This is a genomic window from Streptomyces sp. NPDC005281, assembly GCF_040607495.1.
Lineage (GTDB): Bacteria > Actinomycetota > Actinomycetes > Streptomycetales > Streptomycetaceae > Streptomyces.
In genome coordinates, this window is sequence record NZ_JBEXGX010000029.1 from 1 (window position 1) to 57,473 (window position 57,473).

A 57,473-nucleotide genomic window follows, 5' to 3' on the forward strand; every position below is an offset into this window, starting at 1 on the left:
TCGTCCACAACCTTCACGTCCACTTGGTGTTTGTCACGAAGTACCGGCGCGGAGCCATGACCGACCCGATCCTGACACGCTGCGAAGAGATCATGCGAGAGGTCTGCGCGGACTTCGAAGCCGAGCTGAAGCAGTTCAACGGCGAGGCCGATCACGTCCATCTGCTCGTGCACTACCCGCCGAAGGTCCAGCTTTCCAAACTGGTCAACTCCCTCAAGGGCGTCTCGGCCCGGCTGCTGCGCAAGGAGTACGACAGCCACATCCGCCGGTACCTGTGGGGCGGACACTTCTGGTCCGGCTCGTACTTCGCCGGAAGTTGCGGCGGGGCGCCCCTGACCGTCGTGAAGCAGTACATCGAGAACCAGAACCGCCCCACGTGACGGGCCGAGGTGAACACTGCGGACCCGTGCTCACCTGCGGGGCAGAGCAATTCTGAGATGACCTTCACCCCCGACGTAAACGCCGGAGCACTGGCCAAGATCAAAGGTAGACAGCCGTGACGACGAACCAAGAGGGACCCATCTCTCCCGGACCCGCCTCGCCGTGGCACGCGACCACCGCACCCGTTGTTGCACTGCGATGTGGCACTCGCGCCGGGCCGTTGACGTCTACGGCTGGCGCGGTGTGGTGACCCGGACCTCCGCCAGGACGACGCCGGTTACCAGGTCGCGGCGCACGGGGACATACAGGCCCCAGTCGGCGTCACCGGCCGTGAGCCAGCCTCCGGCCCACGGGGTGTCGGTGGTCTCCAGAACAAGCAGCTCCCCCACCGTGAACGCCTCCTCTTCCAGACCCGCCCACGTGGCGACGCCGTAACCCGCCACGTTCCCGGCCGCCGCTTCCCCCTCCAGGACGACGAACGCGTCCCGCATCGCGCGGTGCAGGGCGGCGCGGTCGCCGGGGTGGGCGCGCTCCGGGTTGTGAAGCAGGACCAGGTCGAGCCGGTCGCGACCGAGCTGGTCGCGGTTGCGGCTTGTCTGCCAGCGCACATAGTCCGCGGCGAGGCTGTGCCCGGCGGCGGCCTGGTCCTCGGGGAGGACACCGGCGTGCACGGCGGCGGCACCGGTGGCCGCGGTGAAGTAGCCGGCCTTCGTCGCGATCCGCAAGGACGGAGGAGGCATTTGGTGGTCTTGCGAACCAGAACTGGCCGGGGTCGAAGAAGGCCCGCTGGTGGGTTCCAGCGGGCCTCCCCCCGCGATTGCGGAGGCGGCCCCGGGAGATGGGGGACGTACGCATAGTCTCCCGCCCCAGCACACGGTGGCCCTCCCGCAGCCGTTCTTGCCTCGCAGACCACAACAGCCCCGGTGGACGGGTGGGCAGGCCCATCGCGAGAGAGCCGCCTCATATGGCCCTGTGGGTGCGCCGGACGTCGGCGCTGGTCTCAGTCGAGCGTGATGTCCCCTGCGCGAGTCGGGATGGCGTCGAGCCTGGAGATGGTCGCTGCGTCGAGGGTGATCGCTCCTGTGTCCACGTTTGCCTGCAGGTGGTCAGGATCGGCTGTGCCGGGAATCAGCAGCAGGTTCGGGGCGTGGTGCAGCAGCCAGGCCAGACCGACCTGGGCGGGAGTGACGGACAGCTCGCGGGCGACGGCGATCACATCGGGTTCGTCGGAGACCTTCGCCAGGCCGGCGAAGGCGCTGCCGAGCGGGAAGTACGGCACCCAGGCGATGTCCCGGGCGAGGCACAGTTCAAGCAGGTCCTCGTCGTCGCGGGCCAGCAGGCTGTAGTTGTTCTGCACACAGGCGATGCCGGCGGGCAGAGCCCGGATCAGCCCGTCGAGGGTGACGCTGCTGAGGCCGATCGCGCCGATCTTGCCCTCGTCGCGCAGAGACGTCATCACAGCGAGCTGGTCATCGAGATCGACGACTTGGTCGCCCTCGGCGCGCAGGCCGGGGCCCGTGTCCAGGCGGCGCAGATTGACGAGGGGAATCTGTTCGAGTCCAAGGCTCGTCAGGTTGTCTTCGACGCTGGCACGCAGTTGCTCGGGGCGCTGCGCGGGGCGCAGCGGAATGGGGCCGTCGAGGTCGGGATCGGCGCCGACCTTGCTGACGACCATGACGTCGTCCTCGGGGCGGATGGCTTCGTTGATCACTTCGTTGACAAAGCCGTGGCCGTAGAACTGGGCGGTGTCGATGTGGTCGATCCCGAGTTCGACGGTGCGGCGCAGGATGGCGACGGCGGTCTTCCGATCGCCCCGGAGGCGTTCGAGCTGCATCGCGCCGAAGCCGATGCGGGAGACCGTGCGGCCCGCGAGCCGTCCGGGCCCTCCGGCGTACTGCGTACCGAAGGCGGTGAACTCGAGGGGGCGGATGTCAGAGCTCATGGCTGTCCCGTTCGCGTGAGACGATGCGGTAAGCGGAGTCACTCCGCTTAACTCGACCGTAGCAGTAACCGGAGGTCCTCCGCTTTGTCTGTGCCCGAACGCCCGGTCACCGGCCGCAGCGCAGCAGCATCGGATCGGCCGGTACGTGCTGACGCGCGGCGAAACCGCGACAGACTTCTCGACGTGGCACGCGCCGCGTTCGCCGCGACCAGCGAGGCCGTCCCCCTGGACGCGATTGCCCGTGAGGCCGGTGTCGGGATCGGGACGCTCTACCGGCATTTCCCCACCCGTGAGGCGCTGGTGGAGGCCGTCTACGCCGCCGAACTGGACGAGGTTGTCTCCAGCGCCCCTGCCTTCCTCGCCGACCTCGCCCCGGAAGCCGCCCTGCGCGCATGGATGGACCGATACGCCGCGTTCTTCCAGATCAAGCGCGGCATGTCGGACACTCTGCGGGCGGGCTGGGCCTCGGGCAGCATCGCCACACCGGCAACGCGCGAACGCATCACAGCCGCCATCGCGTTGATGCTGAGCAGCGGCGCGCAGGCCGGTTCGCTGCGCTCGGATGTCGCCTCGGAGGACGTCACGATGATGCTTCTCGGAGTGTTCCTCTCCACCACGGCCAGCGACTCACCCGAGCGGGTCGGTCAACTCCTCGACCTTGTGGTCGACGCGCTCCGGCCTCAGGCGGCCCGCAACACCTAGAGGCCACGGTCCGCCGGACGCCAGGTTCTCTCAGCCGATCGAGCCGAGATCGCCGCCGCTCCAGCGTTCCGGGCGCATGCGGACCACGACATGGTCGGCGAGTTCGGCCTCGGACCATGCCGCGTACCGGTCGAGGGGCTCACCAAGAGAGACTGCGGGCGGCAATGTCCCTGTAGAGGCCAGGGGCAGGTTCAGCGATGCCGGCGACTGGTCCCTCGACGGCTACGTAGCGGGGTGGGCTCCGCGCGCTGGACGAGATGGCTGAAGAGCTGGGCTGCTTTGACCGGCCTCATTTTGCGAGAGTCCGCGCCGGTGAGGATCCAGGGCATTCCGGCCGGCTCGTAGGCGTACCAGATCGGCAGCGGAAGCGGTCCGCGGGCGCCGCCGATGGTGACGCCCACCATCGCGACGTACCGCGGGGGCCGGTCCCGCATCCTGGGGCAACAACGATCGGCACAGCCGCACCGCACGCTCACGCAGTTCCAGCGCGTACTTTCTCGGTGCAGCCATGGTCGATGTTCCTCTCAAGAGAACCACCTGACCCCCTGCCAACACCCTCCGCAGTGCGGAGGGAACCTCACTCTCACGAGACCCATCTGACCTACTGTCACCTCTCCCTGCGTCTCGGGGAACCTCAGTCCTGCTCTTCACAAGTAGAGAACTCACCACATGATCCATGAGAACGCGTACACGTCGGTCGAGGTGCGACGGAAGGCAGCGAATCACCTGCCGATCTCCTGGGAGCAGCGCCTGCTCCACTTCGGCCACCTGGAGCGCCCGCGTACGTCGGTGCGCGACCGCCTGGTCGTACCGTTGCCCGAACCCGGAACGCGGGTGTGGCGCATGCTCGGGCTCTCCCTGGTCGCGTCAGGCCGGCTGGCGCGCTGGTCGGGATGGGGCGGGCCCTTACTGGTGGCGCTGCTTGCCGGGCTGCCGCGCTTTTGGCGTCTGGGCAGCCCGCGGGCCGTCGTATTCGACGAGACGTACTACGCGAAGGACTCCTGGTCTCTGCTGCGGCTCGGCTACGAGGGCACCTGGCCGGACCGCAAGATCTCCGACCCGCAGATCCTGGCCCATCCCCAGGTGATCCCCCTCTCCGACGCCGGGGCCTTCGTCGCGCACCCGCCGACAGGCAAGTGGGTGATCGCCCTCGGTGAGTGGACGTTCGGCCTCAACCCGTTCGGCTGGCGCTTCATGACGGCAGTCCTTGGCACGCTGTCGATACTGATGCTGTGCCGAATAGGACGCCGCCTGTTCCGTTCGACGCCGCTGGGCTGTCTGGCCGGGGCACTGATGGCGATGGACGGACTCCACTATGTGATGAGCCGCACCGCTCTACTCGACCTCGTCGTCATGTTCTTCGTACTGGCGGCGTTCGGATGCCTGCTCATTGACCGGGACAGTGCGCGGGCCCGGCTCGCGGCAGCCCTACCGGCCGACGCGGACGACCGGGTCCGCCCGGACGGACACACCGGTGACCGTGCCGGGATGGGAGTGCGTCCCTGGCGGCTCGCTGTCGGCCTCTTCCTGGGTCTGGCCGCCTCGACCAAATGGAACGGCCTGTACTTCCTCGCCTTCTTCGTGATCCTTACCCTGCTGTGGGACGTCGGCTCTCGCCGCGTGGCGGGGGCGTACCGCCCCTACCGCGCGGTGCTGCGCAAGGATCTCGGCTGGTCGGTGCTGTCCCTCGTACCGGTCGCCGCTGTGACGTATCTGGCGACATGGACCGGCTGGTTCCTGTCCGATAACGGCTACGGACGCCACTGGGCGGACAGCCGCGGCGGCACCTGGTCGTGGATTCCGGCCCCACTCCGCAGCCTGTGGCACTACGAGTACGGCGTGTACCAGTTCAATGTGGGGCTGCACACTCCCCACAGGTACCAGTCGAATCCCTGGAGTTGGCTCGTCCTCGGTCGCCCCACGCTGTTCCACTACGAGTCACCGGAACCCGGGACGGACGGCTGCCGCGCGACGGCCGACTGCGCACAGGCGATCCTCGCCCTGGGAACACCACTCCTGTGGTGGTCGGCATGCTGCGCACTCGTGTACCTGCTCTACCGGTGGGCGCTGCGCCGCGACTGGCGCGCCGGCGCCATCCTGTGCGCGGTGGGCGCCGGTTATCTGCCCTGGTTCCTGTACCAGGACCGCACGATCTTCTCCTTCTACGCGGTCGTCTTCGTGCCGTACCTGAGCCTGGCCGTGACGATGATGCTGGGAGGCATGCTGGGTCCGCCGGGAGCGGCTGGCAAGCGCCGGATACGAGGTGCGGTGGCCGCAGGCGCGCTAGTCCTGCTCATCGCCTGGAACTTCATCTACTTCTGGCCCCTGTACACGGGCACCGCCATCCCGATCGACCAGTGGCGGTCACGGATGTGGCTGGATACCTGGGTCTAGGTGGGCAGGCTGGCCAAGAAGGCGCGACCGACGGTCGCGCGCTCTTGGCGGTTGTTGGTGGTTTGAGCTTGTTCCGCTTTGACGGACATCATCGGTGTGGTGGTCAGACTGCGAGTGCGGTCTCGTATTCGGCGGGGCTGCTGTGCAGACGGTGCAAGTTGTACCAGCCCTCGGTGAAATCGAAGATCGCGGTGCGTGCGGTGGCCCGGCTGGGCCAGGCGGTGGTGTCGAGCAACTCCCGTTTGATGGTGGCGAAGAACGACTCGGCGAGTGCGTTGTCCCAGCACTGCCCGGTGCGGCCGACCGACAGACGTACCCCCAACTGGCCTGCCAGCAAGGCGAGTTGCTGGCTGGTGTATTGACGGCCGCGGTCCGAGTGTCGGTGACGTTGAGGCGCGCCGAGAGCGGGGCGACTTCGATCACTTCAAGGTGCCAGCCGCTTTCGGTGAGCCCAACGGTGAGAGTGCGGACGATCTCGTCCATCGGTGCGGGGCTTTCGGTGGCGACATCGAGGTCCTGGCTTGGACGTGTAATGAGTTCGTGGGCCTGGACGGCGTAGCCGCCGGTAATCACTAGAGGGTACGGAGAGCCGATGGCCAAGACGTCCGCCAGAAGGCGAGCGTGCAGGTCGGGAAGTCTCACGCGGCCGCCGGCCCCTGGCTGGTACGCCGTCGCCGGGCCGGGGGTTGGGCGGGAGGTACGTCGGCCAGGGCCCGAAGTTCCGAAAACCGTTCCTCCCACACGCCGCGAACCGTAGTCGAGACCAGGGTCCGCAACGTGGGCCACGACCGCACGAGAATGTCGCGGTTCAGAAGAGCGGACAGGTCCTTGCGCATGCCCTCGGCCAGGACGGTGCGGTACAGGCTCATCCGCTGACGTTCGTTGGCGAGGTCGAAGGCACGCAGCCCGGACCAGACCACGGTCAAGGGAGGTTCCACGACCCCCTCTGCCAGCCCGCGCAGCTCATCAAGCGAATCCGGCAGCCGTCGCCGGAACTTCTCGCGATACAGCTCCAGATTCGTGCCGCCAGAGCCCGAGTCCTCAGCGGCACCGACAGGAGACGGTTCGGGAACCGGGGACTGTGGTGTGGCGGGCATGCCATCAATTATGGGGGTTGCCGCCCACCGCCGGGCGGCAACAGCATGTTCCAACCCGTGACGCCCTGCGCTTCGGAGCGTTTTGTTCAGAAAGCGGGCTTCGCGTATTCGGTTGAGACTGACCTGTTCGCCAACCTGACCGGTAGCGACGAGACCTTCTTCGGACCTGCAGGACGGCCAGGTGCTGGATACATGTGCAGGACGACGACAGTCAGCCTGACCTTCAGCCTCCACCTCGATGAGCAACCTTCGGTTGCGTAAGGCGCCGGAGTCGCCTATCGTGATGCGCAACCAAAGGTTGCGAAAGGTGGCTGCGGACATGGAGCACGGGAGCATCGAGCGCGAGCTGTACGTCGACGCCCCGCCCCAGGTGGTGTTCGACGTGCTCACCGACCCCGATCACATCCGGGACTGGTGGAGCGCGGAGACCGACTTCGAGGCGGCCCCCGGCAGGCGGGGCACCCTCACCTGGACGGACGAGGGCAGCGGCACCCGAGAGTCCGTGCCGTTCACGGTCGTCGAGTCCGATCCGCCGCGCACCCTGTCGTTCCGGTGGACCTACGAGGACGGGCAGACCGCGGCCCTGGGCAACTCGCTGCTGGTGACCTTCGAACTCACACCGGCGGGCGAGGGGACCACGCTCCGCTTCCGCGAGAGCGGGTACCGCGAACGCGGCTGGGAGGCCGCCGTGCTCGAGGCGCACTACAACGACCACCGGCAGGGCTGGGACTTCTATCTGCCCCGCCTGGCGGCGACCGCCAAGCAGGCGGCGGGCGCGCGATGAACACCGGCGTCGATGACGGTCTGTGGTCGGCGATCGGCGATCCGACCCGGCGCCGCATGATCGACCTGCTGCTGGCCGAGGGGCAGGGCACCGCGACGACCCTCAGCGCCCGACTGCCCGTCACCCGGCAGGCCGTGACCAAGCATCTGACCGTGCTCGACCGGGCCGGACTCGTCCGGTCCACGGCGGCCGGCCGGGAGCGGCGCTACCACGTCGACGAGGCACAACTGGCGCGCGCCGTAGCCCAGTTGCAGTCGGTGGGCGCGCTGTGGGACGCCCGGCTGCAGCGCGTCAAGAACATCGCCGAGGAGATCCAACGAGCCAAGAACGAGAAGAAGTAGAGCCGGAACGAAAAGAAGCGAGGAGATCGAGATGGCGGACATCCTGCACCGGGTCGGCACCACCGCGGCCCGGGAGACGGTTTATCAGGCGCTCACCACGGTCGACGGTCTGGCCGCATGGTGGACGACCGACACCGAGGGCACCGGCGACGACGTGCTGCAGTTCCGCTTCGGCGACGTCGGCGGCTTCGACATGAAGGTCCTCGAACTGCGGCCGGACATGCGGGTGCGGTGGGAGGTCGTCGACGGCCCCGAGGAATGGATCGGCACCACGGTGACCTTCGACCTCAAGCAGGAAGGCGAGTGGACGATCATCCTGTTCGCGCACGAAGGATGGCGCGAGCAGGTGGAGTTCATGAACCACTGCACCACCAAGTGGGCACTGTTCCTGATGAGCCTGAAATCCCTGGTGGAGACGGGCACCGGCGCACCGCACCCGCACGACGTGCGGATCAGCAACTGGCATTGACCCCGCCCGCGAGTGTGGAGCCCCGGCGCGGGCCGGGGCTACGCGCCGACAACCGGATCGGCTGTTCGGTCCCGGCCCGACTGAGGTCAAGGATGAGGGCACCTACTGCAGCAGTTGCAAGGCCGGCAAGCCCGCAGACGACGTCGGTTCGAGATCGGTGACGATGCTCTGGACGGTGCGCTCAGTGGTCGGCAGGCCTCGGCGATGTCACGCAGCCGGGCAGCGGTCGCGGGCGATCGCGAACAGCACGCGGGCGTGGCTGGTCAGGAAGCTCCAACTCGCACCCTGCACCTGCACGACCTGCCCCCTTCCGCTAACGCCGCGCGGCCATGCCCAGGTCACTGAGCTGAGCATTGTTGCACTCAGTAGACGGCCAGAGAGATAGCGATGTAGTGCGCCGCGAAGGCGGCGATCGTCAGGGCGTGGAACACCTCGTGGAAGCCGAACCAGCGCGGGGAGGGGTCGGGCCGCTTGAGGGCGTAGACGACCGCGCCGGCACTGTAAAGAAGACCGCCCGCCACGACCAGGACGAGTACGGCCACTCCCCCGGTATGTAGGAAATCGGGCAGATACCGCACCGGCGCCCAGCCCAGGGCCAGGTAGCACGGCGTATACAGCCAACGCGGAGCTGCGACCCACAACACCCGGAACGCAATGCCCACCAGTGCGCCCGACCACACGACCCACAGCAGTACGGACCGCTGCTCCGGCCGGAGGAGAAGCACGGCCAGCGGGGTGCAGGTGCCGGCGATGATCAGGAAGATGTTGGCGTGGTCGAGGCGTCGCAGGAGTGCCTCCCCCAGTGATCCCCAGGTGCCGCGGTGGTAGACGGCGCTCGTTGCGAACAGCAACCAGGCGGTGATCGAGTACACGGCGCAGGCCAGAGTCGCCTGAGGGGTCCGGGCCAGGCAGATGAGTACAACGCTGGCGATCAGCGAGAGGGGAACCATGCCCGCATGCAGCCAGCCACGCAGCCTCGGCTTGACCGGCTCGACCAGTTCGGCCGCCCGATCCACCAGAGCGGCGACTGGGTGAGCGTGCCCCCCTGCTGCTTCGTCGGCCTGCGACTCGACGGGCGGGGGCGGGTCGTCCTCGCGACTCTCTCCACTCCGCGTGGCATCGTGAATACATTCGGCTTCAGCAGCGTCGCGGGACACGGCTTCTCGTCCTCCCTCGGATTCCTGGGCGTCACCGGTGATCATGGGGGCATGTTAGAAGACGACACCGGAGAGCGTTCTGAGAGGTCGCTCGCTACCGCCGTGCGCACCGCCCCCCGCCTGGTACTCGGCAACTGGTGGTGCTGCAAGCCCGTTACCCCTGGGGTCAATTGGGCTCCCGCACCTGAGTAGACCGGCTCTCGATGGGAACAATGAGAACTTCCGACCGGTATTTCACCCGCCTACGCGCAAGGATCGTCGATGCTTCCTGAGGTCCGTCCCCACGTATCCGCCCCGCTCACGAACCAGGTGGAACACCAGTTGGGTCTGGCTGCGCATGTCGAGGCAGGCCGTCTCAATGTGGAGCGCGTCGCCGGCATCGCGGTCGTCGCAGCTGCCCACTCCGACGGCTATGCGGCCACCGGTCACCTCCTCGGGCTGCTGGCCGCCCTGCCGGCCCCCACCAAGGCGGGAGAGCGTTTCTGGTCGGAGCTGTGGAGGACGTCAGGCACCGCGTACCTGCTTCCCGCCAACATCAAGGCTCTGGTGCTGCGTTCACTCACCGGCGAGGGTACTGCCCTCGCCCGCCAGATCCTCTCGGCTGTCGATCAGATGACACCGCCCCAGCGCGTCGCAGCGGGCGAGGTGATCGGCCAGGCCCTCGTCGAATCCGACGACTTTCCCGACCTCAAGACGCAGGTCATCGGCGAACTGTGGCTCCGAGATCTCGAGCTCACCGCCTGGCGCGTCCTGCACGCAGACCGCAGGTCCGACGATCCCGCTGGGCGCAAAGCCTTTCTCGACGCCTGGACCAGTGTTTGAGGGCCGCTTGCGATCCCGTTCACCACAGGCGCAGACGCTCCGTAGCCGTACGTGGTGCTGACCAGCTCCGTGGATGCAAGGTTCGCCGGTGTGAGGGGTGAAGGGTTCCAGCAGTCCCCGGGCGGGCACGTGTACGTCCGCTCGCTGGCGGGCGCCGGCCTCGGCTGCTCCTGCAAATCACCCCACACGCGGCAGCCAGCCGCGCCCTCTTGCCTTCCCCGACAGACCGGGGACACCCTTCGCCTGCTGTCGCCACCGGTCAGGGGCCGGCTGGGCAGTAAATATAATCTTCGCCATGACCAAGCCTGACGAGCTGCTCGTTGACGTCGCCACCCTGGTGGAGTCCGGGCAAAGCAACCAGATGTCCCTGACCGTGGTCACCGGTGGCGCTGTCATCACCGGCCGGCTGGCACCCGAAAAGGTGTGGCGGCAACGAGTGTCGGACGTGCTGAACGATTCCGCCCGCCTGGCAGAGTTCTCCGCCGTCTTCGACACCCCCCCGAAGAACGACGAGCCCCCCACGCATCTGCACTTCCACGTCGCCCGCATCCTGCAGGGCACCGTCGGAATCCCCGAGACAGGCGGGATGTACCGCGTGGCGATCGCCGACGTCAACGCCTGGACCATGGGCGACTTCAGCTACTCCGAGCACTGAGCGACCACCGCGCAGGAGTGGGGGCTTGGCGGGCGCGCGCCGGCCAAGCCCCCACTCCTGCGCGTGCCGGCTCGCGACCGGCTCCCCAGGGTCAGACCGTGGCGGGAGTACCGAGCATCGCGGAAGCGTGCTGGAGCGAGCTGAGGATGCGCGTGGGTTCAAGCTGTGGCAGGGGCCGGCAGGTGAAGCCCAGCTGCGTCATGGCCCGCAGGACTTCTCCGGCGCTGAAGTCACGGCGGTCCTGGCGGGTGAGGACCTGGCCGACTTGCTTGGGGGGATAGTGGCGTCGGCCGATGATCACCGATTCGCCGGCGCTCGGCTCGGGCTTGATGCCCTTCATCGACTCCAGCACGCTGACCTTGGTGAGCTCGAAAGGGAAGCGGGCGATGACACAGCGCATGTGACCTCACAGAAAGAACGGGAGAACGGTCCGGCCGGGATGAGGCGGCTCAGTGGGAGCGGGCGAAGGCGCCCAGAGCACAGCCTTGCCCATCGACCACCGGCAGGGCACCGAGCTGCCGGATACGCATCGCGTCCTCGGCTTCGGCCAGCGTGGTCACAGGCGAGGTGAACAGCCTGTGGTCGCCAAGGAGGTCGCGCAGCCGGACACGGTCCGTGTAGGCGGAGCCGTCGCGGACAGCGGCGAGCTCAGCCCGCGTGACCAGTCCGGTGCACTGGCCGTCCTGGTCGCAGACGACCAGCCGATGCGTGCGGGCGGCGGCCATGACGGACAGCGCGACCTCGACGCTCATGTCGTCACAGACCTGCGGTCCGGCCGCGTCCATGACCTCGGCCACCGTCGCCTGCGCGGCGCTCTTCGGGCGGGGCCGCATCTGAACCAGCGTCAAAAGGTGCCTCCTGCAGAGATGGGTCAGCTTCCTGATCACGAAGGTTCTAGGCCGCCGCATCCAAGGCGCTCTGGCGTACGGGCGCGCGGCGGGTTGTCGACGAGGGGCGACGCCGGCCCCGGGACGTAGAGCGAGCGCGCTTGGGCCGTTCGGTCACCGGTGCGGTGATGACGACGGGGATGCCGGACGGGGACTGGGCGCCGGTGATCCGGTGCAGGGCCTCGTCGCCCGAGCGGATCTGGGTCGTCTGCGGGCGGATCCCGGCGTCCGCCATGAGGCGGACCATGCCGCGGCGCTGGCTCGGTGTGACCAGAGTGACGACGCTGCCGGACTCGCCCGCCCGAGCGGTACGGCCGCCGCGGTGAAGGTAGTCCTTGTGGTCGGTCGGCGGGTCGACGTTCACGACCAGGTCAAGGTTGTCGACGTGGATCCCGCGCGCCGCGACGTTGGTTGCCACCAGCACGCTGACATGGCCCGTCTTGAACTGCGCCAGCGTGCGGGTGCGCTGCGGCTGTGACTTGCCGCCGTGCAGTGCGGCGGCCCGTACCCCACTGTTGAGGAGGTCCTGGGTCAGCCGGTCGACAGCGTGCTTGGTGTCCAGGAACATGATCACGCGGCCGTCGCGGGCGGCGATCTCAGTCGTGGCCGCGTGCTTGTCGGCGCCGTGGACGTGCAGGACGTGGTGCTCCATCGTCGTGACCGCACCGGCAGAGGGGTCGACCGAATGCACGACAGGATCGGTCAGATAGCGGCGCACCAGCAGGTCGACGTTACGGTCCAAGGTGGCGGAGAACAGCATCCGCTGCCCCTCTGAACGCACCTGATCCAACAGCTCGGTGACCTGCGGCATGAACCCCATGTCGGCCATCTGGTCGGCCTCGTCCAGCACCGTGATGCCCACATGGTTCAGCCTGCAGTCACCACGGTCGATGAGATCCTTCAGTCGGCCCGGAGTCGCGACGACCACCTCGGCCCCGCCGCGCAGCGCGCCGGCCTGCCTTCCGATCGGCATCCCGCCCACCACCGTGGCCAGCCGCAGCCTGACGGACCGGGCATACGGGGCCAGCGCATCGGTCACCTGCTGCGCCAGCTCACGCGTGGGGACAAGGATCAGCCCCAGCGGCTGGCGGGGCTCGGCGCGCTGTCCGGCGGTGCGGGCGAGCAGAGCGAGGCCGAAGGCGAGGGTCTTTCCGGAACCGGTACGCCCGCGGCCCAGGACGTCGCGGCCCGCCAGGGAGTTCGGCAGCGTCGCGCCCTGGATCGGGAACGGCACAGCCACGCCCTGCCGGCCGAGTTCGGCGAGCAGCTGCTCGGGCATGGAGAGATCGGCGAAGCCCTCAACGGCAGGCAGCGCGGGGGTGATCGTGGTGGGGAGCGCGAACTCGCCCTGGACGGCTGCGGGCCGACGGCCGTAACTGCCGGTTCGGGCAGGGCCGCCGGAACGACGCGGTGCCGGTGAGCCGAAGCGGCTACCGCCCCTTCCCGCGTCGGCACTGCCGTTCCGGGTACGGGGCGAGCGGTCGTTCGTACGTGTGCGGTTCATGCGGAACCTTCCTCGATGCGGCACATATCAAGGAATTCCCGCAAGCCATGAGCAGCACGGAATTACAAGTATGGACCGAAGTCAAAGCACATCCGGCCGACGGAAATCGGGGCGGGCGGAATGCTAAAATAGGTGACGCAGCACGAATGCGGAATTCGGGCGTCGGGTTTGTTCGGTTCTCAGGATGCGTCTGCACCCGTGAAAAACTGTGTGAGACTCGGATCGCTCCGAGCCGTCCCTCAGGTGACACCACTGAGGGAAATGCCTGTAGCTGGGGCCCGCACCCCGAAGGTGCGGGCCCCAGCTACAAAGTCTGCGTCAGGCCGGAACGATGTTCTCGGCCGTCGGGCCCTTCTGGCCCTGCGCGATGTCGAAGGTCACCTTCTGGCCTTCGAGGAGCTCACGGAAGCCCTGGGCGGCGATGTTCGAGAAGTGGGCGAACACGTCAGGGCCGCCACCGTCCTGCTCGATGAAGCCGAAACCCTTTTCCGCGTTGAACCACTTCACGGTACCAGCAGCCATGTCATATCTCCTTTGGGGCAGTACACCGGCGCCTGCACTGTGCGAACACCGTGTCGCCGCGATGATCAACCCGCCGGAAATGACCGGAAATACAAAAGCGCCCTTCCCGAAAAAAGCCGGGTTGGAACACTTGAAGTCTCGGGAACCACAACTGCAACTGAGATGGACAGTAGCACGCCTCAACAGCCTTCACCGGATAAATAATTGCGGACAGGGCATTGCGATAAGAATTCTCGGCACACAGCCTGACAAACTCTCTTCTCTCGAGCACAGATATTGGCGCACTCGCAGTACAGCGTTGCAAAAAACTGTCAGCGAGATCAAGCGCTTCTTGCGTTGCAAGAGCTGGGCCGTCCACGCATCGCGTTGCCATGAGGAAACCCACGTCCCGGCTCGCCCAAGCCGAGGACGGCATGTCGGTGAGGGCGCCTTTCGTCTACCGCGGTGTGGCTCTTCGGGCGGGCAGGCGGGCAGGTCTGCCGCAGCCGGCGCGCCTGTGGACCGGGCTCAATCGCGCAGGGTCGGCGTGGCCGGGAGGTCCTCAGCCAGGAGACGGAGCATGGGGTGATCACTCAGCGCCTGCTGTAGTCCGGCAAGAACTTCGGCCAGAGCAGCTCGCGCCTGGCCGGGCATACGGTCGAGGGTCTGGAGGAGGAGTAGATCCCGCCGCTCGCGGACTCGGGCCAGATGTTCACGGCCCGCGGGGGTCACGCGGACTATGACTTCGCGGCGGCTGTCGGGGCATGGCCGGCGCTCCACGAAGCCAAGAGCCTGGAGACGGTCGACAAGGCGGCAGACCGACGGCGGTGATCCGCCCAGGATGCGGGTGAGGGCCCGCATGCGTATCCCGGTCTCGCGGTCGACGATGTACATCACGCGCAATTGAGAGACAGAGACATACGGGGGCGGGCCGTCGTTGCGCTCGTGCTCCCACATGACGTCGAGGAGTTCGGCGACACTCCCGGCCTGGCGGGCCACGGCGGGGTCGAAGCCGGGGCTGGCGTACTCGGTCATACGTGTTCCATCCCTGATCTTGCGTGGGTATCCCCGGCTTCAGCCGGGGAGGGAAACGCATCCTCGTCCCGGAGGTGCGCAGCGCCGGAGTTCGCTCCGTCTCTGTTTTGACGGTCAGACAGGCCGCTTCTGGCCCTCGATGTACTGACGGATCACGGTCAGCGGTGCACCGCCGCAGGAGCTGGCGAAGTAGGAGCGCGACCAGAACACCGAGCCCATCCCTATTCGGTTTATCCGGCCGGTGTACTCGGCCCGCAGGTAGCGGGAGCTGACGCCCTTGAGGCTGTTGATCAGCTTGGACAGGGCGATCTTCGGTGGGTAGTGCACGAGCAGGTGGACGTGGTCGGCTTCGCCGTTGAACTCGCGTAGTTCCACTTCGAAGCTGGTACAGACCTCCCGCATGATCTCTTCGCAGCGCTTGAGCATGGCGTTATCGAAGACATCGCGCCGGTATTTGGTGACGAACACCAAGTGAGCATGCAGGTTGTAGGCGACGTGACGTCCAGTACGGATATCAGGATTTGGTGCCCAGCGTGGTGACATACGCCAAGCGTAGTATCTTCTTTGAAGCTGACCAGGAAGGGGGTGGGCCGGATGATCCGTGCGTACAAGTTCCTCATGCGGCCCACCGTTCGCCAGACGGCCGCGCTCGGCGAGATGCTGCGGGATCACTGCTCGCTCTACAACGGAGCCTTGCAGGAACGCCGCGACGCCTACCGGCACGCCTCGAAGACGAGCGTCAAATACGGGCAGCAGTCCGCGCAGCTCAAGGACATCCGGGCGTTCGACCCGGAACGGCAGGGCCGCTGGTCGTTCTCGTCGCAGCAGGCGACGTTGCGCCGCCTGGACAAGGCGTTCGCCGCGTTCTTCCGCCGGGTCAAGTCCGGCGAGACACCGGGCTACCCCCGTTTCCGGAGCATCAACTGGTTCGACACCGCCGACTTCCCCAAGGACGGCGACGGCTGCCGCTGGGACTCCACCCCGCACGACCCGGTCACCCGTGTCCGCTTCCAAGGCGTCGGGCACGTCAAGGTCAACGAGCACCGGCCCGTGGTCGGCAAGATCAAGACCGTCTCCGTCAAGCGCGAAGGCAAGCGCTGGTATGTGATCCTGACCGCCGAGCAGTCCCAGCCCAAGCCGCTGCCCGCGACCGGCAGCATGGTCGGCATCGACATGGGCATAACCAACTTCCTTGCCGACTCCAACGGCGAGTTCGCGCCCAACCCGCGCCACGGCCGCCGCGCCACAGCGAAACTCCAAACCGCACAGCGGGCACTGTCCCGCTTCCCCCGGGTGCGCCACGACAAGCGCACCAAGAACCACCAGCGGGCCGTTCAGAAGGTCGCCGAACTGCACCGTAAGGTTCGGCGCCAACGCCTCGACCACGCACACAAGACCGCCCTCGGCCTCGTGCGCGAACACGACTTCATCGCGCACGAAGACCTCAAGATCCGCAATATGGTCAAGGCTCCCGCCCCGAAGTCGGACCCCACGACCCCGGGCAGCTTCCTGCCCAACGGGGCCGCCTCCAAGGCCGGACTCAACCACTCGATCTCGGATGCCGGATGGGGGGTGTTCCTGACGATCCTGCACGCCAAGGCTGAAAGCGCCGGACGGGAAGTGATTGCCGTGGACCCCCGCAACACCTCCCGCACCTGCCCCGAATGCGGGCACGTCGCAGCGGAGAACCGGCCCACACAGGAGAAGTTCCACTGTCAGAACTGCGACCACCAGACGCACGCTGACACCGTGGGCGCGCTCAACGTTCTACGGGCCGGGCTGGTCCGTCGCGAAGCCCAACCGGCATAGCGAGAAGCCCCCTCGTTCACGAGGGGGAGGAGTCACGGCCTGGTTCCTTGGTCCGGGTCGAAGGAGGCCAGCAGTCGATGACTGTGGCAGTTCTGCGCACCGCGAGCTCCTGACGAGCGGGCCTGGCCTCGTACACCAGCAGGGTGACCCCCGCGACAGCGCCAGGCAGTCCATGGCCCTGCGCCGCGGAAGATGACCTGGCGGCCGGAGCCAAGCCGTCTCAGGCCACGGCGGTCGGAGCAACTGATCCGGCGGCGCGCTGGTATTCGGCATTCAGCCGCTGTGCTTCTTCGAGCTGGTCTTCGAGGATGACGATGCGGCAGGCCGCCTCGATGGGGGTGCCACCGTCGACGAGTTCGCGCGCCCGGGCGGCGATGCGCAGCTGGTAGCGGGAGTAACGCCGGTGTCCGCCCGCGGAACGCAGGGGGGTGATGAGGCGGGCCTCGCCGATCGCGCGCAGGAAGCCCTGGGTGGTGCCGAGCATCTCGGCGGCCCGGCCCATCGTGTAGGCGGGGTAGTCGTCGTCATCGATCCGGTCGTACGAGTCGTCTGCTGTCACTTGCACCTCTCTGAGAAACGCGTGGAGGGGCCCTGGCGCTCTTCGCGCCAGGGCCCCGAAGGAACAACTACACCATCTGCCGGCCCTGATACTGCGTCGGCCCTCTGTGTCCGCAGCAGCTCACACAAGGTGTGAGCGTGTGCGGGGATCGCGGTTGCTCGACCGGAGACCACCTCACTATCGATGTCCTGCGGTACCCGGGCTCAGCCATTCCGCCCGGGCGATCCTGATGGCGCCTCGCCCCTCCGTTCAATCCCTCTGAAACCAACCAACTGGTACTGCTCTCCTGCGAACTGCTGATACCGCGTACTGCTTCGTGGCCTGTGACAGCGCCACTCCGGCAGCCAGCCCCGTCGCCCGTCCTGCACCTGCTTCTGGCTTAGAACCCCACTGCCGGACCTCCCGATGCGCGCGCCCGCAGCCGACGCCTTCACCGAGGTACCACTCACAAATTCCACTGCGGTCCTGCGAACTGCACTCAGCGAAACCGCACCTTCAACTTCAACTGCGGTCCTGCTTACGGCGGCCCCTGATCACTGCGGGCCACCCGGTCCGGCAGTCAGTCCCGTCGCCGTCCTACGACAACCCTGGCTTCGGAACTCCACCACCGCACCGCCCTGCCAACTGCAACTACCTGCACTTCTGCCCGCAGTTCATGTCTGCCGGGCCCTGCTTCCTTCTGGCTACGAGAGAAACCATAACCAGCCGAGGAGGCAATGTCTACTCCAGCGATCACAGACTTTTGCAGCCTGCCCGGAGAGGTAATCGGGCTCAGGTGGCGTCGCGGTGCGCCTTCCCCTGTAGCTCCGCGAACCGCCAACGCGACCCGCCTCAGGCCGCCGACGGCCGCGCCTCCCACGGCCGCGGTCCCGCAGCCTCCTGCCAGCGCCGTAGTTGCCGACCGTCGACGCACACGATGTCGCACTGCTCTGCGTAGTCGAGCGCGGGGGCGGTGAAGTCGCTGGTGGTGACGACGACTGCGACATCGGCGCCGTGAACGGTGAAGCAGGTGCCGCCGAAGCGCTGCAGCTCCTGTGAGCCGACCCGGTTGCCGTCGCCGTACCGCTTGCACTGGATGACGACCCAGCGCCCGTCGGGCGTTCTCGCCACGACGTCGGCGCCCAGGTCCCCGGCCCCGCCCACGACGTCCACGTCGAGACAGCCGTCGCGCCGGCACAGTTCGGCCACCGCCTGTTCAAACTCGTCCGGGTCCAGGGCCTCATAGGCGATCTCCACCGTGGCCGCGGGCGCCTCGGGCACGGTCTCGGGAAACAGGACGGTGGGATCCGTGCCGAGACGGCCACCGCAGGCGCCGGCCCCGGCGGGGACCAGGCCGACGGCAGGAGCCGGTGACGCCGCGTCGAGCGCTTCGACCGCCGTCTGCGTGGCTTCGTCCAGGGCTACGGCCGCGCGGCGCGCGATCCTCGCCGCCGATATGCGGCGCTTCCCGCGGCAGCCGGCCATGACGGCGCCGACGCCCATGAGGGCGAGCGCCACAGCCCAGGCGGGACGGTGCACCGCGGCCGCGGCCGCGGTGCGGGCGGCCGCGCCCACCAGAGCGAGGATGACCGCGAGGAGGGCGAAGTAGAGGGCCGTCGCCCGGAGTTCGAACCGGCAGGAGCGGCGCGCGGTACGCCGGGCGCGTGCGGGAACGGCCATGGTGATGTTTCCTCCCCTGGGACGTCAAACGAAGATCAATTCGCGTCTTCCCAGGCAGCGGCCGTTCTACCGAGTTCCGTCGTGCATGCCTCTTCCAGCCCGACGGCAGGCGCGGGCTCGCTGCCTGTCGGGCCAGATGTCCTCGGCCCCGGTGCGATCCGCGCGTGAACGTGGCGTGAGCCTCAGGCCACGGGCAGGTGCCCGAGCCGTCGGCCTCGATCGGCCCGTGCCTCCAGCAGGGCAGCCACGTCCGGTCCTCTCTTCAGAACGGGACCGTTCCAGTGGGCCGGGACCGCCACGGGTATGAGGCGCACCTCGGTGCCGTGGACGCGCGCGACGTCGAAGAGGGTCTGCAACATCTGCACACCTGCCAGGTCGATCGAGGGCGCAGAGGGAGGCATGCCACGTCCGGGTTTCGAAACCTGGCGTCGACGGGCTCGCGCAGCCGCTCGCTCAACCCTGAGCCACACCTGTACACCGGCACATCAAGCGGTGGAGAACGAAGACGCGGAGACTCTGGCTCAGCTGCTAGCGCAGGGAGTCGACCCCGATGAGGTGTGCCACGACATGACGCTCCTCACGCACGCCATCGACGCGGAAGGCGACGGCGCCCTGCAGAGCCGAAGGGGCCGCTGACCGTGCACACCACCGCAGTACTTCTGGCTTTCGGAGCCGATCCGCAGCTCCCGGGACCCGACGGGCTGACACCCATGGGGCAGGCCGCCAACCACGGCCATGGTTGCAACGCCACATCTCCCCAACCGGGCGGTCACCATCCATCGCGATGCCCGTCGACCGGGCCGGGTTCCAAAGCCGGGCGCGGTGGAGACTGAGTAGCCGCGCTGTCTAGCAGAGGTCTTTCAGGTTCCCGTGCCGTCAGTTCTGCTGACCGTGGCTGGCGAGGTCATTTCGTATGGCGATGTTCGATTTCCGGGGATGACGGAACCTACAGCGCGCTGGGCGAGTGAGTGAGCTGCAGGCGTGGTGCTGGCGGCAGTGGCGTAGGCGCTTCTGTCTCTGGTGCGGCGCGGAACGCCTCGATCACGTAGGCGGCGAAGCGGTGGGAGGCTGTGACCCGGGCGGCACGCGGCGTGTCTTGGAGGCCCCGGTGGGCCATGAGCATGAGGATCAGGTCGTCGATGACGAAGCCGGGGCGCAGCTGGCCGGTCTCCTGGGCGCGGCGGGCCAGTTCACTGACCGCGCGCAGGGTCCGCTCCCGGTCGGCGGCGAAGTCCATGGCCTCGGGGAAGGTTGTCATGAAGGCGTCGGCGAATCCCCGGCTGTGGGTGTGAAGTTCGCAGATCCGCTCGATCAGGCTCCGGAATCCGTGCCACGGGTCCGAGTCTGCAAGGGCGTCGCGGACGGCGGCGTGGCAGGCTCGCCGCTGCTCGGCGAAGGTCTCCGCGATCAGTGCCTGCTTGGTCGGGAAGTGCCGGTACAACGTGGCGGGGCCGACGCCTGCGTACCGGGCGATCTCGCGCATGGGCGCGCTCAGGCCCTTTTCGCCGAGCACCGCACGGGCGGCGTCCAGGATGCGGGCCCGGTTGTCGCGGGCGTCGGAACGCAGGGTCTGAGGCAAATGGTTGGCCATCGTTTCTCACTTTAGCCAAACGGACGGGGGTGTCCGTTACGGTCCGATGGCGGTGCCGGCCCCCCGTCCCGACACTTCGCCGGTGATGCCACGGCTGCGGAGGCCGGCTCGACCCACGGCCGCAGCAGCTGCGATCCGTCCTTCCACCGACCCGAGGAGCAGAGATGAAAGCCGTCGTGATCAGGACGTTCGGAGACCCCGATGGCTTGGAGATCGTCGATGTGCCCGTGCCCGTTCCTGCCCCGGGGCAGGTGCAGATCGCCACGGAGGCGATCGGGGTAGGCGGCGTGGACGCCGTGATCCGCCGGGGAACGCTTGCCGCCTACGGCTTCCGGGAGGGCCATCTCCTCGGCAGCGAGGTCGCGGGAGAGGTCACCGCGGTGGGAGAGGGCGTGGACGCCTCGTGGATCGGGCGGCGGGTGTGGGCGTTCACTGGCCTGTCCGGTGGGTACGCCGAGCAGGCCGTCGCCTTGGCCGAGGACGTTCTTGCGCTGCCCGACGGCCTGACCGGCGCAGACGCGGTGACCCTCGGCGGCTCCGGCGTGGTCGCCCACTTCGCCCTGGACCGGGCCCGTTTCATGCCCGGCGAGACGGTGCTCGTGCGCGGTGCGGCGGGCAGCATCGGAATTACGGCGGTCCAGCTCGCAGCCAGGGACGGCGCGAGCGCGGTGGCGGTCACCACCTCGTCGGTGGAGCGCGGCGCCCGCCTGCGGGACTTGGGCGCGACTCATGTCCTTGACCGCTCCGGCGAGGGTGACCCGCAAGCACCGGCGGGCTTCGACGTAGTGATCGATGTCGTGGGGGGTCCCCAGCTTCCCCTCTTCTTGGACAAGTTGAACTCCAACGGGCGGTTCGTGGCTGTCGGTGTGGTCGGTGGGCAGCCGCCGGCGGACTTCGGCATGCGGCTGATGGACGCCTTCCGCAGGTCGTTGTCGTTCGCCACTTTCAGCTCTGACACCGTGCGCGGCCCCGACCGGCAGGCCGTGCGGTCGTCCCACTTCGCCGATGCTGCGCACGGGGACCTGCGCACGGTCGTGCATGAAGTGTTGCCGCTGGACCAGGCGGTGCTGGCCCACCGCGAGATGGACGCGGGGAAGGTGTTCGGCAGGGTTGTGCTGGCGCCCTGAGCCGGGCCGGGACGGCGTTCGCCGCCCGGGTAACGAAATTGGGATCATGCCCGCATGGACTTCGACCTCGCCCCACCGATCGGCGTTGGCCCGTTGCGGATCGGTATGACTCGGCAATCGGCCAACACGGCGCTGGACTCGCTCCGCGATCTCTCCGCGGTCTCGGAGTCCGACCGGCCGGGTCAGCACATCTTCCTCCCAGTGGACTGATGATCAGCATCCACTGCACGCGAGACCTGCCGTTCGGCGTTGGCCTGCCTCTCTCCGCAGAGACTCGAAACGATCGTCACCGGTGCCGAAGAAACAGGTACTGGCACTGCGCTGGGGTGCGGACCGTATCGAGGTTGAACTCGATGCGCAGCGAGGTCGGGCCGCGCAGCAGTCCTCACTGGCCGTGGGGTGGCGACGCTCGGCACTGCTCTTCCTGCGGTGTCGCCCGGGCTGGGCACGGGGAACGCACTGGTGGTGACACTGCTCGCGCAGCTCTGGGTGGTGGCGGTGACGCGGCTGCTGAATCTGCGGCTGCCCCTCGAGAGCGCTGTTTTCTCCCCGCATGCTGTGGCTCAGGCCTGTGCACAGCACGGAATCACCGCCCAGTACAACCGGGGGCCATCACCACCGACGAAATCCTCGACCACGCGCCCGACTACGAACGCCGCCGGCAAACCATCCGGAAGCATCAAGCCGAAGCGCAACCCTGATCCAGCCTTGCCGAACTTCGAACGTCCCGCCTCGGCAAGGTACTGCTCTCCCGCTGCCGCAAACGGTCCTGGCACAGGCGGCGCACGCAGCAAGGGAGGGTGTGAGACCGCGACTGGCGGGCACAGGGTTGCCCTTTCCGGCGACCGGAAGCCGCTGGCTAGTGCGAAGTGACGGGCTCCCAGCGCAAGTTGACGGCATAGATGCGAACCCGTCCGGAAAGGATGACCTGTTCACCGTCAGCGAGGCCATCCGTATGTTCGACAAAGACGTCGGCCCGGCCTATACGACGGTCCACAGTTACCGGTGGTGTCCTCGCGCTGGCCGAAGCAGCGCCGGCGGGCGGACGTCTCGCACACCATCCACAAGGTCCTGGCCAGCATCCCCGATGAGCAGGAGCGGTTCGAGGCGGTCACCAACCCGCCGCCCAACGTCCCTCACCACTCCGCCAACGATGCAACAGCGGCTCGGCTGGGAACTCCCATCCGAGCCGCTGCTTAGACGGTGTCCTACCTCATGGAACCACGTCGGCGCCTAGTGCGCTTTCATGAAACCAGAATTCCACCAATCCTAATTTTGGGCAGTAAGATCTGGTTCAGCCCATCCAACATAGCCAAGAGCATCCTTATAAGTCAGATGCCCGGTTGAATCATCGGCTAGAAGTCGGCGCACTCGGGGACTGAAGTGAATTCGGTACTTAATACCTTCCACCATCACGGCACCGAGGTCTGTTGGGTCATCCGCGTTGTGATCGGCAGGAAGTTCAACAACGTCCCATCCTGCTTGCCGGGTCAGATGAACCCACACCTCAAAAGCCCTGCTGGCGTCCATGGAGCGGTAGGTAACCCCTCCAACCCGAGCAAAGATCTGGATAGGATCGACGCGCTCATCTTGCGGCATTACACTCCCTCAAGTCCTCGTTTGACATTCAGAGCAACCCCTCACCCAGAGGTACTCCACCAAGCCGGATTTCCGGCTTCTTCCCAGATATAGACGAATGTGGATCCCGTATCCTGAGCCCCACGAGTCATCGCACCCATGCAGCTTGAACATGGTGGCCGGGATCCATTGATGACCACATATCCATCCAATGGCACTGGCATCTCCCCGAAGAATTCGTCATCGTAGACTATCTTCGTGCCATAGCTCGGCACACCGCCAGCCATACGGGCTGCTCGGTTTTCAGTATGACTGAGCGTCTCCCCACCACGGCCCATAGCTTGCTCCGCTGGCGTCTGCGCGCCGCTTCGAATGTCGTAGTCGTGCAGGATTTTTCCATTGCTATCGTGCACCGTCACCGTTGCGGTGTGCGTGGTAGCCGTAGTGGGACAGGAATTGAGCGTACCCAGATCGATATTGTGAACCAAGATCGGTGTCGATCCGGCCATCACATAGTACGTGTGGAGTTCCTTGACGGTGAGGTTCCAGCGGTTCGCTGTACCGGGTGTGATCCGTGTGGAAACGACGTAGGCGTGGTCGTTGTCGGCTGTGTTGAGAGCGTCTCCATGGTGGAGTTCGCCGGCCGGTTTCCAGGTGTGGGTGGTGTCGTCCCAGAAGGGGTGGTTGGCGGTGGTGTGCAGGGTTGCGGTGTGGCCGTCCTTGTCTTGGACGGTGACGTCGAGCAGGTCCTTGTCGTGGTTGATCCAGATGTGCTGGACGGTACGACCGCCCCGGTGTTTGCCCGTCTTGGGGTCAGCGGACTCGACCTTGTCACCGGTCTTGATCTTGCCGATTGCCTTGGTCTTGCCGCCTGCCATGAGGACAGGCGTCGAGGGGGAGAAACTGCAGCGGGCCGATGACTCCGTGGGCTTCGTGCCCGCGTTCCCCGCTTCCGGTTTGCTCGGTTTGGTTGCTTCCGCGTTCGCTTCTGTCGCGTGCTCTTGTGCGTTGGCGCGCTTTGCGGCGACGAGGTCGGCCGCGTCGTCTGCGGCTTCGCTCGCTGCACTGGCGTCGGCGCCGGCTGTCGCGACTGTCGCACCCTCCGCTGCACCCTCTTCGATGACCCGTGCGGCACCCACCCCCGCACCCAGACCTATACGTATGCGGACGCCGAGGAGCATGCTGCCGCCAGCATCTGCATCTCCAGCACCCGCGACTATCCCTGTAGCACATTCCACGAAGGTGGCGAGGCACAGCCCGACGCCCCCCACGGCTCCCACGGTTACCATCCCTGCGGCCGTGTAGAGCAGCAGACCGCCGTCGTAGCTTTCGCACCGGTTGGTACCGAAGTCTGCCGGCTGGCAGGGGGTCTCGCCGAGTGTCGGTGTCGGCGTCTGTGTGGAGGACGGGGTCGACCCCGTGGAAGGCGTTGGCGTGGTGGACGGTGAGGGCGAGCCGGTGGAGCCGCCGGAGGTCTTGGTGCCGCTCCCGCCGCTGTGGTGCTTCTTTTTACCGCCACCGCAGCCAATGCCGGTTTCCTGGCAGCTGGGCGACTCCCCCCAGCTGGCCGGGTCCATCCCTGTGGGGTCACTGCTGCTGGCGGGATTGTCGGCGGCGTAGGTGTAGCCGCCCATCTGGTTGGGGTCGCCAGCCTGGAAGACCGGGTCGGGGGTGAGGAAGCGGCCTGTGACGGGGTCGTAGTTGCGGGCGCCCAGCAGGTTCAGGCCGGTGACGGGGTCGGCGGGTTGTCCGAGGAAGCCGTGGTTCTCGTCCGCAGCCACCCAGGAACTCGGCTTCGTGCCGCGGGGGTTGCCGAAGGGGTCGAAGGAGCGGCGGGTGACGGTCAGGGTGGAGGCGTCCACGGCGGTGACAGCGGTGCCCTGTCCGGTGGCGACCTGGTAGGAGACCGTGCCGGTGCTGGAGCGGGTGACGGTGGTGCCGTCCGGGCCGGTGATGTTGCGCAGGCCGGTCCAGGTCTTGGCGGAGATGTTGAGGGTGATCTGTTCGGCGCCGCCGAAGAGGTAGAGGATGCGGGTCTTGTCGGCGCCGTCGACGGCGGCGGTCTGTTCGAGCAGGCCGCCCTGGGCGTCGTAGAGGTACTTGCTGGTGTTGGTGTGGGTGCCGGAGGTGGTGGCGACGGTGGCCGTGCGGCCTTCGGCGTCGTAGGTGAAGGTCTGGCTCTGGCCGGCCGGGACAGCGCCGGTGGCGGCGTTGGTCCAGGTCTGGCCGGTGCCGCCGCAGGCGGTGAGGGTGAGCTGGGTGCCGGTGGTGGCGGAGGCGGCGGGGTCGGTCAGGCACATTGCGGTGTTGGCGTTGCTGACCAGGGTGCCGGTGGTGGTGACCTTCCACTTCTGGGTGGCGTCGGTCTTGCAGGTGTCGATCACCACGAGGGTGCCGCTGGTGGTGGCGTTACCGGTGGTGTCCAGGCACATGCCAAGGACCTTCACCGTGCCGTCGGTACCGACCGTCCACTTCTCGCTGGTGGCGCCGTTGCAGGTGTTGACCTGCACCTTGGTGCCGGCGGTGGTGGAACCGCCGGCGTCGTCGACGCACCGCTTGACGCCGCCGGTGATGGTGAAGGAACTGGTCAGCGGACCGGTGGAGGTTACTTTCCGGCTGATCGTGTCGCCGGCGTTCACGTTGCCGTGGGCGGGGTCGGTGTAGGTCGGGGCGATGGTCGCCGTACCGGCCGGGTTGGTGAGGGTGGCCGTGCCTGCCTGGTCGGGCAGGGTCGCGGGCGCCGTGCCGTTCGCGCCGGGGTAAGTGACGGCCTGGGTGGTGTCGTTGAGGGCGTTGCCGGTGGTGTCGTGGTTGACCGTGCCGGTGCGGTCACCAAGCTGGTCGTAGGTGTAGCTCTGCCAGTAGGGGGCCGGGCCGCCGACGGTGGAGGCAGTGATGGGAGACGTGGTGGTCGTCTGCACCCGTGCGGTAGTACAGCCGCCGACCGCGCCAGGTGTGGCAGCGTTCGGGTCGGTGATCCCGGCGGTGTCGGTCCAGGCGGTGGTCAGGCGCTGGAACGAGTCGTAGGTGAAGCACTGGGTGTCGTGCGTGGTGTTGTCCTGCAGGTCGTCGATCGCGGTGAGTTCTCCGGCCTGGTTGTAGCGCAGGTTGGTGACGTCCAGGGCGTTTGCCGAGGTCTGCAGCATGCTGCTGGTCTGGGTGACTCGCCCGGTGGTGGCGTCGTACTGGGCGAAGGTCGCCAGTTCCTTGCCGGTGCGGCCGTAGTTGGCCTGCAGCACGCGTCCGAAGGCGTCGTGGACGGCGGTGTCGAGGTAGGCGGGGGTGTTGGCGGAGTTGATGAAGCCGCCGATTCCGTCGAGGTTGCCCTGCTGGGTGTAGCCGTAGTCGATGTCCTCGGCCGGCAGGTTGCCGTCAGCCTGGAAGTGCGTGGTGGACAGCAGGCCGACCGTGTCGGTGTAGTGGTTGGTGGTCGTGTAGGTGACGCTGCCGGATGCGGGTGCGCTGGACTGGCCAGCGGCGGCGAAGCCGTCGGACGCCGGGACGGTCAGCGTGGTGCCCAGCGGCTGGTAGGCGGTGTTGTAGGCGGTGACGGCCTGGGTGTAGGCGGCCCCTGAGGCGCCACCGACGTAGCGGGTGGCAGAGGTCGCATAACCCTTGGCCAGCGTGTCGTAGACGTGGGAGACCAGCAGCTTGGACTGGTCGGGGGTGGCCGACCATGCGGCGGCGTACTCGGCCGTGGGCCGGTTGTCCCAGTCGTAGGCGACGGACATGGCCTGGCCGCGGGCGTCGGTGGTCTGGAGCAGGTTGCCGGAGACGTCGTACTTGTCGAACGTGGTCGTGCCGGTGTTCGGGTCGCTCTGGGTCAGCTTCTGGCCGAGCAGGTTGTAGGTGTACGACCAGGCGTTGCCCGCGTTGTCCTTGATCGACTCGATCTGGCCAGCGGGGGTGTAGGTGTACTTGGTGGTGGCGTCGGCCGCCGCGACGGCGCCCGCGGTGCCTTGCTTCCACAGCACGGTGGTGCCGTTGGAGGCGACGACGACCGCGGTGGAGTCGTTGCGGACCCGGAAGGTGGCGCCGGTGGTGGCGGTCAGGCCGGTGGTCCACAGCTGTGCTGCGGCCGTGCTGTAGATGACCAGGTTGCCGTCGGTTCCGAACTTGGCCCAGGCGCCGGCGTGGCCGGAGGTGCCGGAGGACCAGATGGTCGCCCCGCTCGCCAGGGCGGACAGGACGAGGTTGCCGTCCGGCTGCATCGTCAGGCGCACGCTGTCGGAGGTCAGCGATGTCCCGGACGGGATCACCGAGCCACCCGTCAGGGTGACGGTGGAGCCGGTGTTCTTCACCACTGTGCTGGTGGTCTGGCCCACGGCGTTGGTGAAAGAGGCGGTGGAGCGTCCTCCGGCCGCTGCCGTGGTGTCGACCTCGTCGGCGCCCGGGTAGCTGGTGGAGGTGTGCCACTGCTCGGCGGCCTGGTGCCAGAGGGTCGCCTTCAGGGACCGGCCCTCACCGTCGTAGGCGGTGGTGGTCTCCGAGGGGATCTGGTTCTCGTTCGCCGCGTACAGCGTGGTCGAGGGGAAGTTGTTCGGCTCCGAGTACGGCGCGTAGGACGCCACCTGCCAGCCGTGGGAATCGTAGAAGGTGTCGGAGATGATCCGGCCCGCATTGGAGTCGCCCATGGCGGTGGCCTGGGTCTGACGGGGCTGGAGCATGCCGTCGTAGATCGAGACCGACGTCGCGTACGTGCCGTCGTCCCGCAGCGTCTTGGAGGTGACCGAGGTGGGCGCGCCGGACTGGGTGATGGTGTCGCCGGGTGCGGGGACGGCGCCGGGGTTGACGGAGTACGCGAAAGTGCGGTCCGCGCTCTGACCGGCTGCCTTGTCCCGGCCGGGCAGCCACACCGCGGTGCGCCGGCCAAGCGCGTCGTAGGTCATGTCGGTCTTGCGGCCGTTGGCGTCGACGTTCTCCGTGGGGACGCCCCGCAGCGGGTCGAGGGTGGAGGCGACAGTCCAGTTCTTGCTGTTGGTGGTGGTGATACCGGTGGGGTTGGTATTGCCACCTGCCGAGGTCCACGGTGGGGTGAAGTCGGTGTGGGTGTTCTGCCCGGTGACGTCGAGTGTGTCGGTGATCCGCCCGGCGTCGTCGTACTTCATCGCCGAGTTGGTCTGCCAGTTCTCCGTGGTGCCCGTGTAACCGGTGGCCGTCCGCATGGCGGTGACCCGGCCGATCGCCGTACTGCCGCTCTGCTGAAGCTGCCCGAAGGTTCCCAGGTTGGTAAGGGTGCCGTCACCGTCGTAGTAGAGCTTCCTGTCGGCCAGGAGGGTGGAGGCGCTCGGTGCGGTGCCGCAGGGGCCGCTGACGGTGGTGGTCTGGTCGGGGTAGGACAGGGCCATCGAGTTGCCGGACGGCGGCGTCGCGTAGGTGGTGGTGGCGCACTTCTCCTGCTTGGGGTCGACGCCGTCGCCGTGCTCGTCGACGGTGGACAGGCGGCTCTGGCCGTCGAATGCTGCGTCGGTTTTGGTGTGCCGCCAGGTCCCGTCGGCGAGGCGTTCGTACTTCAGGGATGCGGCGGATTTGATCCGGCGAGCGGTGAGGTCGGGCAGGGTGGACAGTGCCGGCTCGCTGTCACCGGGGTTGTCCTCCTGGGTCCAGTCCGTCCAGGGTGTCTGTCCTGCGGAGGCGGTGGTGGTGAAGGTGAACGGGCCGTTGACGCTGACGGCGTCGACCGTGCCGCCGGCCTGGGTGTAGGTGTCGTCCTCGAGTGCCGTGCCGGACAACTGGTCCGCGTCGGTCACGCTCAGGACGGTGTTGCCGCCAGCCTTGGCGTCGAGGGTGACGGAGCGGCGGGTGCCGTCGGCCTTGTAGTCGCCGTCCATGCCCTGCAGATATGTGGTGGTCTGCTGGGTGACGGGTTCCGGGGCCTGGCCGGTCTGTACGGTGACGGTGCGGAAGCCGCGGAACTGGTCCCAGGTGCGGTACTGGTCGTCGGTCGTGGCCGAGTCGTCCCGGTGCCAGGCGGGGGACGAGTAGCTGTAGTGGGAGATCTGGGCCTCGGAGCCGGCCGGGTTGTTCTGCGCGTCCGGTTTGTACTGGCCGGCGATGGTCAGGTCGGATACGGCCACGCTGTCGACCGTGACTTTGTTGAACCAGTCCGCGATCGGCTTCGAGGCGCCGGGGACCGTCCAGTAGACCGGATAGCAGGAGTGGGTGTTGCTGTCCGCCTGGGAGATCGACATGGTCAAGCCCGCGCAGGGAGCGGGGTTGTACTCGACGGCGATGGACTCGCCGGTCTCCGTCTGCACGCTGGAGATGCGCGGCCGGTACAGCGGCGGGGCGGAGGGGGAATCGTCGTTGACCCGGTTGTCGATCTCGGTTCCGGTGAAGGACACCTGGTTCAAGTCGATGTCGCTGTTGCCGTTGTTGTAGGTGTCCTTGCCGGTGTGCTTGATCGACTGCAGCCACATGACGGCCTGCAGCATTCCGGCGTCCTTGGGGTCCACCGTGGTGCCGGTGACCGGGTCGACGGTGCCGCCGGCGTCCGAGTAGACCTGGCCCAGCTTGTAGGAGTCGACGGCGGTGAGCTGGTCGGTCGCCTTCACATGGACCTTGGTGGTGATGGAATCCAGCCTGGTGGTGGCCCAGAAGGTGGGGCTCGAGGTGATGCACACGTCGTCGGGGACGCTCGTGGCGCCGTCCGGCAGCTTGGTCTTGTCTGTCGAGTCGCAGTGCAGGTCCCACGGCACGTCCGGCCAGTGGGTGGCGGTGCTGTCCTTCAGATTGTCGGCCGAGCAATCGGTGAAGCTGCCGGCGGTCTGGCAGCGCTGGGCCAGGCCGAGGTCCACTTCCGCGGCGGGGGCACGCCCCGCCTGCTCGTCGGCCAGGGTGTAGCCGTAGGAGATAAGGGTCAGCGCGCCGCCGCGGGTGTACGAGGTCAGGGTGCCGGTGTCGTCCGGGTCGGTTGACTCGGACGCCTGGCCGCCGCCGAGGTCGTAGTAGTTGGACTCGGTGGTGTAGTCGTAGCGCTGCACGAATCCGGTCGGCGACACCACGAAGTCGAGGTTCCAGCGCCATCCTTCCGGCTTGTCACAGCGGGAGGCCTTGCCCTTGGCGTCGTCGTGACACGGGTCCGCCGAGCGCGGGTGCAGGACGGGGACCCCCCAGGCGGAGTGCGTGGAGGAGTCGTCCGGGCTCGCGGGCATGGTGGCATCGGTGCCCGCACCGCTCGGAGAATGGTCTGCACCGAAGTATGCGGCGGTGCCGTCCTTGGTCAGAACCCGGTAGTAGATGCCGTCGTGCAGGCCGTTGTCGGCTCCGGACAGTTCCTGCACGACGGTGCCGTCGTCACCCTGCAGCCGCCACTGCTTGATCTCGCCGGGCACGCTCGAGTCCACCCCGTCGGGCACCAGCACTCCGGAATGCGCGCCGAATGACAGCGTGGCATTGTCTCCGCCCCAGCACTCGTCACCGGAGCCCTTGAGGATCTTGTCTCCACCGGAGTCGAGCAATGAGTCGCACTGACGGTAAGACCGCTCCACGGACCCGACCTGGTAACTCCAGCCGTCCCCGATCCAAGAAGCCTGGGAGTTGCGGGCAGTGGTCTCGCCGTCGACGGACTGGGAGTCGTAACTCAGGCCGACGGACGGCGCATTGCTGCCGACTGCGGACGGCACGGAGATCGGGTAGGCGTAGGTGAAGGATCCCGTGGCCGACGCCTGCCAGGTTCCCGCCGCCGACAGCTCCGTTGCCCCGTAGTCGCCTTGCGAGCCGGAGGTGCCGGAGGTCACGGCGAGCGCCGTGGTAGCGGCGGCCGCAGCCGCGGTCAGCGGCGCGGTGCGGACCGACATCGTGTCCGGTCCGTTCGCACCCTCGGTCTGCTTCGGGGATGCGCTGCTCAGTGCCGGTGCCGGGGATGCGCTGCTCGGAGCCGGCTCGGCGGTGTCGGCGGGCTGTGCGGGCTTCGAGGGGGTGGCGCTTGCCGTCGGCTGCGAACTGCTCGTTCCGTCGGTCGACTTGGAGTCGTCCCCCCCTTGGTCCGTGCGAGACGCGGAGGCCATGGTGACGGTCGCCGTCAGCTGCCCGGCGGAGGCCCGGTTGGTGAACTTCAGCGGGGTGGCCTTCTGGCACTCCGCCTTCTCCGGAGTGGTCAGCGCGCAGCCCGGCAACTGCACGAGCCGCAGCCGGGAGCCGTAACCGCCTCCGTACGCACGGGCGATGGCCGAGTAGTCGATGACCACCTTGACTCGGTCATGAGCGGTTGCGGTGCCGGAGGAGCTGCCGGCAGGGGTATTGGACTGTCTGCCCGAGGGGGTGATGCCGAGGAGCATGCCGTTGGCGCCGGTGCGCAGTGTCTGGGTGTGGGACGCGGCCTGCACCTGCACGGAGTCGACGCTCTGCTTGGTGTCGGCGGGCGCCACCCAGACGGGTAGGGAACCTGCCTTGACCGGCTTGGTGTTGCCCGGTGCGCCGAGGTCGACGACGGCGGTGCCGGCCTTGGGCCACTGCTTCGCCTGTGCCCGGTAGGTGGCCAGCGGCTTGTAGCCCTTGGGGTGGCGTCGCGCCTTCGGCTGCAGAAGGTGTGACCCTACGGCTTTGGTGGTGGGGAGTTTCTCGGGGCGCCATACGGTGCCGTCGAAGGTGAAGCCGCCGTGGTGGCCGAAGCCGTCGTCGCCGGAGTGACCTGCCATGAAGCCGGGCATTCCGAAGCCCGTGGTGACGACTACCGGCACCAGGAGCGCGAGCAGGGCGATCGGAACGGTCCACAGGCCGAGTCCGCCGAGGAATTTCCGGTGCCACGTTCCCTCGAACCAGCGCCGTCTGCCACTCACGCGTAAACCCCCCACCGCACGGCCCTTTTGAGGGTCCGTCACACAGTTCGATCACAGGTGCGCGATCGAACCGGAGACTAGGTAGCTTCATGATCACGACTCAAGACACTTTGCCGTTTCCAGGGAGAAGCCATGCATGCCCATGACAGATCCTGTGTAGTTTCTGTGCCGGAATTGATCACTTCTCAGATCTCTGTGGCAACCGGGCTCTTTCACCCCGCTGCCCCTCGAACCAAAGGAAGCCCGCCAGGTGTTGAGACCTCCGATACGCAACCGCCCAAGGCGCGCTGTTGCGGCCGGTAGACTGGCCATGTTCGCTGCGGTACTGAGCCTGTTGGCGACGCTCCCCCAACTGCCCGCCGTCGCCGACGACTCCGCACCCGCTCCGGCCGACCCGCTGCTGGCCGCCCGGTCCGAGGCCCTCTCCACGGGCAGGACCGTCCCGGTGGACGCGCTGACCACGGAGGTCTCCACCACCGACGCACTGCCGGACGGCACCTTCACCAGCACCACCAGCGCGTTGCCCACCCGCGTCCTGCAGGACGGCGAGTGGACCCCGGTGGATTCCACCCTTGCCGCCGACGGCCACGGCAACTACGCGCCCCAGGCCACACCGAACAAGGTCACCCTCTCCGGCGGCGGCAACGGCCCGCTGGTCACCCTGACCCACGCCGACGGCCCCAGCATGGCGCTGACTCTGCCCTTCACCCTGCCGGCACCGAGCGTCAGCGACGACACGGCGCTGTATTCCTCGGTGCTGCCCGGCGTCGACCTGTCGGTCTCCGTCACCGACCAGGGCGGCTTCAGCGACGTCCTGATCGTCCACAACGCGGACGCGGCGGCCAACCCGCGCCTGAAGAAACTCACACTGGCCGCCGACACCCGCGGCCTCACACTCGCCGCCGCCGACTCCGACAGCATGAAGGCCACCACCACCGACGGCGAAGTGGCCTACACCAGCCCGCAGCCGCTGATGTGGGACTCCGCCACCACCCCGCCCAGGCTCGGCGGCCCGGTGGCCGACGTGACATCCTCCGTGGACGGCCCCGGCCCGGAGGCAACCACCAAGCCGGTCGCCATGACCGCCACGAGCAGCGCCGTGACACTGACCCCCGACGCCGGCATGCTCACCGACGCGGACACCGCCTACCCGGTGTACATCGACCCCTACACCAACCCGGTCTCATCGACCGCCGGCCACTACACCGAGGTCTACTCCAGCTCGACCTGCGACAACTCCCCGCAGTACGACAAGGCACAGACCAACGGACAGGGTGCGGGCTATCAGCGGTGGGGCGGCGCCTGCGGGACAGGGCTGGAGCGTTCCTACTGGGCGATCAAAACCGACAAACTGCACGCATCGTTCGTGGTCTCCGACGCCTACGTGAAGATCTCCACCACCTTCGCGGCGAGCTACGACTGCAGCCAGAACCAGCCGCTCACCCTCCACACCACCAATGCGATCAGCTCCAGCACCGACTGGCTGTCGCGCCCCGGCGTCCACGACACCGCCTTCCCCCCGGTGACCGACACGGTGCCCAGCGGCGCCAACTCCGGCAGCTCCTGCAGCAACAGCACCGCCACCTTCCACGTCAAGGCGCAAGCCCAGAAGATCGCCGACGAAGACGGCAACGGCTACGACGCGGACGGCACCTTCGGTGACGGCGCCAGCACCTGGACCATCGGCCTGTACGGCAACGAGTCGGAGTCCTCGAGCAACGACGACTACCTGCGCCTGTCCACCACGCTGACCCTCACCACCAAGTTCGACATCCCGCCCGGGATACCCACCAAGCTGCAAACGACCCCGGATGCCACCGGTGCCACGGCCGCCTGCACCACCAGCGGAGTGGGCTGGATCGGTGCCACCACCTACTCCGGCGCCGGCAGCGACATCACCCTCCACTCCACCGTCACCAGCCAGATCTCCGGCGAGAAGGTCAAAGCGCACTACTACGTCTGGGACCGCACCATCGACCCCGACGGCGACGGCAACGGCGCCGCCGTCTCGACCCCGGACAGCCAATCGCTGGCCTCCGGCACCGACGCGGCGATGAAGATCGGCGCCACCCTCAAAGACGGACACCAGTACGGCTGGGACGTCTACGCCGAGGACGACTCCGACCAAGGCCTGACCTCGGGCAAATCCGACCACTGCTGGTTCAACACCGACTTCACCGCACCGCCCACCCCCGACATCTCCGGGAACCCGGCCTTCCCCCAGGTCGGAACCGCACGAGACGGCGACCCCGTCTACGCCGGCCCCGGCAAGACCAGCGGCTTCACCGTCGCCGGCACCGACGCCCCTGCCTCCGACGACACCTGCGACCCGAACGCCTGCAAGTCCAGCGGCATGGCGTCCTTCCTGTGGCAGCTCGACTCACCGCCCACCGCAGCCGACGGCCAGAGCGCCACGGTCTCCGGAACCGACAGCCAGGGCCGCTCCACCGCCACCATCCCCGTCCCGATCCAGGACTGGGGCGTACACACCCTGTACGTCGCCGGAGTCGACAAGGCCGGCAACATCTCCACCAGCCCCACCGGCTACACCTTCACGGTCCCCTGGAACCCCGCCACCACGATCAAGCCCGGCGACATCTCCGGCGACGGCGTACCCGACCTGCTCGCCACCACCAAAACCGGCGACCTCGACCTGATCCCCGGCAACCAGGACCCGGGCCAGAACACCGCACCCGTCCACAGCGACCCGGTCACCGACACCCTGCACGTCACCGGCCCCGTCACGGTCTCCGCCAAGGAGGACTCCCCCGACGGCACCGGCTGGAACAACTACCTCATCGCCCACCGCGGCAACCTGCACGGCGCGAGCGGCGACGACCTGTGGGCGTACAACAAGAGCAGCCACAACCTCTACATCGTCAAGAACGACCTGGACCCGGTCAACGACGCCTCCATCCCCCGAACCCCCTGGTCCGCCCTCGGCGGCTTCGTCGACAAGCGCTTCGACCGCGTCGTCAAGGACGCCTGCGCGGCGCCCGACGTCGTCGCCGACGACACACGCTGCCGCGGCACCGACTACAACAGCACGAGCTGGAACGTCAGCCAGCTCATCGCCCCGGGCAACGTCTTCGGCAACACCGACGACTACCCCGCCGTCATCACCGTCGAGAACAAGGAACTCTGGATCTACCAGTCCGACGGCGGCTACCACCTCAAGAACCCGCTCCTGCTCGGTGACGGCGACTGGACCGGCCAGAGCCTGATCGCCGCGGGCACCTTCAAGGGCAAGCCCGTCCTGTGGTCCCGCGACAACACGACCGGCCAGCTGTACAGCTACCCGATCACCGTCGACCCGGCCACGCTGGTCCCCGACCTGCTCCACCCGGGCACGCACACCAGCCTCGGCCTCACCCTGTCGCCGACTGCCTACCCGGTCGTCGCCTCCCCCGGCGACGTCAACAGCCCGGTCCGAAGCACCTCCACCACCCCCGGCGGCCCGGACGGCATGCCGGATCTGTATGCCGTCGACGCCTACGGCCAGCTCCTCGAGTACAACTACCGCCAGAGCCTGGTCCTCACCTCACCGCCGACCTACGACTTCGCCCCGGCCGTCTCACTGGGATCGGTCACCGACACTGCCACCCACTGGTGGAAGCTGGCCGAAGGCAGCGGCGCCACGACCGCAGACAGCACCGGAACACTCACCGCCGGCCTGTCCGGCGGGTACTCCTGGACCAACGACACCGCCCGCGGCAACGCCCTCACCCTGAACGGCACCAGCGGATACGGCAGCGCGACCGGCCCGGCCGTGGACACTTCCAAGAGCTTCACCGTCTCCGCCTGGGTCAAGCTCAACTCCCTCACTGCCAACAGCACGTTCCTCTCCCAGAACGGCACCACCAACAACGGCTTCCAGCTGTACTACTCCTCCGGCGCCCAGGCCTGGGCGTTCGGCCGGCACAGCACGGACACCAGCAGCGCCGTCTGGCGAGCGACCTACGGGACCAAGCCGGTTGTCGGCCGGTGGACGCATCTCGTCGGCGTCTACGACGCCTCCGCCAAGGAGATCCACCTCTACGTCGACGGCAAGCTCACCGCCACCAACGACTGGACCTACTCCCCGTGGAACGCCACCGGCCCCCTGCAGATCGGCCGCAAGCTCGCCTCCGGGACCTACGGCGAATACACCAACGGCGCGATCAGCAACGTCCGCATCTATCCCTATGCTCTTCCCCCGGCCGATGCCGCGTCCGCCGATGACCTGCCCAAGGTCGCCCAACTGGACTGACACCTGACCGTCATTCCGTACCGCCGCCCGCACCCGGACACCTCCGGGTGCGGGCGGCGCCGACACGGATCCGAAATCCGGCTCCGCCCAAGCAACCCACCTCTGCCCTGGGAACCTTCATGAGACGCAGCACCTTCCTGGCCGCGGCCACGGCGACCGCCCTGTCCGCCTCCCTGTTCACGGGAACCGCCCTGGCCCACGCGGACGGCACCACCGGCGGTCCCGTCCTGTCCGACGCCGACGGCTGGTACGAGCCGGGCCTGCTCTTCGTCACGGCGCACTCCGACAGCCCGCTCACTCGGATCACGGCCCACTTCTATCCGCTGGACGCACCGGACGGGGCCCCGGAGGCCGGATCGACCGAGGACTTCACCCAGTACGAGGGGCAGGACGCCAGCTCCGGCGTCTGGAGGGCGCCGGTGCACCTGGCCGAACTCGGCGACTACCGGGTGACGGTCGATCTGCAGGACGCCTCCGGCGCCACCGTCACCGAGGCCCTCTCGCCGCACACCCTGCACTACCGGACCGTCATCACGGTCACCGGCGTCACCACCACCCCGACGGTCCCGGACTACCTTCACCAGGACGTCTCCGTCAGCGGCACCGTCGTCGCCCGGGACCCCCGCGACCCTGACACGCCGGCTCCCGCCGACGGGGTCACCATCGGCGTCGACGCCGGGTACGTCCACACGACCGCGACCACCGCCGCCGACGGTCGCTTCACCGCTGCCTTCGTCCCTGCCGAGCCGTTCTTCCAGCTGTACACCGTGCCCGAGGCCTCCAGCCGCTACCCGGGGGCGATCCACCCGCCGATGTCCCCCCAGAACCTGCACACCGCGCAGGCACCGGTCCGTTTCTCTGCCAGCACGCACACCCTGAACCTGCAGCAGGGTGCGACGGGTACCGTCACCGGCCACGCGGAGATCCAGACCGCCTCAGGTTGGCAGCCGCTGCCGCACACCGCGATCACCCTCGAGGGCCGCGCCGTGGCCGGGCAAACGACCACCGACAACCGGGGCGACTACACCCTGCACGTCTCCTCTGAGAACGCCGCCCCCAGCGCCGAACTCGTCGCAGGCACGGGCGACATGCCCTTCCAGCAGACAACCACCGAACCCTTCAGCCTCCACGTCGCCTACACCACACACATCGCGCTGAGCGCATCACTCAACGACGATGGGTCCCTGCAAACTCACGGCGACGTCGATTACGAAGACACCCACGCCCACTGGCCCGCCCAGCCCACCGTCACCCTGCAGTACTCCAAGGACGGCAAGAGCGGCTGGAAGGACGCCGCCACCGTTCCGGTCCCGATCCGCCACAACCGACCTCTGTTCCAGGAGACGTTCGCCCGCACCCTCGCCAAGCCGGACACCGACGCGTACTGGCGGGCCCGTTTCAACGGCAACCCCGACCTCGGCAGCAGTACCACGAAGCCGGTGCACCTCTACCGCTACGCCACCCGCATCACCGGCTTCCACGCCTCCTCCGACACCGTGCGCAAGAGCCAGGCGATCAGCTTCGCGGGCACCCTCCAGTACAAGAAGGGCACCACCTGGAAGCCTCTCCAAGGGGGCGCACCCACCCTCTACTTCAAGCCTCGCGGCTCCACCACCTACCACTACGTCTGCGAACTGGGCAGTGACGCCAACGGCCACCTCGAGGGCCGGGTGAGCGCCGAGCGGGACGGCACCTGGGCCGTCGCCCTCAGCCGCGAGACCGGAAACCACTACCTCACCAGCACCAGGGTCACCGACTACGTCGACGTCCGCTGATCCGCGTCACAACGGATCCAGCGCGCGCCGCTCTGTCCGTCCGGCCGGCCCGGTGAGTGCGGGGCCGGCCAGCTGGGCGACACGGTGCGAGGGAATGACGGTGTGCCGCCGGTTCGTCCAGTTCAAGCGCCACTGCTGGTTGGCGCCTGATACGTGCTAGGAAGCTAGGCGTGGCCTGACTTTGATGACCAGGTTCAATGGAACATCATCACTCTCGTTGCGCCGCATGAGGCGAACTTAGAACGCTGCGGCGACCGCTGCGGGTGCATCAAGGAAGTTCCCCTACCGGATCTGACTGACGGCCCTTCAGGCACGGCAGGCGGGCGGTACGCCTCAACCAAGCGCGACGGCAGATCGGACGAACGGTCCCGATGTCGTGAGGCTTTCCGTGGCTTTCCCAGCGGTCCTGGGAGCAGCTGGGCACCGAAGTCGCATAGGACTCACCAGGTGGTACCGGTCGAGCTTCAGGATGGCGATTGGTCCGGCTTCGCTGCTACAGGACACCCGGGTCCGGTTTCGGGGCAGCGGCACTGCCCACAGCGCCGCAGCTCCCGAGCAACTCGCCAGACCCGGCAGCACCGTTCGGCGAAGGACTCGGACGCTACCGGGGCGGCCTGACCCGCAAATCCGCCTCGCCGACAATGGCTCCACCGGTCAAAGCCGGTGCTCGCGCTGACCGGCCGTCACTCGGCAGCCGAGTTCTCCTTCCGCCACCTCCACCGCCAGAGCGCGTCGGCCCGGTGGTCGTGCTCGAAGCCCTCACCAAGAGGCCCCACCCGCTCGAACGCCTCAGCGGTGCGCGGATCGTCGCGCACGGCGAGACCGTAAGCGGCTTCCAAACGCACGAGTTGATCGTCCTCGTCGAGCAGCCCTGCCAGGGCGTCGGCGACCGCGGACGTACGATCCCGAGAACCGGCCAGTGCCGCCACGGCCGCACCCCGCGAGTCGGGATCCGGGTCCTCGGCCAACAGGAGCAGCGCCCGGGTGATCTCCGAGAGGAGGTCGTCGTCCCGCATGCTCGCCGCACACGCCCTGAGCCGCACCTCGGCATCCGGATCGCGCAGGAGGGTGAGCAGAGCGGCCCTGGCCGCCGGGGTGCGGGCAACGTCGTCCGTGGAGAGGGCGTAGGGCACTTCGCGGCGCACGCGCGGGTCGGGATGGTCGCGGTAGCGCAGGCCGAGGACTTCCTGGCCCGGATGATCACGGTCCGTGAAGGCGTCGAGCACCTTCGCGAGCATCTCGCCGTCCGTTTCCTCGGCCGCCCAGGCGGCCAGGAGTTCGCTCTCCTTCTTCTCGTAGTAGGGGCTGGTATCGAGGAACCCCCGCATCCGCAGGTAGTCCAACACGAACCGGCGATGCACCAGGTCACGGTCGTGGCGATGGGCCACCACAGCCGACCAGGTCTCAAAGCTGCGGCGCTCGCTGAGGATCCAGCAGACCGTCGACCAGTTCACATGGTCCTCTTCATGCCGGCCGACAGCACGGGCGATCAGTTCGTCGACGGGGGTCAGGATGCGGAAGGCCCACTCCAGCGACGTCAGGATGGCCCCGTGGCCAGCTCGTACGTTCAGGACGCCGAGTGAGACCAGATCGACCCAGTCGTACTCGCCGTCCTGCACGCGGACCGTCGCGGCCGGACCCTGCGCGCCCGTCCTGCGCCGCAGTTCCTCGACCGCGCCCGTCTCGTACCAGTCCCGGGCCAAGGCGAGCAGCCGTTCACGGGCGGCTTCCGAAAGTCGCAGCCGGGGCTCCTTGCCCAGCACCGCCGAGAAAACCGCCGGAGAGCCACCGTCGACGGCTCGCCACAGCGGCGTGGTTCCATCCGGCAACACCCGGTCAGCATCCGCACCACCCTCCATCAACACCTCGGCCACCGACGCGTCGCAAGCCGCCACGGCCCCGCACAGCACCGGCAGCCCGCCCTCGTCGACCGCGTCCGGATCCGCGCCCCTGTCCAACAGATCCCGCACCGCCTCAGCGTCCCCCGCCCGAACCGCCGACCTCAGCCGACTGTCGAATTCCGTCTCGCCCACGCTTGTGTCCCCCATTCCTAATCACATCGCCGGACCGCCGAGGAAAACCCACAACTCACCGGGGAGGGGCGGACGTACGGCACCAGAATTGTCATGCCTAACTTGACTCTGTCGGAAATCTTGGGGTTCCTCGGCGCTCCAACATGATCAGCAGGCATTCTCGGGGCTGTTACGCCGTGACGAGGGACGGTGCCCAGTGCCGGCGCTTCTTCTGGGCTTAGGTGCTCGACCGCCGTGCCCGTCGCCGTCCGGCAGTACGTCGGGTCGGCGACGCCGGGCCGGCACACAGTCCGTCGACGGCGCGGCGTCTACGTCGCGGGAAGTGCCCCTCGAGGATTGGCCGGGATATCCAGTACTTCGAATGCGCCGGCCGGTCGGGCATGGAGCGAACCGGGCGCGACAGTCGACTGCGGTTCCCGGCACGCCTTTGCGTCAGCCGTCGTCAGGCCACACGCGCAACGAAGAATTCGAACCGGTACTCCTGCCCACCAGTCGGCACCGTTGATGCGGTCGCGCAGGTCCTGGAGGCTGAACTCTTAGCGTGCGTGGCGGCGGCCGAGCGTTTCGAGGTCGGCCGTGGTGCGGTGCTGGGAGGCGGCGTGGACGTCGATGAGGTCGCGGACCGCACTGCGGTCCGCGAGCGCGCGGACCTTGGTGCCGATCACATCGTCGAGGGCCAGCACCGGTCCGTCCCCGGTCTCCACAGGTGCCGCCCAGAATGCCTCCTTGAGGACATCCACCTCGCATTCCTCCCCGGATTTCGGGTCGGTCGCGATGAGACGACCGGAGAGGGCACCCGTCTCGATCTGGCGGATGCTCCAGCCGCGAGTGGTGAGGCCGTCGCCGACCACAGCGACGATCTCGGCGATCGAGGCGGGATTCTCGGTCGCTACGTCGAGGTCCTGGCTGAGGCGGTCGACCAGGCCGTGAGCCTGGACGGCATAGCCACCTGTGATCACCAAGGGGTACGGGGTGCCGATCGCGAGTACATCCGCGAGGAGCCGGCGGTGCAGGTCGGTCAGGTTCACGCGGCCGGCGCGCTCCGGACGGCGGCCAGCTCGGGAAAGGCCGCTTCCCATGCCTCCCGCAGCGGCCTGCTGATCAGGGTGCGCAGCACCGGCCACTGCCCGAGCAGTAGATCCCGGTTCAGGAAGGCGACCAGGTCTTGGCGCTGCCCCTCGGCCAGAACGGTGCGGTAAAGGCTCATCCGCGAGCGCGGCTGCTCCACGTCGTAGGAGCGGCGGCCCGACCATGCCACGTGCAGCGGCAGGTCGACCGAGCCGTGGGTGGGGCCCGTCAGGTCCTGAAGGCGCGCAGGCAACCGCTTGGCGTACTGCTCGCGGAGCAGCTCGAACGCGTTCGGCACCGGGAAACGAGAGGAGCTGAAAGCCATGCTCCGATTATCGCCTGCCGGACCGGGCGGGTGTCGGCCGACGCCGGAACCGGCGCGCCCGACAGCCAGGTCCCGGCAACAGCTGCGGCGGGCCGAGAAGGCCATGCCCTCATGCTCTGGGGGCTGCGACCGGACTGGTTCGGCTACCCGCGACAAAGCGGTGGCCCTCGGTAAGACCCCGTTGCTCTGCAGACCTGACGCCTCGGGTACCGAGTGCCACCTGCCAAGCCTGTCTTCCGGGTGATCATCGATCCAGGACGGGCCGCCCCTATCCAGTCGTCGGCAGGTAGGGATGGCGGCCGGGTGGGCGAGGCGGGCTTCGGGTCTGGGATGACCCGCCCGCCGCCGTCCTTTCGGTCATTGTCTTTCGGCGAAGAGCGACGACGCCGCGACAGCGCTGGACGATCATGCCGTGCGTTGGTCCCGTAACCGTGGCTCCGCGGCTGCGAGGCGAACTTGGCCCGGACCGACGTACAGCAGTCGGCCCGGGCCAGGTCATCGGCTACTGGCACGGCTTGGCCGGGGTCGGCTTCTGCCCCGGCGGTCGGCTCAGTCGAGATACACGTACTGGTCGATGTCCAGCGACGCTCCGGCCCGGGCCAGCCAGGCCAGCAGGGCCGCGCGCAGGAAAATGCCCTTCTGCTGCGGGTCCTCCGGGTCGGTGATCTCTTGGACGAGCACGAGGGAGACGTCGGCGTCCTTCGAGTCGGCCAGGCGCCCCAGCGCTGCGGCGAACTCTGGTCCCCAGGCCAGGACCACCGGTTCGAGATCCTCGGGTCGCCTGGACTCGCCCGGGGCCCGGACGTGGCGAATCCAGGTCGCGTGCTTGCGGGGTGGGGACTGGGGGCGCCTGCGGCTGCCGATCGCGGTCGCTTCGTCCGCTTCGCATCCCAGCCGCGCGGAGATCTCCTGCAGCTGCAGGGATTCGCTGACCACCCTCAGGTACATCCGGAACGCGCTCACGGCCGGTACCTGTAATTCGTCGGAACCAAGATCTTCCCGTCCTTGCTCACGAGGACGACTCTGCCCTCGCCGTCGCGCATCGCGTCGAACCGCGACACGTTGTTCTTCCCCACCCAGTCGGCCTTGAAGCCGTGGGGGTCCTCTCCGACGGTCTTGAGCGCCTTCTCGAGCTGCTTCTCTTTGATCTTGACCAGGGAGCCTCGCTCGATGGCCGCTGCGTCGGGGATCTCTCCCTTGATGAAACCACAGGACGCGTTGTGGACGAGTACGGGTGTGGCTCCGGCCAGCACGTAGTAGGTGTGCAGGTCGTTGACGGTCAGGTTGTAGGCGCCCTGCGGCTCCTTCCAGTGCGCGACCTTGTCGATGCGCACCGCGGTGCCGCCCGGGGTGCGCATCGCCTCACCGGAGTTGAGGTCGCGGGCGTCCGCCCATCGCCCCCGGTTCTCGACCCAGAAGGGGTGGTGGTCGGTCGCGGTGAGCGTGGCCGGCTCCGCTCCCCCGTCGCCGGTCAGGGTGACGCTGGTGAAGTCCTCGTCGTCGGGCGTGTAGATGGTGTCCTCGACCGGCCGCGAGCCGGTGATCCCAGCCTGCGGGTCGGTGGCCAGGACGCTGTCGCCGACGGTGATCTGCTCGATGGGCACCGTGGTGGTGCCGTCGCCCATGAGAACCCGCGTGCCGGCCGGGAAGCTGTTGCAGTTCGGCATCTTGTCGCCCTTGCGGGCGGCCCTGATGTCCTCCGGGAGCAGCTTGCCCCCGTACTTGAGCCAGCGCATGACCGCGAGCGAGCCCAGCGCCCGGTCGGTGTCGCTCACCTTCTCACCGGTGGCCAGGTCGCTGCCGGTGATGGCTTCGATGACGCCCTTGGCGTCCCCGATCCCGGGCATCAGGTTGAGCAGCACCGACATCCGGCGCTCCTGGGCGGCCCGTTCCTCGACGGTGGTGTCCTTCGACCCGATCTTCTCGGCGAGACGGGAGAAGTCGAAGTCGAAGTCCGGTATCTCGTGGAGCTTGGAGGCGGCCTTGTCCATGCCCTCGACGGCCTTCGTGGTCTCGTTCAGCCCCTTGTTGGCTTCCTTGACTCCCTCATTGAGCTTGTCCATCCCCCGGTTGGCCTTCTCGATGCCCTTGTTGGCCTGGTCCAGGCCTCGGTTGACCTCGGTGGTGGCCTTGTTCATGCCATCGAGGGCGCCGTTCATCTTGTCGAAGCCGGCGTTGATCTGGTCCAGGCTCTTGCCGATGTCCTTGAAGAAGCCCGCGATGTCCCAGGTGTCCTTCGCCGGCCGGTCATCGACGGGCTTCGGATCGGGGTAGTAGTCGCCGACGGCGACAGCGAGCACGGCCAAGGCCTCGACCGACTCAGTGTGGGCGTCGAGAAGGCGGGAAGCCCTGACGACGTCGGTGCGCAGCTTGTCCACGTGCGGCTTGGCGGCCTTGAACGCCTTGAGCGTCTGCTCGTAGATCTGCTTCTTCTTGGCCGGGTCGGTCTCTTTGTCCGGGTCGAGCAGGAGGTAGGGCTTGAGCTTGTACAGCTCGGTCAGCGCCGTCTCCAGCTCCTTGAACGAGCTGCCCTCGTCCTTCATCGCGTCACGAGTGACGTAGAGGAAGACGCCCACGCCGAGGCCGAGCTTGGCGGACTTGAGGGCGAACTCCTTGAGGCAGGCGGGCCGTTCCAGCAGAGGCTGGGAACCGCAGTCGGAGTACTGCGCCACCTTGGCCGCGATCTCCAGCAAGGTGGGCTCCGCCTCTCGCTTCGGCGGCGTCCCGGCCGCCGAGGCGGTGCCCACGCCCGCGCCCAGGGTCAGGCACAGGGCGGTTGCGAGCGTGACGATCTTCTGTTTTACGTGCAGGTGCATGTGTTCCTCAGAGCACGGACCCCAAGTCGCCGTTCGCCGGCAGGAGTCCGTGTTTCCCCCGGGGCGGCCGGTCGGGCCGCCCTGTGTTCGCGTGCGTTTCGAACGCGTGGTCGCAATTAGGGTAAAGCGTTACCGTCGGTCATGATCAACTCAAATCCTCGCGGGCCGACGGGCCGTGTCCGGGCGGGTGCTGACGCGCCGACTGACCCTGGTGGTCCTTGCGGCGTGTCCGCCATCGCAGGTCAAGGCCGCGTCGAACCGCCGGCGCCGTGACCAACGTCAGGCGGCGAAGCCGATGTTGGTGACGTACTCGTACTGCCCCCACTGGCTGCCGAGGTCGACGACCTGGTCCACCCACGCGTCGTCGAGTGCCTGCTCGTCGCTGGCGGCCCAGGCCGCGACGATGCGGTCCCAGCGGCGCACGTTGAGCGTACGAAACTCCACCACGCGCTGCCTGGGCCGGTCGACCCGGGACTGGTTGAGCGGGTGGATCTCGACCCGGGTGCCCCGGCCCGCACGGTTGAGGCGGGCGGTGAGGTAGCGGGCGACGTTCTCGCGCCGCACGGTCCGGTAGGCCCGCTCGATGCGTTCCAGGTTCTTCCGCGACGGCGAACGGGTGCCGTCGAGCCAGGCGCGCAGGGTGCGGTTCGTGACGGTCAGACCGGCCGTGCGGGCGGCGGTGCGGGCGTGGTCGGTGCGGGTGAGGTAGTGCAGGCGGGCGAGCAGGCCGCGGCGGGCAGTGACGGGGGTCGCGATGTAGCCGGCAAGGTCGTCCAGCCGACGGGCGACGGCTTCGTGACCCTTGAGGCCACGGGCGCCGTACTTGCCGAACTCGATGTTCCGCTCTGCCATCGTCTCTTCCGGTCCTCGGTCGGTTGGATCACTGTACGGGCTTGCACGAGCCGATCACTCTGCCCGGCCAGGGCGATGTGACGCCGGGACAGGTGATCGCTGTCAGGAGGGGGCCCCGGGGCTTTCTGCGGCCTGGCTCTTGTCACCGGCAGTGCCAATGGCGTACGCGTCCTTGACCTTCACCTCGGTTACGCCACGACCCTCGGCGAACACCTGCCGCCAGTCGCCGATGACGTGGAGTTCATCGGTGCCCTGGACGCCGACCACCGTCAGGCCCTCGTCGTGGGCCCGATGCGCTTTCGTCCACAGGTTCGCGAACGCCTGCGAGCGGATGAGGTGCATCCAGTCGGGGCGGTAGAGCTCGCGGTTGTAGTTCGACTCCCCCATCGTGGAAACGAACTTGGAGTACATCGCCTTCACGTACTCCCCCGTGACCTCATCATCCTCGGCGATCGCCCGGTCCCGGGCGTCCTTGAGCAGGATGCGGAACTTCTCCAGCAGGCTCTCGGTCGCCCCCGAGGTGAACGACTCGTGGATCACCGGCGCCTCGCACAACCCGTGATTCGGGCCGGACAGGCGCAGCAGCAGGCGCAGGGTGGGTTCGGTGACCCACAGCGGTCCGTCCTCGTCGCGGTCACCCAGCGGGTTCGGCAGGACCTTGTGGTGATCCCAAGCGGGCGGGGTGATCAGGTGGACCCCGGCGCGGCGCCGGTCGTGGACGTTGCCCTCGGAGTGTTCCAACTGGCCGATCGGCAGATGGGTCTTGAGGGCGGACAGGTAGGCGCCGTTGATGTCGAGGCTGGTCACCTCATGTCGGCCGGACGGTAGTTCGGGCCGGGTCCACTTCGGGCGGGCCTCCCAGATCCGGTCGGCTCCCTTGGCGCTCTGCTTGCGCAGGATGTCGGGGATCCAGGGGTGGGCGACGACGTCGTAGCGGCCGCCCTTGCGGGTGCTGTCCAGCAGGATCATCGCGTCCGGGATGGCCCGCTTGACCAGGGCCGCGGTCGCCGCCTCCACATCCCCACGGTGCTCGGCCAGAGCCGCGGTGACCGCGTCGGCGATGAGGTCGGGGACGTCGCCGGTGGTCTGTACCCGGCCGCCCGCGCGCACCGTCGTCACCTGTACGCCTGCCCGGCCGGACAGAACCGCGTGCGACGAACGGGCGGGACGGGTCGACACGCCCGCCCTCCTCGAAGCCCCTGCCGCGGTGGGGGTTTCGGGTGCGAAGGCTGATGCTGCGGGCTGGACTACGGCGGGGCGGGCAGCCGGAGGTTCGGCGGCGCATTCGGCGGGGTCCAGGTGCTGGGGGTATCCGGCGACCTGGTGGCGGGCGTCCTGCCCGCACAACACGCACGGCCGGGGCACGGGCAGGGCCTCGACATCGTCGGCTTCCCCCTCCCAGGGCTCCTGGTCCATCGCATCGCCGTGCTCCGCCGCGGTCTCGGCACGGTTCCCGGACCCGGGCTCACGGGCAGCCTGCAGCGCGTCGGCGGCGGTCTCCGGCTTGTCCCCGGCGGCGAGGGCAGCGATTTTGGCCTGCGCACTGTTCAGGAAGTAGGCGTACCGGTCGCGGACCTCGCCGGCCGGATCCCGGCCCGTCTCCCAGCCGCCGACCGTGGAGGGGCTGACCTCCAGGACGCGGGCCACCTGCGCGCGGGAGAGGTTCAGCGCCTCGCGCAACGCCCGGCGCTCTTCGGCCGGGGGCAGGTCGGCCTCCTTGCGGACCGTGGCCAGCAGGGCATCGACCGCGTCGAACTGTGCCATCACCGCTCGCCCTCCAGCATGTTCACGCTCCGCCGCCCCCGGACACCGCGGCGTGCTGCGGGCAGTGCTTCGCATGCCCGACTCGGGCCGGCCAACAGGTCCAGCACGTCGATGCCGTAGTGCACGGCCAGCCGGTCACAGTCGTCCAGACTCCAGGCGGCGGTGCCGGACTGGCGGCGGCTCACCTGGGCCTGGGTGACCCCGAGCACCCCGGCCAGCCGTTCCTGCGACTCCCCGGTGGCGTGCATCAGCGCCGCAACCGTGACCCGCACCCGCTCAGCCAGAGACATTCCCATAGCCCCATCTTACCATGTGGCATGAGTTTTTCTCATGAGAATTGAGGATTTCGCATTACTGGTTGATGGTTTCCTGTATGGCCGAACCCGGCCCGGATCAGGCGGAGTTGCTCGGTCCGGGTTCGGTATCCGGCGGTCTGCCGCCTACCCGGGAGGCCTGACCGTGAGATCCACGATCGTGGCGTCGCCGGGGAGGTCCAAGCGCTGCTTGCGGGGGCGCGGGAGCAGCGGGCCCGGGCAGCAGGGCCCTTGGCGCGCAGTGTGTGGGCGCGGCTGCGGCACCAGGGGAAGTAGAACTCCCTGGGCCCGCGTGCGGAGTCGGGGCAGCGCTGGGTGCAGAACATGCAGTAGCCGGGGGCGGCAACGGGGGCCAGGCGGCGCAGCAGCAGCCGGACGTGGTCCTGCTCTTCCGGCTGGAACGGTATGGCGTCGGCCGTGCAGCCCTCGAGGCGTTCGGTGAACGCGGCGCGGAAGGCGGCGAGGTCGCGGCGGCAGGCCCAAAGCAGTTCCAGGTTCCTGAACTGGGTCGCGCCCGTATACGGGCTGCAGGCCGCCAATCTGACGGCGTGGCGACGGTGGGCGAACCCGTCCCCCGCGGCTGCCACTGCGCGCCCCGGAGGGGTGAACGACCGACCAGACACCGTCGGTTGTCCCGAAGCCGCAACCTCCGACTGCCACGAGGGAACGCGGCCGCGGTCTGCGTGTGGTCCGCTGAGTCCGAGACGGCTGAGCGCGGTCGTCCACGGTGACGATGGCTTGCTGCGCGGCGGCGAGGATGACCTTGCCGGAGCAGACAACAGTGTGGAGCTTCGTCTCCACCGGGTCCTTCTTGTTGTTCACCCCGGATCCCACGTCCGCCCGTCGGTGGCGGTCAGCCCGCCTGCCCCTTCGGAGCTCGCGAACACAACTGCCCGGCAGTCGCCTTCCTCGGCGCCCAGGAAGTAAGTCCCGCCAGCGAGGTCCCCGGCGATCGGCTCCAGTTGCGCTTCCGAGGCAAGCCGAGGTGCGGCAGGTCAACCCAAACCTGCATCAGGCCCAGACGCCGGACGATGCCCAGTGCCAAGCCGCGCGTGGGGCAACCTGGTCAACTCGGAACAGCACGAGCTACGGCGCACGATGTGGATGATCGGCTGTGCGAAAACCTCCGCCTCGTAGGACTCCGCGCGGAGTAGCCTGCGGGCATCGCTCAAACTAGGACGTCGGGGGACAGCACGTGACCGTTCGGACCATCGCCCCAGAGGGGATGCCACGCCACACGGGAGAAGCGGGCCATGTCCTGCTCAATATGATCTGGGACCATTTCTCCCAGCATCATGTCTGGCCAACCTTTGACGCCATTGACCGAAGGCTGTACGCGACGGGCCTGGACTACGAAGCGGCAGTGCAGCAACTTTGCCCTGCACTACTGAGGGGCGTAGACCCGGATATCTCGCGGATGCCAATGGGGGATCAACAACTATCTCTGACGGTTGCAGGGGCCGCGAATTGCACCGGCGCGCGTGGCGCCATCAACGCATTTCTCAGCATGGTACGGACCGCGGCCACGATCGAGCCCCACTACCACCCCACACGGCCCGGGGAGCTGCCTACGCTGATGCCTCAAGACCTGAGAGGCATGGAGAAGGCCGACGGGTTGCTGTTGAGCAAAAAGGTCACGTACGGCGCAGCTGTCATCGGACTGAATGAAACGTGCTTCCGGGGCGGCAGTACCAGGATGGACGACCTGGAGTGGTCACTGTGCTACGACCGGGGCATTCGGCCCTTCGCTGACGTGCAATCCGTAGCTGAATACTGGCGGATCAGGGAACAAGTGCTGGGACCGGTACGAACGCAGGCCGAAAACCTCCCCTTCTCAAACCGACAGCCGCAGCTTCCGGCGATTCCGGCGCAGGCGCCAGCAGCAGCAGCAGCAGCAGCTGAGCCTGTCGTGGAGGCGTCAGAGACGCTGACTGTGGCCGTTGAACTGCACCCCATGGTCGTGGCCGTAGCCGCCGAGCGGTATAACAACGGCTTCTACCTCGACGCGGTGAGGAGTGCCTTCCAGGCGGTAGAGCACCGCGTGGCGTCACTGGTCGGTGTCAACGAGGTCGGTGAAAGGTTGATGGGCATCGCCTTTGGCAAGCCTGTTCCCAAGATCACGGTGACTCGGTCCACGGGAGGCTCGCTGGAGAGCGAGCAGACCGGCATGCAGTTTCTGTTCAAGGGAGCGATGGGCGCCCTACGCAACCCTCGCATGCACGGGCCGGATAAGCAGGACGATCGTGATGAGGCCGCGGAGATGCTGGTGATCGCCAGCTTCCTGATGCGGCGCCTCGATATCGAGCACAGGAAGCAGGTGGTGGCAGCTGCTCTAGCGGCTGCCGCAGCGGGTCCGTAACGTACGTCGCCTCTACCGGTAGTTCGTTAATCCGGCGGTGGCGTGGGCTGACGGTAGGTCGGGTTGGTCGTAGGCCGGTGGTAGGAGTCAACTGCCATGCTGGGGGCTGAAGATGACTGCTCGCCGTCTGTGTCCGCCTGCGCCGGGGCCGTTGGAGGAGTATGCGGCCCGGTTCGACGACCTCTTCTTCAGTCTGGCTCAGCGGCGGGGTTTCGCGAGTACCTGACCGGGCTGTTGGCGCCGCGGGAGCGGAGCCGGTGGCGGGTGGGGGGATGCCGGGGGTGCAGCGGCTGCAGTTCTTCCTGTCCGAGTCGCCCTGGGAGGTCGAGCAGGTCAACGACCGGCGGCTCGAGCTGCTGCGCGAGCAGCCGGCGACAGCTCCGCACGACGGCGGGGTCATCGTGATCGACGATTCCGGGGACCGCAAGACCGGCACAGCGACCGCGCACGTGGGCCGCCAGTGGCTGGGACGTTTGGGCAAGACGGACAACGGCATCGTCACGGTGACCACGGTCTGGACCGACGGCCGCGTGTACTACCCGCTGCACGCGACGCCCTACACCCCTGCCCATCACTTCGCCCGCGGCCGGTCCGATCCGGCCTTCCGCACGAAACCGTAACTGGCCGCTGCCCTCGCGGCCCGCGGGAGGGAGGCGGGTTTCGGCTGCCGGGCGGTGGTCGCCGACTGCGCCTACTCCGTCAGCGACACCTGGTATCTCGCGCTGCGCGAGGCCGGCCTGGCCTACGTGGTCGCGCTCAAGCCGCACCGCGGCACCTGGGCCCCGGCCGACCAGCCGCACCCCCCATCGAAGCCGCCCACGCCCTGACCTGGAAGGATGCCAAGCATCCCGGCGACTGGACGCCCGTGGAGCGTCACTTCCGCGACGGGAACACCGAGACCTGGTGGGCCGCCGATGCCCGCCTGGCCGGCTACGGTCCCGACTCGCCCTGCCGGCTGGTCGTGGCCACCACCGACCCGGCCCAGCTGCCGGAAAAGGCCACCTGGTACCTGGCCACCAATCTTCCCCACCCCGACGCACCCCACGCCACGGCCAGTCCGCACCCGCCGGCCGACCTCACCGAGATCGTCCGCCTCTATGGACTGCGGCCATGGATCGAACAGAGCTACAAACAGATCAAGGACGAACTCGGCTGGGCTGACTTCCAAGTCCGCTCCGCCCGCGCCATCCGCCGCCACCAGACCCTGGTCAACTGCGCCTTCTCCTTCTGCTGGGACCAATGGTTCGCCCCACCCGGACCCCTGGATGACACCGCGCCGGCCCCCTGTCCCGACCGAAGGCCCAGAGAGGGGGACCAGACATACCCCACAAGGCCCAACAGCCCTGCTGGCCCAGGGCCTTACGCGCCATCCGTTCCTGGCTCACCCCCGCCATCACCCTCACTCGATGGTGGCAAGCATGGACGGACACGGATCCACCCCATGAACTCCAGGCCCTGATTGATGAGGTCACACCCGGACACGGCATTGACCTCTACCGCCGGATTTAACGAACTACCGGTAGATACCGGGCCCGACAGTGGGGTGCGAGACCAATGCACGGGCCGCGTTCCGCAGCTGTGCTTCCCATGCCACCTCGTCGAGCCCCAGCGTGTACTCGATGCAGCACGCGCATGGCGGGAGGAGCGCCACGAATGCTTGCTCCTCAGCGGCCTCGACCTCCATCTCCAACCACTCGTCTGACGCCAACTCAGCGAGCCCTGCCTCCCCGGCGGCAAACCGCATGGCCAGCCTGCGCAACGCGTACCGTTGGGCCAGGCGGTGATCGGGCAACGCAATCCCCAATTCTGCGAGGACCTGCTCAAACGTGTCCCGGATGTCTCGGGGGTCGGCATGACGTGGCAGACCGGCAAGCTCACACAGGGCGGGAGTGTCCGCCCCAGCTGCGAGTGCCTGGGCAGCGGTCATCGGCAGGTCTTCCGGGCGCACCTGGTTCGCCTGATATAGCCACGCTGCCTCCTCCAAGGGCAGATAGACGCCGCGTTCGGGGCTGTCCGGTTCGGGCGTGTTTTTTATCGCTGCCATGGTTCACACAATGCCAACACTCCTCGCGAGAGTGCCCGGAATTTGGGCTGCCTCCAGGTGACGCTCCGCGACCGCTCCCCAAGATCTGTGCCAGAACCCCCTTCTCATCTACGAAGCCACACGGGCCTGCCATCTCGGGGATGGCCAGTCGTGCGTGATGTCGAAGGGGCGCTCATGGCAGAGCTTGTGCGGCAGCAGGATGTGGATGCGTACGTAGGCCGGGCGACCGCAGCCGGTTGACACCCGACGTCTGATCGACAGCGTGCCACGCCTGCCGGCCTGAGGGACGAAACGTGCGGACGGCGGGATCGCCGCCCGCACCGGCCGGGGCCCGGTCGATGCGATGGTCGGTTCGATCACGTATGCGCGGCTGCGGCGGGCAGGGGCGGACTCAGGCCGCCTGGTCCGAACGCAGCACCGAGTACAGGACCATGTCGCGCCATGCGCCGGCTCGGAAGCAGGCCCCGCGCAGGACACCTTCGCGGGTGAAGCCCGCTCCCTCGAGGGCACGCTGCTCGGCGATGTTCACCAGTTCGGTGCTCGCCTCGACTCTGTTGACCTTGGTGTGGTCGAACAGGTAGGCGGCGAGCCGGCGCTGCGCCTGCGTCCCGTAGCCCTTGCCGCGTTCGGCGGTGAGCAAGGAGATGCCGATGTTCCAGCACGGAGACGCCGGGCCTTGCATCACCTCGTGCCACTGCACCTCGCCGACGAACCGGTCGTCGTCTGCGGCGATCACGAGCCTGCCGCCCTGAGCGGACAGGAATCCGTCAGCCCACTGCCGTCGGAGACGCCCTGGATTACGGAATCCGAAGAAGCCGTGGTCTCCGGCTTCGGCGGGATCTTCATGAAGGCGTTCGAGCTGGTCCAGGTCCTTCTCGGTGACGGGGCGCAGGTGAATGTGATCAGGGCTCAACATGGTCACAGGGTACGAGGCGGCACGTGCCGGCCCTCGTCCCAGCCCGTGGGGCGCCGACACGCCTCGTGGCCACAGGACCGGCGGTGGTGACGCGTAGGAGGGGCGCCATAATCCGGGGGTGACACCGACCGCACGGCAGCTCGCCCCGGCCGCCCCGGACCATCAGCTGCTGCTCGAACGTGCGGCCCCTGCGCGGGAGCGCTGTCGTTCAGGCAACAGTCCGGCTTCCCCGCCGATCGCGGCCCGAGGGGACGCCAACGCTTGTGACGCCGATGGCACAAGGGCCCCTTCCTCAGGCCGGGGCAGCGTCCGAACGGTAAGGGTGATCCCATGAGCGAGCGTACGGCCAGTCGAACAGCGGTACTCGTCTGCCAGGGGAGGGCAGCCGCGAACGGGCGGGCCGCGGAGGGCCGGTTCGCTGATCCGATGGCGTCACAGCTGCTGCGGGCCGAAGAACGTATCCCCGTGGACCAGGTCCGTGCGGGCACTCCCCCGACGGGCTGGAAGGAGCGCACTGTCTACGAGAGCGTACGGGCGTGCGCGGAAGTGGTCGTGCCGCGCACCCTGGCCATCGACGAGGCACTGCGCGCACACGTGAGGAACCAGCTCGTGATCCTCGGCGCCGGTCTGGACACGCGAGCCTGGCGTATGCCCGAGCTCGCGCGGACCGATGTGTGGGAGGTCGACCATCCGGCCTCCCAGCAGGACAAGCAGACCCGCCTCCCGGCGCGGTCGGCAGCCCTCGCCCGGTCCGTGCGGTTCACACCGGTCGACTTCGCCGTCGACGACCTCGGGACAGCGTTGGACGCCGCGGGGCACGACCCGTCCGCGCCTACGACATGGCTGTGGGAGGGCGTGGTCCCCTACCTCACGCGCGACGAGGTACGCGCCACGGCGGCCGCTGTCGCAGCCCGGACGGCGCCGGGCAGTACGCTCGTCGTCAACTACCAGGCCCCGTCCGCGAGGGCGGCCGCAGGCCGGCTCCTGACACGCGTCCTCGGCAGTTCCATCACATCCGGCGAGCCGTGGCGCTCGCTGTGGAGGCCGCGGCAGTTGGCCGCGCTCCTCGCCGAACACGGTTTGCGAGTGGTTTTGGACGACAACCTCCTCGACCTCGCCCACACCCACGGCATCCCCGCACAGGGACGGACGTCGTTGCGCTCAGGTCACGTCGCCGTCGCAGAGCCGCCGAGGTGAGAGGTCGACCGAATGCTCTGGCAAGGGTCGGGGTCACCCGCTCGACAGGCGGGGTGGCCCTGGCGTCGAGGTGAGGAGACCGGTGATGAGGCCTTCTGCTCTCCTTTTCCCGGCGAGCCGCCCAACCGCTCCGGGTGCGTGCATCGGATGACCGCCGACGAGATCCGCGCCGCGTTCGCGGACGACTGGACGCCACTGCCGGGCACGGCGTGAACACCGGTGTTTCTGGGCCCAGTTGCCTTGTTACCGAATGCGGACAGATCCGAGTAAACAATGCTCGTCCCGGCGTCATCTCATGGGGTGTAGCGAAACAGCCGATGCGGCCGGCCGCCCTGCGACAGCAAGGGAAGGTGCCGTGTCCTGACAGATCATGGGGGATCTTTCATCATGACCACGTACCGTGCCCGCCGTACCGCCCGTACCGCCGCTCTGGCCACCGTCACCGCCGCGCTGGCGCTGGGCCTGACCGCCTGTGGCGGCGCCGACGGCGGTTCGAAGGCGGCGGGCCGCGGCCACAGCGCGGGGACCGCCCAGAGCCCGTCGGCGTCCGAGGGGGACGCCAAGGGCAGTGCGGCGCAGGCCAACAGCAGTGCTGACACCAAGGAAGGGGGGCCCTCGGCGACCGCCGCGGGCGGGGCGCAGGAGATCACGAGCAAGAGCACAACGGCCGGCGCCCAGCAGTGCCGCGGAGACGGGATGCTGGTCACCGCGGTGCACCGGTTCGCCGGCCAGCAGGGCGACCACCTGCTGCTCACCGCGGTGAACGAGGGCACCAAGCCCTGCTGGGTCACCTCCTACCCGGCCGTGGTACTCAACTGGAACACCGACAACGTCGCGCTGCCGCACTCCAAGAAGGACGCCCCGGGCGGCGACAAGCACATCACGCTCCAGCCCGGAGGCAAGGTGTACAGCGCGGTGAACCTCTTCGTCTACGGTTCCAAGAACCACACGGCGCAGTCGCTCGCCTTCGCGCTGCGCGGCCAGGACGGTCGCCCCGGCCCCTTCTACTCCGTCGTCAGCAAGGGTCAGAACCAGAAGTTCACCTGGAACGAGGCCGACGTGCTGAACTGGAACGCCAAGAAGCCGTACGACTTCTGACGGTCCGCCGACCGGTGACGCGTCACCGTCCGCCCGCACGTCCACGGCCGGCACCTCGCAGGGCTCCCGGGCGGCCACCGACGCCGATTCGGCCATCCGTGGCATCGTGGCCGGTCTGACCATTTCGGCCTGGTCCGGCCTCAGTTCATCGCTCATGTGTGCCGTACTCCCGCCGGTGCATCCGTGCCGCGGTGCGGACCACTACGGGAGGCTTCTGCTCTCACTCCGGGGGCCCGGCCGGGCCGGCATGATCCGGTCGGGTACGTCGGCGGCCAGGGCCTCGCGCGTCGCGTACACCCGCAAAGTGTCACCGGCCGGGACCACCTGGGGATCGGTCCATCCCTCGTGGGGCTCCGGGATCAGCATCCGCGTGGAGCCGTGGGCGGCGTCGTGGATCAGCACGGAGACAATCCCGGTAGTCAGCGTCCCCGGCCCGTACGACTGCCGGGGATGGCTGTCCGGCCCCTCCGCCTGCACCACCAGGAACCTGCCGTCGAGCCAGTGCCCGTACGAGTCCAGACCGGCCCCCGAACCGACCGGGGCACCGTCCACCCACAGCCGGGTCGCCGACCCTGGCATGTCGCGCCAGAACACCGCGCGATGCCGGTCGCCGACACCGCTGAACCGAACATGGACCTCGAAGTCGCCCCGGAATCCGTGGAATCCGCCGCAGGCGCCCTGGACCGGACCCTCGCGCTCACCGCGCGAATCCTCTTCGGCGGCCGACGGTGCAGCCGGAGCCAGACGGCACACCGACGGCTCACGGCAGACACGGTCCATGCGCCGCGTGCACCCGAATCCAGCCGCGGCACAGTCGCGCGGGGATGCGGCTGACAGCAGGGCGGCCAGGCGCTCCCCGTAGGCCTCCCGGCCGACCCGGCGCGTCCCGTCCCCTGCTTGCCGCCACCACGCGAACAGTTCGCTTCCCGGCGGCGACTGCCGCAACCACTTGCCCCACGCCTCGTCCCACACCACTGACATCTCCTCGCGAGTTCCACGCCGCCGAACCCGCCATGACGTCGCTTCTTATGACGAGGAACGTATCGTCGGCGTCCGTGCGCCGGTCAGTGAGTGGGCAACTGCCGGGGTGGGACTCCCCGTGGTGGATGAACATCGAGCCATCGGATGCGAGGCTGGGTGGAACCCGTATCTCGGTTCTCCTCCGACGCCGTGGTCGCAGGCGCGGGCAACGGGTTTGTCGTGGCCCTGTGCCGCGGCCACCGAGTTCCCGCGCCAGTGCTTCGGTCAGGCCGCAGCGCGGACTGGCTCATCGCGCAGAGCGTCTTCCCCGGATCGAGGACGCCCCGCCGCCGGACGTCATCGACCTGTACGCCTTCACCCCGCTCAGGTGCCCGGCGGATTCCTGCGGCCTGCGACGTCACGCGGACCGGAAGGCCCCGGGGCGCCGCGTGCGTGTCCCGGGGCCTTCCGATGCCCTGTCAGGACGCAACAGGCCAAGGACGTTTGCGTCCAGTCGATCTCTCTTCCACCCCTCGTGACCTGCGACGAAAGTAGTTCTTGCCACCGGGCGACACACCCGGGACGGCCTCCACGGCTGCACCTGCAGGGCAGCCGGGCGGTCGGTGACGTGCCTTCGCCCGTTCGACTTCCACACCGCAGGAGAAATCATGAAGTTCAGCCACGCCCTCCGCCGTACCACCGCGGCCGTCGCCGCCGTCGGCGCCATGTCCCTGGGCATGGTGGCGACCACCGCCGGCGCCGCGCACGCCGTCGCGTCGTGCTCCGGTGACGTGTCGATATACGGCACGCTGGCGGACGGACGGCTGACGTACACGCAGATCGCACCGGACACGGGCAACCGCGTCAAGACGCTCACCGGCCCGAACCTCGGCTTCACGCCCAAGGCGATGGCGACGCTCAACTTCAACACGGTCCTGGTCACCTCGACCACCGGCGACCTCTACCGGGTCGACATCCAGACGAACAACACCTCCCTCACACTCGCCGGAGTCGTCAAGATCTGGGACGGCGGCTGGACCTTCGACAAGATGGTCTACGACGGAGCCGGCCACCTCTACGGAACCGTCGACGGCCAGCTCCACCAGTACGTCGTCTCGCAGCCCAAGCCCGCAGGCTCGGCGCACATAGGCCAGCACGTCGTGATCGACACCGGCTTCGTCCTCAAAACGCTCGCCGCGGCGGGCGACGACCGCATCGTCGCCTCGACCGCGGACGGCCGGCTGCTCAGCTACAAGATCAACGGGGTGAACGACTGGGACCTCTCGGTCCTCAAGTCGAGCGGCTGGTCGGCGGTCGACTCGCTCTCCTCGCCGGGCGGCGGCCTCTACTACGGCCGCACCAACGGCGGCATGTACTGGTACTCCGACGCCGACCCGACCGACGGCGACGGCAGCGATGTCACGTACCACTCCGACGACCCGGTGGACGCCTCCGGCTGGACCCAGAGCCTGCTGTCGGCCTACGCGAACAACTGCGCCTACGTGCCGTCGGCGCCGCCGAAGTCCGTCCAGGGCGGCACGATCTACCGCAGTGAGGTCATGGACCGGGCCAAGAACTGGTACACCCGCAACGTCCAGTACGACCAGGGCGCTTCCGCCGTGGACGTCGACGGTGACCACTCCTACCGCACCGACTGCTCCGGCTTCGTCTCCATGGCCTGGCACCTCACCAGTTCCCTGACGACCGAGACGCTTCCCAGCGCGAGCACGCAGATCAGCAAGGCCGACCTCGTGCCCGGTGACGCGCTGAACGACTACTCCGAGCACGCCGTCATCTTCGCGGGCTGGAAGAACCAGGACACAGGCACCTTCTACTACTACTCCGAGAGCAGCCCGGCGACGGACATGAACTACTCGACCGCGAACATCAACAGCGGTGACATCAGCGGCCACCCGGCCTCGGACTACG

At 68.0% G+C, this 57,473-nt stretch carries 47 protein-coding genes and 3 pseudogenes (1 of these 50 running past the window's edge); 20 read left to right on the forward strand and 30 right to left on the reverse strand.

Annotation, left to right across the window (positions count from 1 at the left end; all coding sequences use genetic code 11):
• Positions 1-380, forward strand: a 380-nt coding sequence (gene tnpA, locus ABZV42_RS32120; RefSeq protein ID WP_356054832.1) for an IS200/IS605 family transposase, incomplete at its 5' end; no start/stop codon positions are given.
• A 228-nt stretch (positions 381-608) separates the two neighbouring features.
• On the opposite strand, the gene ABZV42_RS32125 is transcribed toward tnpA (ABZV42_RS32120), so the two are convergent.
• Positions 609-1,121, reverse strand: a complete 513-nt coding sequence (locus tag ABZV42_RS32125) for an aldo/keto reductase (RefSeq protein ID WP_356054834.1) — start codon at positions 1,119-1,121, stop codon at positions 609-611.
• Between the two features lie 260 nt (positions 1,122-1,381).
• Positions 1,382-2,323 carry an aldo/keto reductase gene (locus tag ABZV42_RS32130; RefSeq protein ID WP_355991352.1) on the reverse strand — a complete coding sequence of 314 codons (942 nt, stop codon included), beginning with the start codon at positions 2,321-2,323 and terminating at the stop codon, positions 1,382-1,384.
• 183 nt (positions 2,324-2,506) lie between these two features.
• On the opposite strand from ABZV42_RS32130, the gene ABZV42_RS32135 reads away from it, so the two are divergent.
• Positions 2,507-3,025 (forward strand): helix-turn-helix domain-containing protein, encoded by a 519-nt coding sequence (locus tag ABZV42_RS32135; RefSeq protein WP_356054836.1) that lies wholly within the window; start codon positions 2,507-2,509, stop codon positions 3,023-3,025.
• A 30-nt stretch (positions 3,026-3,055) separates the two neighbouring features.
• Here the strand turns inward: ABZV42_RS32135 and ABZV42_RS32140 are convergent, their stop codons facing one another.
• Positions 3,056-3,190 carry a hypothetical protein gene (locus ABZV42_RS32140; RefSeq protein WP_356054838.1) on the reverse strand — a complete coding sequence of 45 codons (135 nt, stop codon included), beginning with the start codon at positions 3,188-3,190 and terminating at the stop codon, positions 3,056-3,058.
• 504 nt (positions 3,191-3,694) lie between these two features.
• Between ABZV42_RS32140 and ABZV42_RS32145 the strand changes: the two genes are divergently transcribed.
• The gene (locus tag ABZV42_RS32145; protein WP_356054840.1) at positions 3,695-5,419 is read left to right on the forward strand and encodes a phospholipid carrier-dependent glycosyltransferase; all 1,725 of its coding nucleotides are present in this window, start codon (positions 3,695-3,697) and stop codon (positions 5,417-5,419) included.
• 103 nt (positions 5,420-5,522) lie between these two features.
• Here the strand turns inward: ABZV42_RS32145 and ABZV42_RS32150 are convergent, their stop codons facing one another.
• The 3 genes and pseudogenes from ABZV42_RS32150 to ABZV42_RS32160 form a co-directional block, all read right to left on the reverse strand.
• Positions 5,523-5,756: an integrase core domain-containing protein gene (locus tag ABZV42_RS32150; protein WP_356054842.1), complete on the reverse strand. Its 234-nt coding sequence runs from the start codon at positions 5,754-5,756 to the stop codon at positions 5,523-5,525.
• Between the two features lie 41 nt (positions 5,757-5,797).
• Positions 5,798-6,061: pseudogene (locus tag ABZV42_RS32155) on the reverse strand (hypothetical protein); the annotation flags it as partial.
• A complete protein-coding gene (locus ABZV42_RS32160; RefSeq protein ID WP_356054844.1) occupies positions 6,058-6,516 on the reverse strand; it encodes a hypothetical protein in 459 nt (152 codons plus the stop codon). The gene ABZV42_RS32160 and the pseudogene ABZV42_RS32155, both read right to left, overlap by 4 nt.
• A 319-nt stretch (positions 6,517-6,835) precedes the next feature.
• On the opposite strand from ABZV42_RS32160, the gene ABZV42_RS32165 reads away from it, so the two are divergent.
• Genes ABZV42_RS32165 through ABZV42_RS32175 form a run of 3 tightly spaced genes read left to right on the forward strand, consistent with a single transcriptional unit; the run spans position 6,836 to position 8,110 of the window.
• A complete protein-coding gene (locus ABZV42_RS32165; RefSeq protein ID WP_356054846.1) occupies positions 6,836-7,300 on the forward strand; it encodes an SRPBCC domain-containing protein in 465 nt (154 codons plus the stop codon).
• Entirely contained in the window at positions 7,297-7,641 is a 345-nt protein-coding gene (locus tag ABZV42_RS32170; protein ID WP_356054849.1) for a metalloregulator ArsR/SmtB family transcription factor, read from the forward strand. Before ABZV42_RS32165 ends, ABZV42_RS32170 begins: the two co-directional genes overlap by 4 nt.
• A gap of 31 nt (positions 7,642-7,672) precedes the next feature.
• Complete coding sequence (locus ABZV42_RS32175; RefSeq protein ID WP_356054851.1) at positions 7,673-8,110, forward strand: SRPBCC domain-containing protein; 438 nt, start codon at positions 7,673-7,675, stop codon at positions 8,108-8,110.
• A gap of 362 nt (positions 8,111-8,472) precedes the next feature.
• Here ABZV42_RS32175 and ABZV42_RS32180 read toward each other — a convergent pair whose 3' ends face one another.
• Positions 8,473-9,312 carry a hemolysin III family protein gene (locus tag ABZV42_RS32180; RefSeq protein WP_356054853.1) on the reverse strand — a complete coding sequence of 280 codons (840 nt, stop codon included), beginning with the start codon at positions 9,310-9,312 and terminating at the stop codon, positions 8,473-8,475.
• Positions 9,313-9,528: 216 nt separating this feature from the next.
• On the opposite strand from ABZV42_RS32180, the gene ABZV42_RS32185 reads away from it, so the two are divergent.
• Both ABZV42_RS32185 and ABZV42_RS32190 read left to right on the forward strand, forming a co-directional pair.
• Positions 9,529-10,089, forward strand: a complete 561-nt coding sequence (locus ABZV42_RS32185) for a hypothetical protein (RefSeq protein ID WP_356054855.1) — start codon at positions 9,529-9,531, stop codon at positions 10,087-10,089.
• Between the two features lie 295 nt (positions 10,090-10,384).
• Positions 10,385-10,744, forward strand: a complete 360-nt coding sequence (locus ABZV42_RS32190; protein WP_356054858.1) for a hypothetical protein — start codon at positions 10,385-10,387, stop codon at positions 10,742-10,744.
• Between the two features lie 91 nt (positions 10,745-10,835).
• Here ABZV42_RS32190 and ABZV42_RS32195 read toward each other — a convergent pair whose 3' ends face one another.
• From ABZV42_RS32195 to tnpA (ABZV42_RS32220), 6 genes are all read right to left on the reverse strand, one after another.
• On the reverse strand, positions 10,836-11,144 hold the full coding sequence (locus ABZV42_RS32195) for an SCO5918 family protein (RefSeq protein WP_356054860.1): 309 nt from the start codon (positions 11,142-11,144) through the stop codon (positions 10,836-10,838).
• A gap of 49 nt (positions 11,145-11,193) precedes the next feature.
• Positions 11,194-11,592, reverse strand: a complete 399-nt coding sequence (locus ABZV42_RS32200) for a CBS domain-containing protein (RefSeq protein WP_356054862.1) — start codon at positions 11,590-11,592, stop codon at positions 11,194-11,196.
• A 46-nt stretch (positions 11,593-11,638) separates the two neighbouring features.
• Positions 11,639-13,135: a DEAD/DEAH box helicase gene (locus ABZV42_RS32205; RefSeq protein ID WP_356054864.1), complete on the reverse strand. Its 1,497-nt coding sequence runs from the start codon at positions 13,133-13,135 to the stop codon at positions 11,639-11,641.
• 318 nt (positions 13,136-13,453) lie between these two features.
• The gene (locus ABZV42_RS32210; protein WP_355991911.1) at positions 13,454-13,657 is read right to left on the reverse strand and encodes a cold-shock protein; all 204 of its coding nucleotides are present in this window, start codon (positions 13,655-13,657) and stop codon (positions 13,454-13,456) included.
• A 507-nt stretch (positions 13,658-14,164) separates the two neighbouring features.
• Complete coding sequence (locus ABZV42_RS32215; protein WP_356054866.1) at positions 14,165-14,671, reverse strand: MarR family transcriptional regulator; 507 nt, start codon at positions 14,669-14,671, stop codon at positions 14,165-14,167.
• A 114-nt stretch (positions 14,672-14,785) separates the two neighbouring features.
• Positions 14,786-15,214 (reverse strand): IS200/IS605 family transposase, encoded by a 429-nt coding sequence (gene tnpA / locus ABZV42_RS32220; RefSeq protein ID WP_355991921.1) that lies wholly within the window; start codon positions 15,212-15,214, stop codon positions 14,786-14,788.
• Between the two features lie 51 nt (positions 15,215-15,265).
• Between tnpA (ABZV42_RS32220) and ABZV42_RS32225 the strand changes: the two genes are divergently transcribed.
• The gene (locus tag ABZV42_RS32225; RefSeq protein WP_356054868.1) at positions 15,266-16,480 is read left to right on the forward strand and encodes a transposase; all 1,215 of its coding nucleotides are present in this window, start codon (positions 15,266-15,268) and stop codon (positions 16,478-16,480) included.
• Between the two features lie 220 nt (positions 16,481-16,700).
• On the opposite strand, the gene ABZV42_RS32230 is transcribed toward ABZV42_RS32225, so the two are convergent.
• The 4 genes from ABZV42_RS32230 to ABZV42_RS32245 form a co-directional block, all read right to left on the reverse strand.
• The gene (locus ABZV42_RS32230) at positions 16,701-17,039 is read right to left on the reverse strand and encodes a MerR family transcriptional regulator (RefSeq protein WP_356054870.1); all 339 of its coding nucleotides are present in this window, start codon (positions 17,037-17,039) and stop codon (positions 16,701-16,703) included.
• 831 nt (positions 17,040-17,870) lie between these two features.
• Complete coding sequence (locus ABZV42_RS32235; RefSeq protein WP_356054872.1) at positions 17,871-18,698, reverse strand: restriction endonuclease; 828 nt, start codon at positions 18,696-18,698, stop codon at positions 17,871-17,873.
• Between the two features lie 182 nt (positions 18,699-18,880).
• Entirely contained in the window at positions 18,881-19,057 is a 177-nt protein-coding gene (locus ABZV42_RS32240; protein WP_356054874.1) for a hypothetical protein, read from the reverse strand.
• Between the two features lie 587 nt (positions 19,058-19,644).
• Positions 19,645-20,289 (reverse strand): helix-turn-helix domain-containing protein, encoded by a 645-nt coding sequence (locus tag ABZV42_RS32245; RefSeq protein WP_356054876.1) that lies wholly within the window; start codon positions 20,287-20,289, stop codon positions 19,645-19,647.
• A gap of 164 nt (positions 20,290-20,453) precedes the next feature.
• Here ABZV42_RS32245 and ABZV42_RS32250 point away from each other — a divergent pair, with 164 nt between their 5' ends.
• From ABZV42_RS32250 to ABZV42_RS32260, 3 genes are all read left to right on the forward strand, one after another.
• The gene (locus tag ABZV42_RS32250) at positions 20,454-21,416 is read left to right on the forward strand and encodes a zinc-binding dehydrogenase (RefSeq protein ID WP_356054878.1); all 963 of its coding nucleotides are present in this window, start codon (positions 20,454-20,456) and stop codon (positions 21,414-21,416) included.
• Positions 21,417-21,470: 54 nt separating this feature from the next.
• Complete coding sequence (locus ABZV42_RS32255; protein WP_356054880.1) at positions 21,471-21,626, forward strand: hypothetical protein; 156 nt, start codon at positions 21,471-21,473, stop codon at positions 21,624-21,626.
• A gap of 798 nt (positions 21,627-22,424) precedes the next feature.
• Positions 22,425-22,616 carry a DUF6192 family protein gene (locus ABZV42_RS32260; RefSeq protein WP_356054882.1) on the forward strand — a complete coding sequence of 64 codons (192 nt, stop codon included), beginning with the start codon at positions 22,425-22,427 and terminating at the stop codon, positions 22,614-22,616.
• A gap of 69 nt (positions 22,617-22,685) precedes the next feature.
• Here the strand turns inward: ABZV42_RS32260 and ABZV42_RS32265 are convergent, their stop codons facing one another.
• Positions 22,686-22,946 (reverse strand): hypothetical protein, encoded by a 261-nt coding sequence (locus tag ABZV42_RS32265; protein ID WP_356054884.1) that lies wholly within the window; start codon positions 22,944-22,946, stop codon positions 22,686-22,688.
• A gap of 110 nt (positions 22,947-23,056) precedes the next feature.
• Positions 23,057-31,774, reverse strand: a complete 8,718-nt coding sequence (locus ABZV42_RS32270; protein ID WP_356054886.1) for a polymorphic toxin-type HINT domain-containing protein — start codon at positions 31,772-31,774, stop codon at positions 23,057-23,059.
• Positions 31,775-32,084: 310 nt separating this feature from the next.
• On the opposite strand from ABZV42_RS32270, the gene ABZV42_RS32275 reads away from it, so the two are divergent.
• Both ABZV42_RS32275 and ABZV42_RS32280 read left to right on the forward strand, forming a co-directional pair.
• Positions 32,085-36,023, forward strand: a complete 3,939-nt coding sequence (locus ABZV42_RS32275) for a LamG domain-containing protein (RefSeq protein ID WP_356054888.1) — start codon at positions 32,085-32,087, stop codon at positions 36,021-36,023.
• A 119-nt stretch (positions 36,024-36,142) separates the two neighbouring features.
• Complete coding sequence (locus tag ABZV42_RS32280) at positions 36,143-37,798, forward strand: hypothetical protein (protein ID WP_356054890.1); 1,656 nt, start codon at positions 36,143-36,145, stop codon at positions 37,796-37,798.
• 683 nt (positions 37,799-38,481) lie between these two features.
• Here the strand turns inward: ABZV42_RS32280 and ABZV42_RS32285 are convergent.
• From ABZV42_RS32285 to ABZV42_RS32320, 8 genes and pseudogenes are all read right to left on the reverse strand, one after another.
• The gene (locus ABZV42_RS32285; RefSeq protein WP_356054892.1) at positions 38,482-39,846 is read right to left on the reverse strand and encodes a HEAT repeat domain-containing protein; all 1,365 of its coding nucleotides are present in this window, start codon (positions 39,844-39,846) and stop codon (positions 38,482-38,484) included.
• Between the two features lie 524 nt (positions 39,847-40,370).
• A pseudogene (locus ABZV42_RS32290) lies at positions 40,371-40,859 on the reverse strand (nucleotidyl transferase AbiEii/AbiGii toxin family protein); the annotation flags it as partial.
• Positions 40,856-41,224 carry a hypothetical protein gene (locus ABZV42_RS32295; protein WP_356054894.1) on the reverse strand — a complete coding sequence of 123 codons (369 nt, stop codon included), beginning with the start codon at positions 41,222-41,224 and terminating at the stop codon, positions 40,856-40,858. The gene ABZV42_RS32295 and the pseudogene ABZV42_RS32290, both read right to left, overlap by 4 nt.
• 549 nt (positions 41,225-41,773) lie before the next feature.
• On the reverse strand, positions 41,774-42,187 hold the full coding sequence (locus ABZV42_RS32300; RefSeq protein WP_356054896.1) for a DUF4279 domain-containing protein: 414 nt from the start codon (positions 42,185-42,187) through the stop codon (positions 41,774-41,776).
• On the reverse strand, positions 42,184-44,040 hold the full coding sequence (locus tag ABZV42_RS32305) for a polymorphic toxin-type HINT domain-containing protein (protein WP_356054898.1): 1,857 nt from the start codon (positions 44,038-44,040) through the stop codon (positions 42,184-42,186). Before ABZV42_RS32305 ends, ABZV42_RS32300 begins: the two co-directional genes overlap by 4 nt.
• 279 nt (positions 44,041-44,319) lie before the next feature.
• Positions 44,320-44,892 (reverse strand): transcriptional regulator, encoded by a 573-nt coding sequence (locus tag ABZV42_RS32310; protein WP_356054900.1) that lies wholly within the window; start codon positions 44,890-44,892, stop codon positions 44,320-44,322.
• Between the two features lie 102 nt (positions 44,893-44,994).
• Positions 44,995-46,656, reverse strand: coding sequence for a helix-turn-helix transcriptional regulator (locus ABZV42_RS32315; RefSeq protein ID WP_356054902.1), 1,662 nt, complete (start codon positions 46,654-46,656; stop codon positions 44,995-44,997).
• Complete coding sequence (locus tag ABZV42_RS32320; protein WP_356054904.1) at positions 46,656-46,952, reverse strand: helix-turn-helix transcriptional regulator; 297 nt, start codon at positions 46,950-46,952, stop codon at positions 46,656-46,658. The genes ABZV42_RS32315 and ABZV42_RS32320 overlap by 1 nt, the downstream gene beginning before the upstream one ends.
• A gap of 1,213 nt (positions 46,953-48,165) precedes the next feature.
• Here ABZV42_RS32320 and ABZV42_RS32325 point away from each other — a divergent pair.
• The 3 genes and pseudogenes from ABZV42_RS32325 (at position 48,166) to ABZV42_RS32335 (ending at position 50,788) form a co-directional block, all read left to right on the forward strand.
• Positions 48,166-49,329: a TIGR02391 family protein gene (locus ABZV42_RS32325; protein ID WP_356054906.1), complete on the forward strand. Its 1,164-nt coding sequence runs from the start codon at positions 48,166-48,168 to the stop codon at positions 49,327-49,329.
• Between the two features lie 281 nt (positions 49,330-49,610).
• Positions 49,611-50,156: pseudogene (locus ABZV42_RS32330) on the forward strand (transposase).
• 38 nt (positions 50,157-50,194) lie between these two features.
• Positions 50,195-50,788 (forward strand): hypothetical protein, encoded by a 594-nt coding sequence (locus tag ABZV42_RS32335; protein WP_356054908.1) that lies wholly within the window; start codon positions 50,195-50,197, stop codon positions 50,786-50,788.
• Positions 50,789-50,842: 54 nt separating this feature from the next.
• Here ABZV42_RS32335 and ABZV42_RS32340 read toward each other — a convergent pair whose 3' ends face one another.
• Both ABZV42_RS32340 and ABZV42_RS32345 read right to left on the reverse strand, forming a co-directional pair.
• Positions 50,843-51,373 carry a hypothetical protein gene (locus ABZV42_RS32340; protein ID WP_356054910.1) on the reverse strand — a complete coding sequence of 177 codons (531 nt, stop codon included), beginning with the start codon at positions 51,371-51,373 and terminating at the stop codon, positions 50,843-50,845.
• 391 nt (positions 51,374-51,764) lie between these two features.
• Positions 51,765-52,289 (reverse strand): GNAT family protein, encoded by a 525-nt coding sequence (locus ABZV42_RS32345; protein WP_356054912.1) that lies wholly within the window; start codon positions 52,287-52,289, stop codon positions 51,765-51,767.
• Positions 52,290-52,619: 330 nt separating this feature from the next.
• Between ABZV42_RS32345 and ABZV42_RS32350 the strand changes: the two genes are divergently transcribed.
• A complete protein-coding gene (locus ABZV42_RS32350; protein ID WP_356054914.1) occupies positions 52,620-53,486 on the forward strand; it encodes a class I SAM-dependent methyltransferase in 867 nt (288 codons plus the stop codon).
• Between the two features lie 387 nt (positions 53,487-53,873).
• Positions 53,874-54,584, forward strand: coding sequence for a DUF4232 domain-containing protein (locus ABZV42_RS32355; protein ID WP_356054916.1), 711 nt, complete (start codon positions 53,874-53,876; stop codon positions 54,582-54,584).
• Positions 54,585-54,785: 201 nt separating this feature from the next.
• Here ABZV42_RS32355 and ABZV42_RS32360 read toward each other — a convergent pair whose 3' ends face one another.
• Positions 54,786-55,565, reverse strand: coding sequence for a hypothetical protein (locus ABZV42_RS32360; protein WP_356054918.1), 780 nt, complete (start codon positions 55,563-55,565; stop codon positions 54,786-54,788).
• Between the two features lie 647 nt (positions 55,566-56,212).
• Here ABZV42_RS32360 and ABZV42_RS32365 point away from each other — a divergent pair.
• Positions 56,213-57,473, forward strand: partial view of a tachylectin-related carbohydrate-binding protein gene (locus tag ABZV42_RS32365; RefSeq protein ID WP_356054920.1) — the 5' portion only. 29 nt of this gene lie beyond the right edge of the window; 1,261 of the gene's 1,290 nt are visible here — the first part of the coding sequence; the start codon lies at positions 56,213-56,215; its stop codon lies beyond the right edge, outside the window.

Bases quoted from the DNA above. Each gene is read 5' to 3' on its own strand.
- ABZV42_RS32125 (WP_356054834.1), bottom strand. From the start codon at position 1,121: ATGCCTCCTCCGTCCTTGCGGATCGCGACGAAGGCCGGCTACTTCACC.
- ABZV42_RS32130 (WP_355991352.1), bottom strand. From the start codon at position 2,323: ATGAGCTCTGACATCCGCCCCCTCGAGTTCACCGCCTTCGGTACGCAG.
- ABZV42_RS32145 (WP_356054840.1), top strand. From the start codon at position 3,695: ATGATCCATGAGAACGCGTACACGTCGGTCGAGGTGCGACGGAAGGCA.
- ABZV42_RS32160 (WP_356054844.1), bottom strand. From the start codon at position 6,516: ATGCCCGCCACACCACAGTCCCCGGTTCCCGAACCGTCTCCTGTCGGT.
- ABZV42_RS32165 (WP_356054846.1), top strand. From the start codon at position 6,836: ATGGAGCACGGGAGCATCGAGCGCGAGCTGTACGTCGACGCCCCGCCC.
- ABZV42_RS32170 (WP_356054849.1), top strand. From the start codon at position 7,297: ATGAACACCGGCGTCGATGACGGTCTGTGGTCGGCGATCGGCGATCCG.
- ABZV42_RS32175 (WP_356054851.1), top strand. From the start codon at position 7,673: ATGGCGGACATCCTGCACCGGGTCGGCACCACCGCGGCCCGGGAGACG.
- ABZV42_RS32180 (WP_356054853.1), bottom strand. From the start codon at position 9,312: ATGATCACCGGTGACGCCCAGGAATCCGAGGGAGGACGAGAAGCCGTG.
- ABZV42_RS32185 (WP_356054855.1), top strand. From the start codon at position 9,529: ATGCTTCCTGAGGTCCGTCCCCACGTATCCGCCCCGCTCACGAACCAG.
- ABZV42_RS32190 (WP_356054858.1), top strand. From the start codon at position 10,385: ATGACCAAGCCTGACGAGCTGCTCGTTGACGTCGCCACCCTGGTGGAG.
- ABZV42_RS32195 (WP_356054860.1), bottom strand. From the start codon at position 11,144: ATGCGCTGTGTCATCGCCCGCTTCCCTTTCGAGCTCACCAAGGTCAGC.
- ABZV42_RS32205 (WP_356054864.1), bottom strand. From the start codon at position 13,135: ATGAACCGCACACGTACGAACGACCGCTCGCCCCGTACCCGGAACGGC.
- ABZV42_RS32210 (WP_355991911.1), bottom strand. From the start codon at position 13,657: ATGGCTGCTGGTACCGTGAAGTGGTTCAACGCGGAAAAGGGTTTCGGC.
- ABZV42_RS32215 (WP_356054866.1), bottom strand. From the start codon at position 14,671: ATGACCGAGTACGCCAGCCCCGGCTTCGACCCCGCCGTGGCCCGCCAG.
- tnpA (WP_355991921.1), bottom strand. From the start codon at position 15,214: ATGTCACCACGCTGGGCACCAAATCCTGATATCCGTACTGGACGTCAC.
- ABZV42_RS32225 (WP_356054868.1), top strand. From the start codon at position 15,266: ATGATCCGTGCGTACAAGTTCCTCATGCGGCCCACCGTTCGCCAGACG.
- ABZV42_RS32235 (WP_356054872.1), bottom strand. From the start codon at position 18,698: ATGGCCGTTCCCGCACGCGCCCGGCGTACCGCGCGCCGCTCCTGCCGG.
- ABZV42_RS32240 (WP_356054874.1), bottom strand. From the start codon at position 19,057: ATGTTGCAGACCCTCTTCGACGTCGCGCGCGTCCACGGCACCGAGGTG.
- ABZV42_RS32245 (WP_356054876.1), bottom strand. From the start codon at position 20,289: ATGGCCAACCATTTGCCTCAGACCCTGCGTTCCGACGCCCGCGACAAC.
- ABZV42_RS32250 (WP_356054878.1), top strand. From the start codon at position 20,454: ATGAAAGCCGTCGTGATCAGGACGTTCGGAGACCCCGATGGCTTGGAG.
- ABZV42_RS32255 (WP_356054880.1), top strand. From the start codon at position 21,471: ATGGACTTCGACCTCGCCCCACCGATCGGCGTTGGCCCGTTGCGGATC.
- ABZV42_RS32265 (WP_356054884.1), bottom strand. From the start codon at position 22,946: ATGGACGCCAGCAGGGCTTTTGAGGTGTGGGTTCATCTGACCCGGCAA.
- ABZV42_RS32275 (WP_356054888.1), top strand. From the start codon at position 32,085: ATGTTCGCTGCGGTACTGAGCCTGTTGGCGACGCTCCCCCAACTGCCC.
- ABZV42_RS32280 (WP_356054890.1), top strand. From the start codon at position 36,143: ATGAGACGCAGCACCTTCCTGGCCGCGGCCACGGCGACCGCCCTGTCC.
- ABZV42_RS32285 (WP_356054892.1), bottom strand. From the start codon at position 39,846: ATGGGGGACACAAGCGTGGGCGAGACGGAATTCGACAGTCGGCTGAGG.
- ABZV42_RS32295 (WP_356054894.1), bottom strand. From the start codon at position 41,224: ATGGCTTTCAGCTCCTCTCGTTTCCCGGTGCCGAACGCGTTCGAGCTG.
- ABZV42_RS32305 (WP_356054898.1), bottom strand. From the start codon at position 44,040: ATGCACCTGCACGTAAAACAGAAGATCGTCACGCTCGCAACCGCCCTG.
- ABZV42_RS32310 (WP_356054900.1), bottom strand. From the start codon at position 44,892: ATGGCAGAGCGGAACATCGAGTTCGGCAAGTACGGCGCCCGTGGCCTC.
- ABZV42_RS32315 (WP_356054902.1), bottom strand. From the start codon at position 46,656: ATGGCACAGTTCGACGCGGTCGATGCCCTGCTGGCCACGGTCCGCAAG.
- ABZV42_RS32320 (WP_356054904.1), bottom strand. From the start codon at position 46,952: ATGGGAATGTCTCTGGCTGAGCGGGTGCGGGTCACGGTTGCGGCGCTG.
- ABZV42_RS32340 (WP_356054910.1), bottom strand. From the start codon at position 51,373: ATGGCAGCGATAAAAAACACGCCCGAACCGGACAGCCCCGAACGCGGC.
- ABZV42_RS32345 (WP_356054912.1), bottom strand. From the start codon at position 52,289: ATGTTGAGCCCTGATCACATTCACCTGCGCCCCGTCACCGAGAAGGAC.
- ABZV42_RS32350 (WP_356054914.1), top strand. From the start codon at position 52,620: ATGAGCGAGCGTACGGCCAGTCGAACAGCGGTACTCGTCTGCCAGGGG.
- ABZV42_RS32355 (WP_356054916.1), top strand. From the start codon at position 53,874: ATGACCACGTACCGTGCCCGCCGTACCGCCCGTACCGCCGCTCTGGCC.
- ABZV42_RS32360 (WP_356054918.1), bottom strand. From the start codon at position 55,565: ATGTCAGTGGTGTGGGACGAGGCGTGGGGCAAGTGGTTGCGGCAGTCG.